The sequence below is a fragment of the Beutenbergia cavernae DSM 12333 genome (genome assembly GCF_000023105.1).
GTDB classification, from domain to species: domain Bacteria; phylum Actinomycetota; class Actinomycetes; order Actinomycetales; family Beutenbergiaceae; genus Beutenbergia; species Beutenbergia cavernae.
On sequence record NC_012669.1, the window covers coordinates 2113192 to 2169888 of the forward strand.

The 56697-nt window shown below is 72.6% G+C and carries 54 protein-coding genes (1 of these 54 only partly in view); 30 read left to right on the forward strand and 24 right to left on the reverse strand.

Annotation, left to right across the window (positions count from 1 at the left end; genetic code table 11):
- The 4 genes from BCAV_RS09335 to BCAV_RS09345 all read left to right on the forward strand — a co-directional run.
- Positions 1-2450 carry the 3' portion of an AAA family ATPase gene (locus BCAV_RS09335; protein ID WP_083770001.1) on the forward strand. The gene continues 352 nt to the left of window position 1, outside the view, so 2450 of the gene's 2802 nt are visible here — the last part of the coding sequence; the start codon falls outside the window, past its left edge; the stop codon is at positions 2448-2450.
- A gap of 88 nt (positions 2451-2538) precedes the next feature.
- A complete protein-coding gene (locus BCAV_RS09340; RefSeq protein ID WP_015882348.1) occupies positions 2539-2844 on the forward strand; it encodes a hypothetical protein in 306 nt (101 codons plus the stop codon).
- A 248-nt stretch (positions 2845-3092) separates the two neighbouring features.
- Positions 3093-3245, forward strand: a complete 153-nt coding sequence (locus BCAV_RS22950) for a hypothetical protein (RefSeq protein WP_187292863.1) — start codon at positions 3093-3095, stop codon at positions 3243-3245.
- A 48-nt stretch (positions 3246-3293) separates the two neighbouring features.
- Positions 3294-4043, forward strand: coding sequence for a DedA family protein (locus tag BCAV_RS09345; protein WP_015882350.1), 750 nt, complete (start codon positions 3294-3296; stop codon positions 4041-4043).
- A gap of 98 nt (positions 4044-4141) precedes the next feature.
- On the opposite strand, the gene glnA is transcribed toward BCAV_RS09345, so the two are convergent.
- Positions 4142-5566: a type I glutamate--ammonia ligase gene (glnA, locus tag BCAV_RS09350; RefSeq protein ID WP_015882351.1), complete on the reverse strand. Its 1425-nt coding sequence runs from the start codon at positions 5564-5566 to the stop codon at positions 4142-4144.
- Positions 5567-5732: 166 nt separating this feature from the next.
- Between glnA and BCAV_RS09355 the strand changes: the two genes are divergently transcribed.
- Positions 5733-6128, forward strand: a complete 396-nt coding sequence (locus tag BCAV_RS09355; protein WP_015882352.1) for an RDD family protein — start codon at positions 5733-5735, stop codon at positions 6126-6128.
- Between the two features lie 10 nt (positions 6129-6138).
- Here the strand turns inward: BCAV_RS09355 and BCAV_RS09360 are convergent, their stop codons facing one another.
- The 3 genes from BCAV_RS09360 to lipB are packed head-to-tail and all read right to left on the reverse strand — an operon-like array spanning position 6139 to position 8574.
- Positions 6139-6867: a DUF4191 domain-containing protein gene (locus tag BCAV_RS09360; protein ID WP_015882353.1), complete on the reverse strand. Its 729-nt coding sequence runs from the start codon at positions 6865-6867 to the stop codon at positions 6139-6141.
- A 55-nt stretch (positions 6868-6922) separates the two neighbouring features.
- A complete protein-coding gene (lipA, locus tag BCAV_RS09365) occupies positions 6923-7921 on the reverse strand; it encodes a lipoyl synthase (RefSeq protein WP_015882354.1) in 999 nt (332 codons plus the stop codon).
- On the reverse strand, positions 7918-8574 hold the full coding sequence (gene lipB / locus BCAV_RS09370; RefSeq protein WP_015882355.1) for a lipoyl(octanoyl) transferase LipB: 657 nt from the start codon (positions 8572-8574) through the stop codon (positions 7918-7920). Before lipB ends, lipA begins: the two co-directional genes overlap by 4 nt.
- Before the next feature lie 85 nt (positions 8575-8659).
- On the opposite strand from lipB, the gene BCAV_RS09375 reads away from it, so the two are divergent.
- Positions 8660-10006 (forward strand): protein kinase domain-containing protein, encoded by a 1347-nt coding sequence (locus BCAV_RS09375; RefSeq protein WP_015882356.1) that lies wholly within the window; start codon positions 8660-8662, stop codon positions 10004-10006.
- A gap of 3 nt (positions 10007-10009) precedes the next feature.
- On the opposite strand, the gene BCAV_RS09380 is transcribed toward BCAV_RS09375, so the two are convergent.
- Genes BCAV_RS09380 through lpdA form a run of 3 tightly spaced genes read right to left on the reverse strand, consistent with a single transcriptional unit; the run spans position 10010 to position 14247 of the window.
- Complete coding sequence (locus BCAV_RS09380; protein ID WP_015882357.1) at positions 10010-10912, reverse strand: TIGR01777 family oxidoreductase; 903 nt, start codon at positions 10910-10912, stop codon at positions 10010-10012.
- 7 nt (positions 10913-10919) lie between these two features.
- Positions 10920-12800 (reverse strand): 2-oxoglutarate dehydrogenase, E2 component, dihydrolipoamide succinyltransferase, encoded by a 1881-nt coding sequence (gene sucB / locus BCAV_RS09385; RefSeq protein WP_015882358.1) that lies wholly within the window; start codon positions 12798-12800, stop codon positions 10920-10922.
- Positions 12801-12825: 25 nt separating this feature from the next.
- Positions 12826-14247 carry a dihydrolipoyl dehydrogenase gene (gene lpdA / locus BCAV_RS09390; protein ID WP_245528992.1) on the reverse strand — a complete coding sequence of 474 codons (1422 nt, stop codon included), beginning with the start codon at positions 14245-14247 and terminating at the stop codon, positions 12826-12828.
- Between the two features lie 153 nt (positions 14248-14400).
- Here lpdA and BCAV_RS09395 point away from each other — a divergent pair, with 153 nt between their 5' ends.
- On the forward strand, positions 14401-14721 hold the full coding sequence (locus tag BCAV_RS09395; protein ID WP_043349320.1) for a thioredoxin domain-containing protein: 321 nt from the start codon (positions 14401-14403) through the stop codon (positions 14719-14721).
- A gap of 28 nt (positions 14722-14749) precedes the next feature.
- On the opposite strand, the gene BCAV_RS09400 is transcribed toward BCAV_RS09395, so the two are convergent.
- The 4 genes from BCAV_RS09400 to BCAV_RS09415 are packed head-to-tail and all read right to left on the reverse strand — an operon-like array spanning position 14750 to position 20365.
- Positions 14750-16342: a glycosyl hydrolase family 28-related protein gene (locus BCAV_RS09400; RefSeq protein ID WP_015882361.1), complete on the reverse strand. Its 1593-nt coding sequence runs from the start codon at positions 16340-16342 to the stop codon at positions 14750-14752.
- A gap of 42 nt (positions 16343-16384) precedes the next feature.
- Positions 16385-17995, reverse strand: a complete 1611-nt coding sequence (locus BCAV_RS09405; protein WP_015882362.1) for a glycosyl hydrolase family 28-related protein — start codon at positions 17993-17995, stop codon at positions 16385-16387.
- Positions 17996-18022: 27 nt separating this feature from the next.
- A complete protein-coding gene (locus BCAV_RS09410) occupies positions 18023-19441 on the reverse strand; it encodes an FAD-dependent oxidoreductase (protein WP_015882363.1) in 1419 nt (472 codons plus the stop codon).
- Positions 19442-19501: 60 nt separating this feature from the next.
- A complete protein-coding gene (locus tag BCAV_RS09415; RefSeq protein WP_187292864.1) occupies positions 19502-20365 on the reverse strand; it encodes an alkaline phosphatase family protein in 864 nt (287 codons plus the stop codon).
- Positions 20366-20458: 93 nt separating this feature from the next.
- Between BCAV_RS09415 and BCAV_RS09420 the strand changes: the two genes are divergently transcribed.
- The 5 genes from BCAV_RS09420 (at position 20459) to BCAV_RS09440 (ending at position 25524) form a co-directional block, all read left to right on the forward strand.
- Positions 20459-21466: a sugar-binding transcriptional regulator gene (locus tag BCAV_RS09420; RefSeq protein WP_015882365.1), complete on the forward strand. Its 1008-nt coding sequence runs from the start codon at positions 20459-20461 to the stop codon at positions 21464-21466.
- Positions 21467-21727: 261 nt separating this feature from the next.
- Positions 21728-23065 (forward strand): extracellular solute-binding protein, encoded by a 1338-nt coding sequence (locus BCAV_RS09425; RefSeq protein WP_043346937.1) that lies wholly within the window; start codon positions 21728-21730, stop codon positions 23063-23065.
- Positions 23062-23715: a YesL family protein gene (locus BCAV_RS09430; protein ID WP_015882367.1), complete on the forward strand. Its 654-nt coding sequence runs from the start codon at positions 23062-23064 to the stop codon at positions 23713-23715. Before BCAV_RS09425 ends, BCAV_RS09430 begins: the two co-directional genes overlap by 4 nt.
- A complete protein-coding gene (locus tag BCAV_RS09435; RefSeq protein ID WP_015882368.1) occupies positions 23687-24667 on the forward strand; it encodes an ABC transporter permease in 981 nt (326 codons plus the stop codon). Before BCAV_RS09430 ends, BCAV_RS09435 begins: the two co-directional genes overlap by 29 nt.
- 32 nt (positions 24668-24699) lie before the next feature.
- Entirely contained in the window at positions 24700-25524 is an 825-nt protein-coding gene (locus tag BCAV_RS09440; RefSeq protein ID WP_222836679.1) for a carbohydrate ABC transporter permease, read from the forward strand.
- A gap of 9 nt (positions 25525-25533) precedes the next feature.
- Here BCAV_RS09440 and BCAV_RS09445 read toward each other — a convergent pair whose 3' ends face one another.
- On the reverse strand, positions 25534-27027 hold the full coding sequence (locus tag BCAV_RS09445; protein ID WP_015882370.1) for a leucyl aminopeptidase: 1494 nt from the start codon (positions 27025-27027) through the stop codon (positions 25534-25536).
- 71 nt (positions 27028-27098) lie between these two features.
- Here BCAV_RS09445 and BCAV_RS09450 point away from each other — a divergent pair, with 71 nt between their 5' ends.
- The 4 genes from BCAV_RS09450 (at position 27099) to BCAV_RS09465 (ending at position 29301) form a co-directional block, all read left to right on the forward strand.
- A complete protein-coding gene (locus tag BCAV_RS09450) occupies positions 27099-27452 on the forward strand; it encodes a hypothetical protein (protein ID WP_015882371.1) in 354 nt (117 codons plus the stop codon).
- On the forward strand, positions 27449-27961 hold the full coding sequence (locus tag BCAV_RS09455) for a hypothetical protein (RefSeq protein WP_015882372.1): 513 nt from the start codon (positions 27449-27451) through the stop codon (positions 27959-27961). Before BCAV_RS09450 ends, BCAV_RS09455 begins: the two co-directional genes overlap by 4 nt.
- An 84-nt stretch (positions 27962-28045) precedes the next feature.
- Positions 28046-29080, forward strand: coding sequence for a quinone-dependent dihydroorotate dehydrogenase (locus tag BCAV_RS09460; RefSeq protein WP_015882373.1), 1035 nt, complete (start codon positions 28046-28048; stop codon positions 29078-29080).
- Positions 29077-29301 carry a hypothetical protein gene (locus tag BCAV_RS09465; protein ID WP_015882374.1) on the forward strand — a complete coding sequence of 75 codons (225 nt, stop codon included), beginning with the start codon at positions 29077-29079 and terminating at the stop codon, positions 29299-29301. The genes BCAV_RS09460 and BCAV_RS09465 overlap by 4 nt, the downstream gene beginning before the upstream one ends.
- A 30-nt stretch (positions 29302-29331) precedes the next feature.
- Here BCAV_RS09465 and BCAV_RS09470 read toward each other — a convergent pair whose 3' ends face one another.
- Positions 29332-30348 (reverse strand): aldo/keto reductase family protein, encoded by a 1017-nt coding sequence (locus BCAV_RS09470; protein ID WP_015882375.1) that lies wholly within the window; start codon positions 30346-30348, stop codon positions 29332-29334.
- Between the two features lie 57 nt (positions 30349-30405).
- On the reverse strand, positions 30406-31023 hold the full coding sequence (locus tag BCAV_RS09475) for a DUF3043 domain-containing protein (RefSeq protein ID WP_015882376.1): 618 nt from the start codon (positions 31021-31023) through the stop codon (positions 30406-30408).
- A gap of 43 nt (positions 31024-31066) precedes the next feature.
- Here BCAV_RS09475 and BCAV_RS09480 point away from each other — a divergent pair, with 43 nt between their 5' ends.
- The 7 genes from BCAV_RS09480 to ctaF all read left to right on the forward strand — a co-directional run bounded on the left by BCAV_RS09480 (position 31067) and on the right by ctaF (position 38452).
- Entirely contained in the window at positions 31067-32449 is a 1383-nt protein-coding gene (locus BCAV_RS09480; protein WP_245528996.1) for a dipeptidase, read from the forward strand.
- Positions 32450-32452: 3 nt separating this feature from the next.
- Positions 32453-33589, forward strand: a complete 1137-nt coding sequence (locus tag BCAV_RS09485) for a glycerate kinase (RefSeq protein ID WP_015882378.1) — start codon at positions 32453-32455, stop codon at positions 33587-33589.
- Positions 33590-33740: 151 nt separating this feature from the next.
- Complete coding sequence (erpA, locus tag BCAV_RS09490; protein ID WP_015882379.1) at positions 33741-34100, forward strand: iron-sulfur cluster insertion protein ErpA; 360 nt, start codon at positions 33741-33743, stop codon at positions 34098-34100.
- A gap of 99 nt (positions 34101-34199) precedes the next feature.
- Positions 34200-35171 carry an FKBP-type peptidyl-prolyl cis-trans isomerase gene (locus BCAV_RS23575; protein WP_015882380.1) on the forward strand — a complete coding sequence of 324 codons (972 nt, stop codon included), beginning with the start codon at positions 34200-34202 and terminating at the stop codon, positions 35169-35171.
- Between the two features lie 190 nt (positions 35172-35361).
- A complete protein-coding gene (gene ctaC / locus BCAV_RS09500; RefSeq protein WP_245528998.1) occupies positions 35362-36192 on the forward strand; it encodes an aa3-type cytochrome oxidase subunit II in 831 nt (276 codons plus the stop codon).
- On the forward strand, positions 36192-37976 hold the full coding sequence (gene ctaD, locus BCAV_RS09505) for an aa3-type cytochrome oxidase subunit I (protein ID WP_015882382.1): 1785 nt from the start codon (positions 36192-36194) through the stop codon (positions 37974-37976). Before ctaC ends, ctaD begins: the two co-directional genes overlap by 1 nt.
- A 74-nt stretch (positions 37977-38050) precedes the next feature.
- Positions 38051-38452: an aa3-type cytochrome oxidase subunit IV gene (ctaF, locus tag BCAV_RS09510; protein ID WP_015882383.1), complete on the forward strand. Its 402-nt coding sequence runs from the start codon at positions 38051-38053 to the stop codon at positions 38450-38452.
- A 141-nt stretch (positions 38453-38593) separates the two neighbouring features.
- Here the strand turns inward: ctaF and BCAV_RS09515 are convergent, their stop codons facing one another.
- The 5 genes from BCAV_RS09515 to ctaE all read right to left on the reverse strand — a co-directional run bounded on the left by BCAV_RS09515 (position 38594) and on the right by ctaE (position 43595).
- The gene (locus BCAV_RS09515) at positions 38594-39217 is read right to left on the reverse strand and encodes a superoxide dismutase (RefSeq protein ID WP_015882384.1); all 624 of its coding nucleotides are present in this window, start codon (positions 39215-39217) and stop codon (positions 38594-38596) included.
- A 130-nt stretch (positions 39218-39347) separates the two neighbouring features.
- Complete coding sequence (qcrB, locus tag BCAV_RS09520; protein ID WP_015882385.1) at positions 39348-41090, reverse strand: cytochrome bc1 complex cytochrome b subunit; 1743 nt, start codon at positions 41088-41090, stop codon at positions 39348-39350.
- The gene (qcrA, locus tag BCAV_RS09525; protein WP_015882386.1) at positions 41087-42154 is read right to left on the reverse strand and encodes a cytochrome bc1 complex Rieske iron-sulfur subunit; all 1068 of its coding nucleotides are present in this window, start codon (positions 42152-42154) and stop codon (positions 41087-41089) included. Before qcrA ends, qcrB begins: the two co-directional genes overlap by 4 nt.
- Positions 42151-42930, reverse strand: coding sequence for a cytochrome bc1 complex diheme cytochrome c subunit (qcrC, locus tag BCAV_RS09530; protein ID WP_015882387.1), 780 nt, complete (start codon positions 42928-42930; stop codon positions 42151-42153). The genes qcrA and qcrC overlap by 4 nt, the downstream gene beginning before the upstream one ends.
- Positions 42931-42959: 29 nt before the next feature.
- The gene (gene ctaE / locus BCAV_RS09535; RefSeq protein ID WP_015882388.1) at positions 42960-43595 is read right to left on the reverse strand and encodes an aa3-type cytochrome oxidase subunit III; all 636 of its coding nucleotides are present in this window, start codon (positions 43593-43595) and stop codon (positions 42960-42962) included.
- Positions 43596-43839: 244 nt separating this feature from the next.
- On the opposite strand from ctaE, the gene BCAV_RS09540 reads away from it, so the two are divergent.
- Positions 43840-44295: a response regulator transcription factor gene (locus BCAV_RS09540; protein ID WP_015882389.1), complete on the forward strand. Its 456-nt coding sequence runs from the start codon at positions 43840-43842 to the stop codon at positions 44293-44295.
- Positions 44292-45344, forward strand: coding sequence for an anthranilate phosphoribosyltransferase (gene trpD / locus BCAV_RS09545; protein WP_015882390.1), 1053 nt, complete (start codon positions 44292-44294; stop codon positions 45342-45344). The genes BCAV_RS09540 and trpD overlap by 4 nt, the downstream gene beginning before the upstream one ends.
- A gap of 31 nt (positions 45345-45375) precedes the next feature.
- Here trpD and BCAV_RS09550 read toward each other — a convergent pair whose 3' ends face one another.
- Both BCAV_RS09550 and BCAV_RS09555 read right to left on the reverse strand, forming a co-directional pair.
- Positions 45376-45657, reverse strand: coding sequence for an Lrp/AsnC family transcriptional regulator (locus tag BCAV_RS09550; RefSeq protein ID WP_015882391.1), 282 nt, complete (start codon positions 45655-45657; stop codon positions 45376-45378).
- 31 nt (positions 45658-45688) lie between these two features.
- Positions 45689-47266: a succinic semialdehyde dehydrogenase gene (locus BCAV_RS09555; RefSeq protein WP_015882392.1), complete on the reverse strand. Its 1578-nt coding sequence runs from the start codon at positions 47264-47266 to the stop codon at positions 45689-45691.
- 135 nt (positions 47267-47401) lie between these two features.
- Here BCAV_RS09555 and BCAV_RS09560 point away from each other — a divergent pair, with 135 nt between their 5' ends.
- The 3 genes from BCAV_RS09560 to BCAV_RS09570 are packed head-to-tail and all read left to right on the forward strand — an operon-like array spanning position 47402 to position 50537.
- A complete protein-coding gene (locus BCAV_RS09560) occupies positions 47402-48004 on the forward strand; it encodes a TetR/AcrR family transcriptional regulator (RefSeq protein WP_015882393.1) in 603 nt (200 codons plus the stop codon).
- Positions 48001-49224 carry an alanine racemase gene (locus BCAV_RS09565; RefSeq protein ID WP_015882394.1) on the forward strand — a complete coding sequence of 408 codons (1224 nt, stop codon included), beginning with the start codon at positions 48001-48003 and terminating at the stop codon, positions 49222-49224. Before BCAV_RS09560 ends, BCAV_RS09565 begins: the two co-directional genes overlap by 4 nt.
- A complete protein-coding gene (locus BCAV_RS09570) occupies positions 49221-50537 on the forward strand; it encodes a D-arabinono-1,4-lactone oxidase (RefSeq protein ID WP_015882395.1) in 1317 nt (438 codons plus the stop codon). Before BCAV_RS09565 ends, BCAV_RS09570 begins: the two co-directional genes overlap by 4 nt.
- Here the strand turns inward: BCAV_RS09570 and BCAV_RS09575 are convergent, their stop codons facing one another.
- Both BCAV_RS09575 and BCAV_RS09580 read right to left on the reverse strand, forming a co-directional pair.
- The gene (locus tag BCAV_RS09575) at positions 50538-52310 is read right to left on the reverse strand and encodes a DEDD exonuclease domain-containing protein (protein WP_015882396.1); all 1773 of its coding nucleotides are present in this window, start codon (positions 52308-52310) and stop codon (positions 50538-50540) included.
- 40 nt (positions 52311-52350) lie between these two features.
- A complete protein-coding gene (locus tag BCAV_RS09580) occupies positions 52351-54171 on the reverse strand; it encodes an AMP-dependent synthetase/ligase (protein ID WP_015882397.1) in 1821 nt (606 codons plus the stop codon).
- A 112-nt stretch (positions 54172-54283) separates the two neighbouring features.
- Between BCAV_RS09580 and BCAV_RS09585 the strand changes: the two genes are divergently transcribed.
- The gene (locus BCAV_RS09585) at positions 54284-55222 is read left to right on the forward strand and encodes an ROK family glucokinase (protein ID WP_015882398.1); all 939 of its coding nucleotides are present in this window, start codon (positions 54284-54286) and stop codon (positions 55220-55222) included.
- A gap of 19 nt (positions 55223-55241) precedes the next feature.
- On the opposite strand, the gene BCAV_RS21605 is transcribed toward BCAV_RS09585, so the two are convergent.
- On the reverse strand, positions 55242-55733 hold the full coding sequence (locus BCAV_RS21605; protein WP_015882399.1) for a hypothetical protein: 492 nt from the start codon (positions 55731-55733) through the stop codon (positions 55242-55244).
- A gap of 75 nt (positions 55734-55808) precedes the next feature.
- On the opposite strand from BCAV_RS21605, the gene BCAV_RS09595 reads away from it, so the two are divergent.
- A complete protein-coding gene (locus tag BCAV_RS09595; RefSeq protein ID WP_015882400.1) occupies positions 55809-56603 on the forward strand; it encodes a lysophospholipid acyltransferase family protein in 795 nt (264 codons plus the stop codon).
- Positions 56604-56697 lie beyond the last annotated feature (94 nt).

The window sequence follows — 56697 nt, forward strand, 5'->3', positions numbered from 1 at the left end:
TCGTGCTCGACGACGCGCAGTGGATCGACGACACGTCGGCTCTCGCGCTCGGCTTCGTCATGCGGCGGTTCCAGCGGCACCCGATCCTCGTGCTCGCGGCCAGCACGGAGGCGACGGGCGACTTCGTCGAGGAGGTGGGCCGCCTGGCCCGCGACCCCGGACGCGGCGACACCATCGTCCTCACCGGGCTGGGTCCGGCGGACGTCTCGGCGCTCGTCCGGGCGCGGACGGCCGTGGAGCCCCCACCCGGGCTCGTGCGCGATCTCGTCGACGTGACCCGCGGGAACCCGCTCCACCTCACGACGGTGCTCGACGCCTACGGGGTCACGGGCGATCTCGCGGGCGAGGGTCTGGCGCGTCTGGCGAACGCGGCAGCGGCCGACCTCTCCCGCCTCGTGGCGATCGACCTGACGGTGCTCGACGTGCTCGAGGAGTGCCCGCCCCAGGCGCGGGGCATCATCGAGGCGTTGGCGGTGCTCGACGCACCCACGCCGCCCGCAGACGTGCGGCGGATGGCGCAGATCGCCGGGCTGCCCGACGGCGTCGACGCCGCGCTCGCGACGCCGGTGGTCCGCCGGCAGGATGATCCGGCGCCGCGGCTCACGCTCGCGCACCGACAGATCGCCGACGCCGTCCTGTCCGGGCTCGGCGAGGAGCGGCGCGTCGCCCTGCACGCCGCGGCGGCGCAGGTGACCGGGGGAACGCGGTCGTACCGGCATCGGCTCGCCGCGCTCACCGGCCCGGACGAGGACCTCGCGCGCGAGCTCGAGGAGCGTGCCGCGGAGGCGGCGGCGCTCGGCGAGGCGGAGATCGCCGTCCGGTACGGCCACAACGCCGCTCAGGCGAGCGCGCCGGGCGTCGACCGCGACCACCGGCTCATCCGCGCGGGGGCGTACGCGCTGCACGCCCGACGGCCGGAGCTGCTCGCCCCGCTGCAGGGCGAGCTCGAGGCGATGCCACCCGGACGCGCGAGGAGCTGGCTGCTCGGCCACGGCGTCGGGAGCGCCGGCGACTTCGCGCGCGGCATGGAGCTGCTCGCCGCGGCGGCCGACGGCGAGCTCGAGCCACCGCAGAGCTGGCGGGACCGCGCGTACTCCGCGATGACCGCCGGGTGGTACGCGTCGGCGACGGTGGAGCTGACCTCGCTCGGTCTGGCGATCGAGCACCTCGGTGTCGCGCTCGGCCATCTCGAGGCGAGTGACGACGTCGCCGATCGGGACGCCGTCGACGAGGCGCGCGTCGCGCTGGTGACGTTGCGGGCGCTGGACACCTGGCTCACCGGCGACCCGATCGCCGCACGAGCGATGCTCGACGCCGAGCTGGACGACCCGTCGGCGGCCGGGCGGCACCACGCCGTCGCGTTCTCGGCGCGCGGGGGCATCGCGCGGTGGCAGGGCGACCTCGAGATGGCGCTCGACGACCTGGTGCGCGGCCGCGACCTCGCCGAGGGGGACGCGGAGCGCCTGTCGGAGTACGACCTCGTGCAGCTCGCGCTCACGCAGTTCGCGCTCGGCCAGTGGAACGAGTGCGCGATCACGGCGAACGCCCTCGTGACGTCGACCCTCGACGGCGCAGGGCGGCGCGGCAGCCCGGCCGGTGCGTATGCGGTGTCGGCGCTCGTGCCCGCCGCACGAGGGAACGTGCAGGTCGCCCGGATGCACCTCGCTCACGCCAGGTCCGCGCTGCGCGACGTCACCCTCTCCAGACCACTCATGACCGAGGCGATCCGGCTCGCGGACCTCACGCTCGCGCGGGCGCACGGCGACGCGGCGCGCGTGCTCGACATCGGCGACCTCGCGCTCGAGCCCGCGACGTACGTCTCGGCTCTCGTCCAGGAGGGGCGCCTCGACGAGGCGACGGCGGCGCTCGACGTGCTGGAGCACGCGCCCCGGGAGAGCCGGCCGAGCCGGCGCTCCATGGCACCGGAAGCCTGGTGCCGACTCCATGCCGACCTCGCTGCCGCACGCGGTGACGCCGCAGCAGCCGCGCGCTGGGACGCCGAGGGCCTCGCCCTGCCGACGTCGAACCCGTACGAGCGGGGACTCCTCGAGGAGTCCGCCGGCCGGCGGGCACGGGCGGACGAGGCGTCGCGGCTGCTCTCGTCCGCGCGCCGGAGGTTCGACGTGCTCGGCGCGGTGCACGAGGCCCGGCGTGCCGAGGAGGCGCTCGGCTCGGTGCTCGAGGAGGCGCGGTCGGCGTCCGGCTCCCGGACGACCATCGCCACGCTCACGCAACGCGAGCACGAGGTCGCCCACCTCGCCGCCCGTGGCTACACGAACCGCGAGGCCGCGGCCGCCCTGTTCGTCTCGGAGAAGGCCGTCGAGTACCACATGTCGAACATCCTCGCGAAGCTCGCGCTCACCTCGCGACGTCAGCTCCGGGGACTTCTCACCGCGTCGACGCCGCCCGCAGGGATCGCCGTCGGCGGCAGCCCCAGGGAACAAGACTAGGGACGATCCCTAGGGACACCCAGGGGGTGCGCTCGCGAGACTCGCTGTCAGCCGGGAACGACCCCGTGTCCCGGTGGAGGGAGTTTCGATGTACCAGCGACGTGCTCGCCCCGGTGAGCTGTGCACCTGCGGGAACCCGGCGGCGATCGTGACCGTCACCGAGGGCTTCGGCGTCTGGGGGGACTGCCGCGAGGTGCACGACGAGTTGTTCGGACGCTGCCCGTTCTGCGAGCAGGACAGGGGCACGCACCTGCACTGGCGGTGCGACGACTACCAGCTGCGACGCGACGTCGGGGTGGAGTCCTCGCTCGTGGCGCTGCTCGGCGGCCGCGCCCGGCCACGTACGTCAGGCGGACCTGCCCTCGTGGGCAGCGTCGCTCGCCAGATGGCCTGATCGCTCGGGCGACCGGGCGGGTCGCAGGGGGATCGGTCCGGTCTGCAGAACGTGAAGCCGTATGACGGAGGGCGGGTCCCGCGGGACCCGCCCTCCGCCGCATTCCCGACGGGGAGGGGACACGCATGAGGGACGTCAGAGAGATCGGCGCCGACGCTTCCGGGCGAAGCAGCGGACGCCGCGCAGGAATCGAGCGAAGGCCGAGCGGGTCCGGAGTCTGCGAGAGCTCGCCGCGGCACGCGGCAGTGGTGACGGTGGGGGACGACGGGCGGCTCGTCGACGTCGAGTACGCGCCGCTCGCTGAGGCGCTGACCGCCGCGGAGCTCTCACAGGAGGTCCAGCTCGCTCACGCGAGCGCGCTGGCGCGACTGTCGGGCGACGTCGAACGGCGGGCTCCCTGAGCGGACCCGCCTCCCGCCGGGCGTCGGGTTCCACGGCAGGATGGGTACGTGTCCAGCGACCGCACGTCCGACGCCGCGACGTCGGCGGATGCGACGGCGGAGGCACGGGTCGGCCGACGCCGTTGGGGCTGGTGGGTCGCCGCCGGCGTCGCTGTCTTCCTCCTGGTGGTCGCCGCGCTCCAGGTGGCGGGGGGAGGGGACGGGTTCGCGACGATCACCGCGAGCGTGGCGGAGTGGGCCTACCTGTCCGTCTTCCTGCTCGTGTTCCTGGACGGGATCTGCGCCCTGTTCCCCGGCGAGACGACGCTGACGGCGGCATCGACGCTGGCCGCGACGGGCGACCTCAGCCTCCCGCTGGTCATGCTGGCCGGCGCTGGTGGTGCGATCGCCGGGGACTCGGCGCTCTACTGGATCGCACGCGGCGCACGACGCCGGTACCGGGCCAAGCTCGCCGTCGCCGTCGAGAACGAGAAGGTGGCGAGCGTGCTGGCGATCATGGGCTCGAGCGCGCCACCGCTGCTCGTCGCCGGCCGCTACGTCCCGGGGATGCGCTTCGTCGTCAACGCCACGTTCGGCATCGCCGCACACCCGTACCGGCACTTCCTGCTGTGGTCGGCCGTCGGCGGCTCGCTCTGGTCGGTCTACACGTGTGGGCTGGCGTACCTCGTCGCCACGCAGCTGGGCGACTTCCCGTTCGCGTCGGTCGTGGTGTCCGGCACCATCACCACGGTCGCGATCGCCGTGGTCCTGCTCGTGGCTCGCCGCAGGCTCCGCCAGCAGCGCTCCGGCGACGCCTGAGCCCTAGCCCGCGCGGTACTACCTCGAGAAGCGACTCGCTCACTCCTCAGATGCCTCTACCAGCCACGACATCCTGCGGGGCTCGCTGCGCTCACTCCTCAGATGTCGTAGTACAGCTCGAACTCGTGCGGGTGCGGGCGCAGCCGGATCGGGTCGACCTCGTTCGTCCGCTTGTAGTCGATCCACGTCGAGATGAGGTCCGGCGTGAACACGTCGCCCTCGGTGAGGAAGTCGTGGTCCGCCTCGAGCGCGTCGAGCACGCCGGGCAGCGAGTCCGGCACCTGAGCGATCTGGGCGTGCTCCTCCGGCGGCAGCTCGTAGAGGTCCTTGTCGACCGGCTCCGGCGGCTCGATCCGGTTGCGGATGCCGTCGATGCCCGCCATGAGCATCGCCGAGAACGCCAGGTACGGGTTCGCCGACGGGTCCGGCACGCGGAACTCGATGCGCTTCGCCTTCGGCGAGGTCCCCGTGATCGGGATGCGAATGCACGCGGAGCGGTTGCGCGCCGAGTACACGAGGTTGACCGGCGCCTCGAAGCCGGGCACCAGGCGATGGTAGGAGTTCACGGACGGGTTCGTGAACGCCAGCAGCGACGGCGCGTGCTTGAGCAGGCCGCCGATGTACCAGCGCGCCAGGTCGGACAGCCCGCCGTACCCGCGCTCGTCGAAGAACAGCGGCTGGCCGTCCTTCCAGAGGCTCTGGTGGCTGTGCATGCCGGAGCCGTTGTCACCGAACAGCGGCTTCGGCATGAACGTCGCCGTCTTGCCGGCGTTCCACACCACGTTCTTGACGACGTACTTGAACTTCATGAGGTCGTCGGCCGCGGAACGCAGCGTGTTGAACCGGTAGTTGATCTCCTGCTGGCCGGCCGTGCCGACCTCGTGGTGCGCCCGCTCGACGTCGAGGCCCACCTCCTGCAGCGTCGTCACGATGGAGTCGCGCAGGTCGGCGAACTGGTCGGCGGGGGAGACGGGGAAGTAGCCGCCCTTGTAGCGCGTCTTGTACGCCTTGTTGCCGCCCTCCTCGACCCGGCCCGTGTTCCACGCGGCCTCGCTGGAGTCGAGGTAGTAGTACCCCGAGTGCTGGTTCGTCTCGAACCGCACGTCGTCGAAGATGTAGAACTCCGCCTCCGGGCCGAAGAACACCGTGTCGGCGATGCCCGTCGAGCGCAGGTACGCCTCCGCTTTTGCGGCGATCGTCCGGGGGTCACGGGAGTAGGGCTCGTCGGTGAACGGGTCGACGATCGAGAAGTACACGACGAGCGTCTTCTGCGCCCGGAACGGGTCGACGAACGCGCTCGTGACGTCCGGCACGAGCTTCATGTCCGACTCGTGGATCGCCTGGAAGCCCCGGATCGAGGAGCCGTCGAACATGAGACCTTCCGTGAAGGCGTCCTCGTTGAAGGCCTCGACCGGGATGTTGAAGTGCTGCTGCACGCCAGGCAGGTCGATGAACCGGACGTCGACGAACTTGACGTCCTGCTCCTTCGTGAAGGCGATGGCCTCCTCGGCGGTGGTGAACATCCATGACTCCTTGGTAGGTGGGCCCTTGGGGGCGGTTGGCACGCTAGGCGTCCGGCGTTACTGCCCCATCACCCGTATGTGTCGGTGGTGTTAATCCGGCGCCCACCCGAGGCGGGGCGCCGGCGGCCGGAACGATCGCACACCCGGTGGAGACTAGGCTCGCGGGGTGTCACCGCAGCACCCTGAGACCACATCGTGGGACCGTCGTCCCAGCAGCACGCAGCCGGCCGGGCTGGCCCGGCGGATCGGCGCGCTGGTGATCGACTGGCTCCTCGCCTCCGCGATCAGTGCCGGCTTCTTCGCGTTCGACTCGTGGGCCACGCTCGCGATCTTCGCCGCCATGACCCTGATCCTCGTGGCGACGCTCGGGTCCACGATCGGCCACCGCGTGCTCGGGCTCCGGGTAGTGCGGGCGGACGACGGCGGCCATCCCGGCATCGTCAGCGCGATCGTCCGCACCGTGGCACTGTGCCTCGTCATCCCGGCGGTCATCTGGGACTCGGAGGGCGTGTCGCTGCACGACCGGTGGGCGCGCACGCGCATCGTCGAGCGCGCTCGCTGACGTCGGCGGCTCAGCGGCCCCGCATGCCCTTGCGGTCGGGGCGCATCCGCGTGGGGTCGACGCCCTTCGGGATCGGCAGCCGCGCCGTCCCCATGGCACGCAGCCGCTTGGAGACCTCGGCGACCTCCGCCTTGGACAGCTTGCCCTTCTGCTTCTGTACCGTCGACGCGAGCTTCGGGAGCGGGACCTGACCGTCGCCCCGGCCGCACTGGACGAGGTGCACGGGCACCGACGGGACCAGGCGCTGAACGCGCCGCTTCTCCGTCTCCAGCAGGCGTCCGGCGCGCCCGGACGGGCCCTCGCTGATGAGCACCACACCCGGCTTGCCGATCGCCCGGAACACCATGTCCTGGGTGCGCGGGTCGACGGCGACAGGTTGCTCCTCGATGTTCCAGCCGCGACGGATGGTGCCGAGGGCCGCGGAGACGGCGCCCGGCTCGCCCTCGATCCGTGCGTACGCCGCCGTCTCCGCGCGTCGCGCCAGCAGGAACATCGCACCCAGCACGGAGAACGGGATCGCGAGCACCAGCGTGTAGATCGGCTGCCCCCAGAGCAGGCCGAGCCCGTAGCCGGCGGCCGAGCCGCCCACGATGATGAGGAGGATCCACCAGGTGATGGAAGGCTGAGCCTTCCGCGTCATCTGGTAGACCTCCCACACCTGGTGGTACCAGCGACGCTTCTTCTCCTTGGGGGCCTTCGTCGGCGCCGAGGAGTCGGGTTTCGAGGAGCTGCGGGCCATGATGCCTCAGCCTACCGGCGGGTGCGGACGCCTCGGCACGATCCTGAGCGCTCGCTCAGCGCAGCAGCGACGCCGCCTCCTGGCGGGACGTCGTCGGCTCGGTGAGGTGGGCGAGCGCGGGCGGGACCTCGAGCCCGCGGCGAGCCATCGCCTGGCCCCAGAGGCGACCTGCCCGGTAGGACGAGCGCACGAGCGGGCCGGCCATGACTCCGAGGAACCCGATCCGCTCCGCCTCGTCGGACAGCTCGACGAACTCCTCCGGCTTCACCCACCGCTCCACCGGGTGGTGACGCGGTGAGGGGCGCAGGTACTGGGTGATCGTCACGAGGTCGCACCCTGCCGCGTGCAGGTCCGCCAGGGCCTCGACGGCCTCCGCGGTCGTCTCGCCCATCCCGAGGATGAGGTTCGACTTCGTGACCAGGCCGGCGTCGCGAGCCGCCGTCAGCACCGACAGCGAGCGGGCGTACCGGAACCCCGGCCGGATGCGCTTGAAGACGCGGGGCACCGTCTCGAGGTTGTGGGCGAGCACCTCGGGCCGCGAGGAGAACACCTCGGCGAGCTGGTCCGGCTCGGCGTTGAAGTCGGGGATGAGCAGCTCGACGCCGGTACCCGGGTTCAGTGCGTGGATCTGCCGGACGGTCTCCGCGTAGAGCCACGCCCCGCCGTCGGCGAGGTCGTCGCGCGCGACGCCGGTGACCGTCGAGTAGCGCAGACCCATCGCCTGCACCGACTCGGCCACACGGCGTGGTTCGTCGGCGTCGAAGTCGGCAGGCTTGCCGGTGTCGATCTGGCAGAAGTCGCACCGCCGCGTGCACTGGTCGCCCCCGATGAGGAACGTGGCCTCGCGGTCCTCCCAGCACTCGAAGATGTTGGGGCAGCCCGCCTCCTCGCACACCGTGTGCAGGCCCTCGCGACGTACGAGCGAGCGCAGCTCGGTGTACTCCGGACCCATCGTGGCGCGCGTCTTGATCCACGGCGGCTTCTTCTCGATCGGGACGGCGGCGTTCCTGGCCTCGACGCGCAGCAGGCGCCGACCCTCCGGGGCGATCGTCACGCGCCCACTGTACGCACGGCCGTGACGTCCGCGAGGGCGCGCACGAGGTCGTCTCGGAGGATGTCGGCCACCTCGACGAGCGTCAGGGTGCGCCCGGTCTCGGCGGCGATCGACGTCACTCCCGCGTCGGTGATCCCGCACGGCACGATGGCCTCGAACGCGGTCAGGTCGGGCGCGACGTTGAGAGCGAGTCCGTGCATCGTCACCCCGCCGGCGACCCGCACGCCGATCGCCGCGATCTTGCGATCCGGGCCGCCGTCGTCGCCCAGCACCCACACGCCCGATCGCCCCTCGACGCGGTCTCCGCTCACCCCGAGGGTGCCGAGCGTGCCGATGAGCGCCGACTCGAGCGCCCGGACGTACGCCACGACGTCGACCGGCTGCGCGAGCCGCACGATCGGGTAGACGACGAGCTGCCCGGGGCCGTGCCAGGTGATCTTTCCGCCACGGTCGACGTCGACGACCGGTGTGCCGTCATCGGGGCGCTCGGCGCGGCGGGTGCGTCGGCCGGCCGTGTAGACGTGCTCGTGCTCGAGCTCGACGACGACGTCCTCGCCGCCGGCGACCACGGACTCGTGGAGCTCGCGCTGGCGAGCCCATCCGTCCTGGTACGGCACGAGCTCGTCGCCGAGACCGACGCGGTCGAAACGCACGCCGTCACCCTACGCCCGGGTGGCGACGTTCCAGGCCTGTGGATAACGACGGCGGTGCCGTGCGCGTTCGCGGTGTGATGGAGGAGTGCAGCACACGCGACGAGCACCGCAGGTCCCGGGGTACCGGCTCGGCGACCCGCTGGGCTTCGGCGCCGACGGGCCGGTGTGGGCCGGGCGGCCCGTCGCGGTTCCCGACGGCGATCCCGTGGCCGTGCGCCTGGTGCGGCTCGATCCTTCGCTCGTCGAGCCGTACCGCGCACGCGTGGGGGGCTTGCGGGGCCTGGACCACCCGCACCTGGGCGGCGTCGCCGACGTCGTGGCTGTCGACGAGCGGACGACGGCGGTGGTCGGCCCCCCGGTTCCCGGCCCGACGTTGGCCGCACTCCGGGCAGCGCGGGCACCGCTCGGCGAGCGCGAGGTGCGCACGCTGGTGGGCCAGGTCGCCTCGGCGCTCGCGCACCTGCATGCGCAGGGCGTCGTGCACGGCGACGTGTCGCCGGCGAACGTCGTGGCGGCCGAACGGGGATGGGTCCTGATCGACGTCGCCGGGTTCGCGCCCACGGAGGGCGGCACGGTCGGCTTCGTCGCACCGGAACGGCGGACGGGCCGGCCCGCGAGCGCGGCCGGTGACGTGTGGTCGCTCGCAGCCCTGGCGGCGTTCTGCGCCGAGGACGTGCCGCCCGAGGTGGAGCGCGCACTCGCCGAGGATCCGGCGTCGCGGCCCGCGGCTGCGGAGCTCGCCGCGCTCGACGCGGCCGAGGAGCCGCGCCTGCCGGCCGGTGACGTGCTGGCCCAGGCGAGCCTGCGCGCCGCGGCTCTCGCGGCGCCGACCACCCGGCTCGGTGGCCGGGTACGAGCGAGCCGGCGCCGACGGACCCGGTCAGGTCGCGGCGTCCGGGTGGCGTCGGCCGGGCGAGCGGGAACCCGCTCGGGCCGGCGTGCGGCGCGCCACGGCGCACCGAGCCCCCGGCGACGTGCGCTGATGGCCGCGGTGGCGGCGTCGGCAGTGCTGGTCGGTGTCGCTCTCGGCGGCGTCGTCGCGGCCGAGCGGCCGGAGCGCGCCGGCGGCGCCCCGCTCGGACCCGTCGTGCGCGAGCTGCTCGCGGCGCGGGATGCGGCGTTGACGGCCGGCGACCTGGACGCGCTCCACGCCATCTCCGCCCCGGGGTCTCCGGCGCGCGCGCAGGACGACGAGCTCTGGGCACGGACGCGGGGGAGCGGGACCCGGCTGGAGGGCCTGCGGACGGAGGTCCTCGGTGTCGAGGCGGCGGACGACGACGAGGTGCTGGTCCGCGTGCGCCAGCTCCCGCACGTCCGCGTCACGCCGGAGGGTCGACGAACGGTGCCCGCGCAGGGTGAGCGCTGCGTGCGGCTCCGGGTCGAGCAGGGCGTCGACGGCGCCCGGCTCGCCGACGTCGGGATCTGCTCGTGAGCGTCAGCGCACCAGCCACTCGACGGCGTCGTCGAGATGCCGGTGCGCGAACGCGAAGCCGGAGCTCTCGAGCGCTGCCGGAATGACGCGTTGCGAGGCCAGGAGCTCGTCGGCGAAGGCGCCGAGCCCCAGGCGGAGCGCCGGCGCCGGCACCCCCAGCACGGCCGGCCGGTGCACACCGCGCGCCAGCGCCGCGACGACCTCGGCGTTGCGCCGCGGGTTCGGGGCGGTCACGTTGACCGGACCGACGAGATCGCTCGTCGTGGCGAGGTGCGCGATCGCACGGACGGCGTCGAGTGCGGAGATCCACGGCCACCACTGCCGTCCGTTCCCGAGGGGCCCGCCGAGCCCGAGCCGGACCAGGGGCATCAGTCGGCCGAGCGCCCCGCCGCGGCGGGCCAGCACGACGCCGGTGCGGAGGTGGGCGACGGCGATGCCTGCCGCTCGGGCGTCGTCGGCAGCCGACTCCCAGGCTCGGCACACGCCGGCGAGGAACGTGCTGCCGCTCGGGGAGGACTCCGTGAGCACCTGCTCGCCGCCGTCGCCGTAGTAGCCGACGGCGGAGGCGGCCACCAGCCTGACGTGCTGGGCGCCGGCCACGACGAGGCTGTGGGCCGCCGCGCCCACCGGGTCGACGCGTGAGGCCACGATCGTGCGCCGGAACTCCGGCGTCCACCGGTGCTCCCCGACGCCGGCGCCCGAGAGCACGACCACCGCGGCGAGGTCGTCGAGCTCGCCCAGGGCCTCCCGGGGCACCTCGCCGGAGGACGGGTCCCAGCGCACCTCGTCGGGTGCGGCCGGCGTGCGGCGGACGAGCCGCCGCACGCCGAACCCCCGCCTCCTCAGCTCCGCGCCGAGCGGGGGGCCGAGGAGGCCGGAAGCCCCGGCGAGCAGGACGTCGGGCACGTCGCCGTCAGAGCCCGAGGTCGGACTCGAACGCGCCCTCCTCGAGGCGGTTCTTGATGGCGGTGAGGAAGCGACCCGCGTCCGCGCCGTCGACGAGCCGGTGGTCGTAGCTCAGCGCGAGGTACACCATCGACCGCACGGCGATCACCTCGGCGCCGTCGGCGTCCTTCACGACCATCGGCCGCTTGACGATCGTGCCGATGCCGAGGATGCCGACCTGCGGCTGCAGGAGGATCGGCGTGTCGAACAGGGCACCGCCGCTGCCCGTGTTCGTCAGCGTGAACGTGCCGCCGCTGAGCTCGTCCGGCACGGCCTTGTTGGCGCGGGTCCGGGACGCGAGGTCGGCGATCTTGCGGGCGAAGCCGGCGATGTTCAGGTCTCCGGCGTCCTTGACCACGGGAACCACGAGGCCGCGGTCCGTGTCGACGGCGATCCCGACGTTCTCGGCACCGTGGTAGACGATCTCCTCGCCCTCGATGCTCGCGTTGAGCTTCGGGTAGGCCTTGAGCGCCTCGGTGGTGGCGAGCGCGAAGAACGGGAGGTAGGTGAGCTTCGCACCCTCACGGGTTGCGAAGTCCGCCTTCGCACGGTCCCGCAGTCGAGCGATGCGGGTGACGTCCACCTCGACCACCGTGGTGAGCTGGGCCGACACCTGGAGCGACTCGACCATGCGCTGCGCGACGATCTTGCGCAGGCGCGACATCTTCTCGCGCGTTCCCCGGAGCGGGGAGACGGGAAGCACCGTCGCGGCCGGGCCGGCCGGAGCGGCGGGAGCTGCCGCGGCCGGGGCAGCAGCCGCGGCCTTCGCGGCCTCGGCGGCGTCGAGCACGTCCTGCTTGCGGATCCGCCCGCCGACGCCCGTGCCGGTGAGCCCTTCGAGGTCGACCCCGTGCTGCCCCGCCAGCTTGCGCACGAGCGGGGTGACGTACGTGGTGCTCGTGCCGGAGAGCGCCTCGGCGGCGCTCGGACGGGGAGCGGGTTCGGGCGTCGTCGCCGCCGGTGCCGCGGCCGCCGGCGCGGGGGCTGGTGCCGCCGGGGCGGGCTCGGGCTCGGGGGCCGCGGCCTGCTCCGGCTCCGCTGCGGAGGGCTCCGCCTTGGCCTCCTCGGGCTCCGCTGCAGCCGGCTCCGGCTCCGGCGCTGCCTGCGGCTCGGGCTCCGGGGCCTTCGCCTCGGGCGCGGCCGCGCCGACCCGCGCGAGCACCGCTCCGACCTCGACCGTCTCGTCTTCCGCGGCGAGGATCTCGAGGACGGTGCCGGCGACGGGCGACGGGATCTCCGTGTCGACCTTGTCGGTCGAGACCTCGAGCAGGGGTTCGTCGACGGCGATCTCGTCACCGACGGCCTTGAGCCACCGCGTGATCGTGCCCTCGGTGACGCTCTCGCCCAGAGCGGGCAGCGTGACGTCGGTACCGGCCTCGGCGGACGCCGCCGCGGCGGGCTGCTCGGCCTGGGCGGCGGGTGCGGGAGCCGACTCCTCCGCGGGAGCGGCCTGCTCCGGCTCGGGGGCGGGCTCCGGTGCCGGCGGCTGCTCCTCGGCGGCCTGCTGCGGGGCCTCCTCGGCCGGTGCTTCGGCCCCTGCTTCGGGCGCAGCCTCGGCCTGGCCCTCGGCGGCGGGAGCCTCGGGAGCGCCCTCGTCGGACGCTGCCTCGGCGTCGGCTCCGATGACGGCGAGGTCGGCGCCGACCTCGACGGTGTCGTCCTCCTCCGCGAGGATCTTCTGCAGCACGCCCGCGATCGGCGACGGGATCTCGGTGTCCACCTTGTCGGTCGAGACCTCCAGCAGCGGCTCGTCGACCGCCACCGTGTCTCCCACGGCCTTGAGCCACCGGGTGACCGTGCCCTCGGTCACGCTCTCACCGAGGGCCGGCATCTTGACGGTTTCGGACATGAACTTGGTCTCCTTCGGTGGACGTTCAGTGGTGCGCGTGGAGCGGCTTGCCGGCGAGCGCGAGAGCTGCCTCGCCGAGAGCCTCGTTCTGGGTGGGGTGGGCGTGCACGAGGGCGGCGACGTCCTCGGGGAACGCCTCCCAGTTCACGATCAGCTGGCCCTCGCCGACCTGTTCGCCCATGCGCGCGCCGATCGCGTGGACGCCGACGATCGGCCCTTCCGGTGCGCGGACGAGCTTGACGAACCCGGCGGTGCGGAGGATCTGGCTCCTGCCGTTGCCGCCGAGGTTGTACTCGAGCGTCTCGACGCCGTCGCCGTACCGATCGCGTGCCTGGGCCTCGGTGAGACCGACGGACGCGATCTCGGGGTCGCTGTAGGTGACGCGGGGGATCCCGGACTCGACGATCGGGGCGGGTGCGAGGCCGGCGATCTCCTCGGCCACGAAGATGCCCTGCGCGAAGCCCCGGTGCGCGAGCTGGAGGCCGGCGACGACGTCGCCGACGGCGTACACCCCCGACGTCGTCGTGCGCAGGCGCTCGTCCGTCACCACGAAGCCGCGGTCGAGCTCGACACCCTGCTGCTCGAGGCCGACGCCGGCCGTGGCGGGACCGCGTCCCACGGCCACCAGCAGCAGGTCGGCGGCGAGCACGTCGTCGCTGTCCTCCAGGTGGACGCGCACGCCCGAGTCGTCCTGGTCGACGCCGGCGAACCGGGCGCCGAGCCGCATCCCGATCCCGCGCTTGCGGAACGCCCGCTCAAGCGCGGTGCTCAGGGCGACGTCCTCGTTCGGGACGAGGTGCTCGAGTGCCTCGACGACCGTGACCTCGGCGCCGAACGACCGCCACAGGCTCGCGAACTCGACGCCGATCACGCCACCGCCGAGGACGACGACGCGCTGCGGCACCCAGTCGAGTCGCAGTGCCTGGTCGCTCGTCACGACGCGCCCGCCGATCTCGAGCCCGGGCAGGCTGCGCGAGTACGAGCCGGTCGCGACCACGACGTTCCGCCCACGGATCGTGCGCCCGGCGACCTCGACGGCGTCCGGGGCGACGAGCCGACCGTGGCCGGCGACGACCTCGATGCCGCGCCCGGCGACCAGCCCCTGGAGGCCCTTGTACAGCCTGGCGACCACGCCCTCCTGGTACGCGGTGACAGCGGCCATGTCGATGCCGTCGAGGCTGGCGCGGACGCCGAACGTCGCGCTCTCGCGGACGGCGTCGGCCACCTCCGCGCTGTGCAGGAGAGCCTTCGTGGGGATGCATCCGCGGTGCAGGCACGTGCCGCCGACCTTGTCCGACTCGACGAGAGCGACGCGCAGGTCCAGCTGGGCCGCGCGCAGGGCCGCCGCGTAGCCGCCGCTCCCGCCCCCGAGGACGACGACGTCGTACGTCGCGTCCCCGCGCTCGCCGGCGTCGGCGGGTGCGGAGGGGGCCACAGCATCGGGCACGGGTCCGTCAGAGCTCCTCGCGTGGTCGTCCAGGCTGGCCGCGCCCTATCTTGTCACCCGGCCGCGACGCTCACGAATCGCTGCCCAGTGAGCGGCGTCACGAAGCCGCCGATGCCGCTCCCGTCGGCGTCCTCGTTCCTTATGCTGAGTCGCATGGGCCTCTTCTCGCGCACCTCGCGGCGCGCCTCGCGGTCGCCCCAGCGTGCGGAGACCCTCGCCCACTTCGCGGCGTTCGTCGCGGAGCGCGGCGGTGTGGAGGCGTACCTCGAGCCGGCGACGGCGTTCGAGCCCCACACGCTCGTGCTCATCGCCCGTTCGGGGGAGTTCACCCGACGGCGCGTTCCCGACGCACGTGCCGGGCGTGAGCTCGCCCGCGAGCTGGCGGTGCCGTTCTACGACGTGCAGCTCACGGGCTACCCCGCGCGCATGCGGGAGTGGACGGCCGCGCAACGTCGGAGCACCCCCGGGCCCTGAGCGCCCCGGCGGGCCGCCCGGGCGTGCCTCATGCGGGTCCGGGCGTGACCGAGTTGCCGTGCTCGGCGATGTCCGCGCCGCCGCCGGTGCGCAGGACGTCGTACCCGCTCCATCGCGTCCCGGCGATCACGCCGTGGTCGGTCGCGGCGTCGAGTGTGAGGGCCGCGTCCTGGCGGGTCGTGTGCGTGCCGCGGCTCCCGTGCACGCCGAAGTCGTCGACTCCGGTGAGCACGACTGGCTGGTCGACGTCGTCGAAGCTGCTCCCGGTCAGCCGGACGTCGGTAGCGCCCGTGATGTCCAGCCCGCGCGCGTACGCCGCGACCTCCAGCGACGCGTGCACCCGGCGCGCCTTCGTGATCGCGACGGCGGTCGCGCCGCCGTCCCGGATCGTCGCGGAGATGCTGATGTCTTCCGCAGGGCCGCCGTCGACGCCGCTGATCCAGATGACCGGGTTCTGCGCCGGGTCCTCCGCCGGATCCGACGCGAACCCCTCGACGACGAGGTTGCGGATGTCGATGTTCGAGCACAGCACCGGCTCGGCGTAGTAGCCGCGGCTGCCCGGGATGTTCGCGTCGCTGATGAGCCTGCCCCACGAGTTCGACGTGAACATGAGGACCCGGTTCGTGGTCTGCCCCGTGGTGGAGCGGACGGTGACGTTCTCGAGCAGCGCGTCCTGAATCTGGGGCACGTGGATGATCCCGCGAGGAGGACGCACGTTGTCGCCGTTCTCAGCCGGCCGCGGGTCGCTCGCCGGGTCCACGATCTCGACGTCGCGCAGGACCAGCCCGCTGTACGGCTGGCCCTCCTGCTCGAAGTGCGCCCCCACCGGGTTCGGGGCCGGCCATACCTCGCCGTCGAGCTCCAGGGGCAGGAAGCGGCAACGCTCGATCGTGACGCTCCTCGTGGCGAGGGCGTCGTAGGAACCGGCGTCGTCCGGGTAGGAGACGGTCGTGGAGTGGCTGATGTCGAGCTGGATGGTCTCTGCCGTCGGCGCGATGTCCGGGACCACGTGGTAGCCGCGCCACGTGCAGCCGGTGAAGCTGATGTCGTCGCAGCCGCACAGGTCGAACGTGTGCCCGGCGCCGCCCTGGCACTCGACGAACTCGCAGTCCTCGACGCGGATGTCGGCGCAGTGGTGCAGCGCCATGGCGCAGATCGAGGCGCTCTCGCCCGCATCGCGGAACACGCCGCGGAACGTCAGACCGCGCATCGTCACGTTCGTGACCCCGGAACGGCGGCCCTGCCGCCCGTGCGAGAGGCCGACGAAGACGACGTACGAGCCCGTCCTCTCCCGTCGCACGATCGTGGCGTTCTCGCCCACGATGTCGACGTTGGACCGCAGCTCGACGACCTGCTCACCGGCCAGGAGGTACGTCCCGGGAGGAACGAGCACCGTGCCGCCGCTCGCTGCCAGCGAGTCGAGGCACGCCTGGAACGCGGCGGCGGCATGCTCGACGCCGGTCGGGTCCGCCCCGAAGTCGGTCACCGACGCGCTGGGCCGGGCCGGTGCCGCGGGTGCGGCGGCGCCTGGCAGCGCTGTCGTCGTGACGAGGGCGGCCGTGGCCACACCGGCGGCGGTGAGCACGGTGCGGCGGTCGAGGTGCAGGTCGTGCTGGGACATCGGTGTCCGATCGTCGAGGGAGAGCGAGTGCTGGACGTGCGCTCAGGGCGTCGCGCGGTTCCCGCGCTCGATCACGTGGTGGCCGCCGCCGGTGGCGACGGCCTCGTAGCCCGACCACCGCGTGCCCGCGATCACACCGTGGTCGGTGAGGTCGTCCATGACGACGGCGACCGGCTGGGTCCCGGAGTGCGTCCCGACGACGCCGGCGATCGTGAAACGCTCGACGTCGGTGAGGACCACGGGGGTGCCGACGTCGTCGAAACGACCGCCGGCGACGTTCAGCCCGGAGCTGTCGGTGACGTCCACACCCCGGGCGGAACCGGTGATCTCGAGGGCGAGGCGTACGTTGCGCGCCTTCTCCACGAGGACGGCGGTGGTCACGTCGCCGTGGATGCTCGCCTGGATGTCGATGTTCTCCGCCGGGCCCTCATCCACCCCGCTGACGACGATGATCGGGTTCTGCGCCGGGTCCTCACCCTCGACGGCGGTGAAACCCTCGACCACGAGGTTGCGGATCGTGACGTCCGCGCACCGCATGGGCTCGGGGTAGTAGCCCTTCGGCCCGGGCACGTCGTCGGCGGACGCGATGTGGCCGTACGACATCGAGGAGAGCATCACGACGCGGTTCGAGACGGCGCCCGTGGTGGAGCGCACCGTGACGTTCTCCAGGAGAACGTCACGGGCCTGCGGCACGTGGATGACGCCGCGGACGGCCGCGTTGTCCTGGTTCTGGGCCGGCCTCGGGTCCGACACGGGGTCGACGACCTCGACGTCCCGCATGACGAGCCCGACGTAGGCCTGCTCGTACGCGGAGTGGTGCGCGCCCACGGGGTTCGGCGCCGGGAAGCTGCGCGCGTGGTCCGCCGGGACGACGGCGCCGGGTTCCGCGTCGAGGTCGAGCGGGAGGAACCGGCAGCGCTCGATCGTCACGTGGTGGGTGGAGAGGGCGTCGTAGGAGCCGGGGTCGTCCGGGTAGGAGACGGCGGAGGAGTGGGACGCGTCGAGCTGGATGGTCTCGATCGTCGGGGCGTGCGTGGGCACCGAGTGGTAGCCGCGCCACGTGCAGTCGGTGAACGTGATGTCGTCGCAGCCGTTGAGGTCGAAGGTGTGCCCGGCGCCGCCCTGGCACTCGACGAACTCGCAGCCCTCGATCCGGATGTCGGCGCAGTGGTGCAGGGCCATCACGCAGATCGTCGCCCGGGCGGTGAAGTCGCCGCGGAACCGCAGGCCCCGCATCGTCACGTTCACCACGCCCGAACGCCGGCCCTGGCGACCGTGGGACAGACCGGTGAACGCGGTGTAGCTGCCGGTGCGCTCGCGCCGCACGATGGTGGCGCCGGCGCCCTCGATCGTGAGGTTGGACCGGAGCTCAACGACCTGCTGCCCCGCGAGCAGGTACGTGCCCGGCGGGACGAGGACGGTGCCGCCGCTCGGAGGCAGGGAGTCGAGGCACGCCTGGAACGCGGCGCCGGCGTGCTCGACGCCTGTGGGGTCGGCGCCGAAGTCCGTGACCACCGCCGTGGGACCGGCACCCGCTGGGGCGGCAGCGGCAGCGGCCGGGGCCGCTGACGCGGCGAGCGCCGCCCCTGCCGTGCCTGCGCTGGCGAGCGCCAGTACCGTCCGTCGGTCGAGGTTCGTCTCGGGAAAGGCCATGGCGCGGTGCTCCGTCCGTCGTGGTGGTCAGGCGCCGCGACCGGCGGCTGCCCCGGCGGCCAGGGCGGGATCGAGGCGATCCCCCAGGTAGGCGCCCTGCTCGACGAGTCGCCGCTGCAGGCGGGTCACGTCGACGTCGTGCACGGTGGTGCCGTCCTGCCTCGCCCACGCCGCCGCGAGTCCGGCGGCCTCGCCCATCGCGAAGCACGGCGGCATCACACGGACGGCGGCGAGCGCCTCGTGCGTGGCGGAGAGGCAGCGACCGGAGACCAGGACGTTGTCCAGGTCCCGGGGGACGAGGCTGCGGAACGGGATCTCGTAGACGTTCGCGGTCGCCGGGATGCCGTCGTCGAACGGCCCGTCCCCGCTCACCGGGCTGTGGATGTCCACCGGGTACCCGGCGACGGCGACGACGTCGTCGAAGTGCCGGCCGGCGATGAGGTCCTCGAGCGTGAGGGTGTACTCGCCGACGACGCGCCGCGTCTCGCGGACCCCGATGGTCGCCGCCGTGTCCAGCAGCTCCGCCCGCTCGAGCCCGGGTACGTCCGTCCGGAAGAACTCGAGCAGGGCGCGCACCTGCCCTCGGGCCTCGATCTCGGCTGCCGTCAGGTCGGCCGCGCTCGTGCCGTCGCGCCCGAGGACGCGCGTGGTGTTGATGCGCCACACCCCGGGCTCCGGCGTCCGGAAGAGCTGGATGCCGCGGCGCGGGATCGGGAACCGGCCCTCCGCACGCGCCCGCTCCACGATGCTCTGGAAGGGAAAGAGGTCCTCCGGGTGCGCGCGGGCATACTCCTCGACGGCGCGGTCGTCGACGTTCCGGACGCGGAAGAAGAGCGTCATCGGCTGCACGGCGCCGTCGCCGTCCCGCCCGTACGCGACCTCAGCGCCGGCGCGTGCCGCGACGTCGCCGTCGCCCGTGCAGTCGACGACGACGTCGGCGGGCAGGTACCCGAGGCCGTCCTTGTTGGCGACGACGACCCCGCGGATCCGCCGACCGTCGGTGACGACGTCGGCGACGAACGTGTGCAGCAGGAGCTCGACGCCGGCCTCCTGCAGCATCTCGAGCGCCACCGCCTTGGCGGACTCCGGATCGAAGGGCGTCACGCGCTCGTGGCCGAACCCCATGAACCCGGCGAAGTCCGTGCCGCTGCGCACGCGGGACGGGTGGACCGCGCCGCCCTCGGCCTCCATGCGGCGCACGAACTCATCGAAGATGCCGCGCACGAGCTGGGTGCGCCCGTCGAGGGAGAACGACGTCATGCAGGGGCCGACGAGGCCCGCGGTGAGGTTGCCGCCCACGAATCCGAACCGCTCGACGACCCGGACCTGAGCGCCGTTGCGCGCGGCGGACAGCGCCGCCGACAGTCCCGAGGGTCCGGCTCCGACGACCAGGACGCCGGTCGGCGGGTAGGCGTTGAGCTGGTCGGCGAACTCCGGGCTGCGCATGGGAACTCGTACTCCTTCGGGTGGGGTGGGCGTGTCGGGAGGGAGACGGGGGAGAGGCGATCAGGGCGCGAGCAACGACGTGCCCTGGCACAGCCAGCGTTCGCTCGGCGTGACGCGGAGGTGGGCCCACGCGGTCGGAGCGATGTCGACGTTGGCGGCCTCCGTGGCCCAGGTGGCGGGCGAGCCGTCCAGGAGGCCCGCGACGACGAACGACTGACGCTCCTGCCAGCTCCCGCGGCCGTGGCCGCCTTCGTCGCGGTGCCCGTGGTCGGTGGTGAGCATCACGAGCCAGCTCTCGTCGTCGAACGTCGGCCGGGCGCGGATCGCCTGCACCATGCGGGCCAGCCGGGCATCCTGACGCGCGATCGCCTCCTCGTACCGGCTGCCGACGCCGTGGGCGTGCGCTGCCGAGTCCGTCTCACCGAGGTAGACGAACGAGAAGTCGTGCTCCTGCGTGCCCAGGCGCCGCTCGGCGTCGTCGGCAACGAGCACGTCGGTGTCCGCGAAGCCGCCCGGGTAGGTGCGGCGGTCGAACCAGGTCATCGTGCGGACGCCGGGACCGAGCACAGGGCCCGGCCCGAAGTCGGTGCCGAAGATGAGGGCGGACGTCGCGGCGTACGTCGCGATGTCCGGTCGCGCGCAGAACGCGCGGGTCAGCATGTCCGGGTAGCGATGGAGAAGGTGGTACGTGTCATCGTTCCCGAGCACCTCGTGGCGGTCCGGCCACACCCCGGTGAGAATGGTGCTCCACCCCACAGCCGTCATGGTGGGAGCGATATCGACGTCCGGGAGAGTCGTCGTCCACCATCGGCCCCGCGAGGCGATCTCAGAGATTGCCTCCGGCGCCATTTGTCGAAGGGTGTCGTCACGCACCCCGTCCCATCCGACGACGAGCACCTTCGGTCGTTTGTCCAGTTCCGCCACGGCGAACAGTCTGGTGGTGTTCCGATCCCTTCTGCAATACTCTCCCACCATCCCGCACGGATGTGCAGTGTCGCCGAAGTTGCAGGAGGAACCGTGCCGCACCGCGACGACAGCAAGGTCGAGGACGCCATCCACGCGTCGCAGCGCTACTACATCCAGGACGCGACGATGGACGCCATCGCACAGGAGATGCGCGTCTCGCGGTCGACCGTCTCGCGGTTGATCAGCTTCGCCCGCGAGGCCGGCCTCGTCGAGATCCGCATCATGCCCCCGAGCGCCTACGCCGACGCGATCGAGCGCGAGCTGTCGGATCGGTACAGGGTCCGGGCGCACGTCGTGCACGTGCGCGACACCATGACACCCGTCGAACGACACCAGCGGACCGCGTCGCACGCGACCCGGGTGCTGAACTCGATCTTCAACTCCGACATGGTCCTCGCGCTGGCGTGGGGGACGATGCTCCGGGAGATCAGCGACGTGCTCATGGCGCGCATGGTGACCAACTGTCGCGTGGTCCTGCTCAACGGCGTGGGGAACTCGCGAGCGCTGGGGGAGCACTACTCCAGCGCGATCCTCACGGCGTTCGGGACCGCGTACAACGCCTACATCCGGCGCCTGCCGGTGCCCGTGTTCCTCGATCGCGAGGACACACGGGACATCCTGTTCGCGGAGCGGGCGGTGCGGGCGGTCGTCGACCTGCAGAAGGACGCCGACGTCGCACTCTTCAGCCTCGGGCACGTCGACAACGGCGTCCCCTCGTCGCCGTACCGGGCCGGCTACTTCCTCGATCAGCAGGACTACCGGTCGCTCGAGGAGGACGGGGTGGTCGGGGACCTCGCCACGACGTTCTTCCGCGCCGACGGGACGTCCGAGGGGGTCCGCATGAACCGACGGACGAGCGGCCCTGACCTGGACCTCGTGAGGGCCATCCCGCACCGGATCTGCGCCGTGTCGGGCAACCACAAGATCAGCGCGCTCCGCGGCGCCCTGCTCGGCGAGCTCGTCACCGACCTGGTGATCGACGAGACCACGGCCCGGGAGCTCCTGGGCGAGACGGCGCACGGAGCGGCGGTGGACGTCGTGGACGGTGCACGCACGTGAATCCTGCACGTCCGTGCATGCCACTTGAAAGATCTTCCACACCTCTCCTAGGGTTCATCCCAGCCGCGCTGGCCGCAAGTGACGAGCTGAGATGCTTCGACGTTCAGAGAGGATCGTACGATGACGTCACGACGGGGGCGGCGATTGTCGGTCGCTGCCATTTCTGCCATTGTTCTGCTATCCGCCGGATGCTCGGTCCTGGGCGGTGGGGACAATGACGAGGAACGGGTCCTGAGAATCAACTACGGCGGGTCGGCCGACGTGACAGAGATCCCGGCCGACAACCCGATCGCCGACAAGCTCGAGGAGATCACCGGGTACGAGATCGTCGTCGAGAAGTCCCCGGAGGACCTCGGCGCCGCCCTGGCGGGCGACCAGGCGCCGGACCTCTTCCTCACGAGCCGGAGCCAGGTGCGTCAGTTCGACGAGCAAGGGCTCCTGCTCGACCTCACGGACCACCGCGACGAGCTCAGCGACTACGAGAGCTACGTCGGCTCCGAGAACGTCGACGCCACGCTGCTGGACGGTCGGCTCGTGAGCGTGGTCCGCAAGCCTCGCGAGTTCAGCTACAACGGCTTGTGGATCCGCGCGGACTGGTTGGAGAACCTCGGGCTCGCTATGCCGACGACGACGGCCGAGTTCCACGACGTGCTCCAGGCGTTCACGACCGGTGACCCGGACGGCAACGGCGCCGCCGACACCGTCGGCATCACGGGCTCCGGCATGGGCACGTTCTCGGCGGTCTTCGGCGCGTACGGCACCGGGGGACCCGGCACGCTCTACGCCGACGGCCCGGCGATCGTCGACGGCTACAACGACCCGGCCGTGATCGAGCCGCTCACGTACATCAACACGCTGTTCGCGGAGCAGCTCGTCGATCCGGACCTGTTCTCGATCGAGATCGCGGAGGCGCGGGACCGGGCGTTCCAGGGCAGCGCCGGCGTCGTCGCGATCAGCTGGGACCAGATGACGAAGCCGGAGTTCGTGGAGGCGCAGCAGGCGGCCCAGCCGGGCTCCGACTGGCAGATGATCTCGGTGCTGGACGGGCCGGACGGCCCCGGCGCTCAGCCGGGCAGCCCGTTCGGCGTGGTCCAGGCGATCCCCGCGTCGGTCGGGGACGACCCCGACAAGGTCGAGGCCCTCATCACGCTCCTCAACTACATCTCGACGCCGGACGGGTCGCGACTCGTCATGTTCGGCGTCGAGGGCGAGACGTTCGAGATGGACGGCGAGGAGGTCGTCCCGCTGCCCGCGCTGGACACCGAGGGCTCCTACTTCTTCGCCTACCAGATGACCGGGCGCGACGAGGACACGTACCTCGCGACGAAGTTCCCGGACGAGGCCTGGGCGTGGCAGGCGTGCATGGACCGCGAGCAGATCGTGCTGTACGACGCCCTGGTGGCGCCGCCGGACGGGTACAACGTGGCCGACGCCGCCCGGTTCGCCGACGAGCAGATCGTGCTCTTCGTGACCGGCGAGCGGCAGCTGACGGACTACGACGCGTTCCTCTCCGAGCTCAACGGGCAGTTCGGCTACGCCGAGTACGTCAGCTCCGCGCAGGAGCAGCTCGCCGCCCTCGGCCTCCCGGCGTCCTCGTGACCTCACGCTCGCCCGACGGCGCCGGCCCTTGGTCGCGGGTCGTCGATCTCCTGGCGGGGTTCTGGCGGGCGGTCGGGATCAACGCCCTGTGGCTCGTGGCGTCGCTGCCGATCGTGACGATCGGACCCGCGACCGTCGCGCTCATGGCGATGGCGCGGGACGACGTCATGGGTCGTCCTCGCCCGGCGGCCCGTGCGTTCGTGGCGTACGTCCGCGAGAACGTCGCCGTCGGCCTGGCACTGTCGACCATGACGCTGGGCGCCGTCGGCTCCTTCGCGCTGCTCTGGCGCCTTGACCCCGCCGGGGGGACGACGGCGACCCGTGTGCTGCAGGTCGTGTCGCTCGTGGGCCTGATCGCCGTGGCCCCGGTGATCGCGCACGGGTACGCGCTGGCGGCGCACACCCAGCAGGGCGTGCGTGGGGTGTACCGGGCGAGCGTGATCATGGCGTTCGCCCGGCCCGGCGAGACCGTGCTGGCGCTCGCGGTCGTGGCGGCCCTCGTGCTGCTGTCCTGGTACTGGCCGTTCTCCGTGCTGCTCGCAGGCTACGTCGGGTCGCGCGCCATCTTCACGACCTTCCGGCGCACGTTCGCGGCGCTCCAGGACCCGAAGGGCGCGAGCGATGACGCTCCAGCAGACGCGCGCTCCTGAGCGGGTCGAGTCGTCCACCCCGGCGCCGCCGGAGGTCGGACGCCCACGCCAGGCGCGGCGGCGGTTCTGGTCGTTCCGGACCCTCCTGCTCATGCTCGTTCCCGGCCTGCTCTACCTGGCGGTCTACAAGTACGGTCCGATGTACGGCGTCCTCATCGCATTCAAGGACTACTCCATCCGTGAGGGGATCGCCGGGAGCCCCTGGGCGTCACCGTTCTACACACACTTCGAGCAGTTCTGGACGTCGCCGTACTTCAGCACCCTCATGACGAACACGGTGCTGATCTCGGTGTACAAGCTCGTCGCGGGCACCATCCCGCCGATCATCGTCGCGCTGCTGTTCAACGAGTGTCGGCTGCGCTGGTTCCGGCGGTTGGCGCAGACCGTGAGCTACATGCCGCACTTCCTGTCGTGGGTGATCGTGTACGGCGTCACCATCGCATTGCTGTCGCAGAGCACGGGCCTCGTGAACGGTTTCCTCCGCGACAACTTCGGCTTCACGATCGGCTTCCTGACCTCGAACACGTGGTTCCGCAGCGTGCTGGTCGGCTCCGACCTGTGGAAGGACATCGGCTGGGGCGCGATCATCTACCTCGCCGCGATGATCGGGATCGACCGCACGTTCTACGAGGCGGCTCGCGTGGACGGCGCGGGCCGTTTCCGGCAGATCTGGCACATCACGCTGCCCGGGATCCGGCCCGTCATCATCCTGCTGCTCGTCCTCAAGCTCGGGAACATCCTCGACGCCGGGTTCGACCAGGTCTACATCTTCTACAACATCCAGGTCTATCCGACCGGCGACATCATCGACACCTGGGTCTACCGGGCCGGTCTGGAGAACCTGAACTACAGCCTCGCGGCGGCGGTCGGCCTGTTCAAGTCCGTCATCGGGCTCGTGCTCATCGTCGTCGCCAACCGCATCGCACGACGATGGAGCGCGCAGCTATGGTGAGCCCCGCCCGTTCGGACCGTGGGTTCGACACCGTGGTCAACGTCCTCCTCGGGCTCGTCATCGTGGCGGCGGTGCTCCCGCTCCTCGTGGTGGTGTCCGCGTCGTTCACCCCGTACTCCGAGATCCTGAGCAACGGCGGCTACACGCTCCCGACAGAGTTCACGCTGGACGGGTACCGCATGGTCCTCGCGGACTCGCGTCTGCAGCAGGGCTTCGTCGTGACGACGTTCGTCACGGTGGTGGGCACGGCGCTCAACCTCGTCGTGTCGGTCCTCTTCGCCTACCCGTTGAGCCAGCACCGCCTCCCGGGGCGGCGCGGCATCCTGTTCGTCGCGCTCCTCACGACGCTGTTCTCGGCCGGGATCATCCCCACGTATCTCGTCGTCAAGGCGACCGGGCTGCTCGACACCGTCTGGGCGATGATCATCCCGACGACGATCAGCGTGTTCAACGTCTTCATCCTCAAGACGTTCTTCGAGGGGATCCCCGGTGAGCTGTTCGAGGCCGCCCGGATCGACGGCGCGGGAGAGCTCCGGCTGCTGCTGCGCATCGTGGTACCGCTCGCGGTGCCGGTGCTCATGACGATCGGCTTGTTCTACGCCGTCGGGCACTGGAACACGTTCATGGCCGCGGTGCTCTACATCCGTGACGCCGACCTGCAACCTCTGCAGGTCGTGCTGCGGAACCTCCTCACGGAGGTCTCCTCCGACGCGGCGGCGGATCCAGACGCCGTCGTCCCCACCGTCACGTTCCGGATGAGTGCCGTGGTGCTCACCGCCCTGCCGATGATCCTGCTCTACCCGTTCATCCAGAAGCACTTCCGGCACGGCGTCATGCTGGGCTCCGTCAAGGGGTGACGCCCGGGCTCAGCGGGCGGAGACCCGCTCGAGGTAGGACAGCAGCGTCCGCACGCCGACACCGGTTCCGCCCTTCGGCGTGTAACCGTGCGGCGACCCCTCGTTGAACGCGGGTCCCGCGACGTCGAGGTGTCCCCACGGGACGTCGCCGACGAACTCCGACAGGAAGATGCCCGCCACGAGCATGCCGCCGAACCGGTCGCCGATGTTCGCGAGGTCGGCCACGGGGGAGTCGAGGCTCGCCCGGAGCTCGCTCGGCAGCGGCATCGGCCAGAACTGCTCGCCGGCGTCGTCGGCTGCCGAGACGACGGCGTCCCGGACGTCGTCGGTGCCCATCACGGCGCTGACGCGGGTGCCGAGCGCGACCACCTGCGCGCCGGTGAGCGTGGCGATGTCGATGACGGCGTCCGGCGACTCCTCGCAGGCGGCCACGAGCGCGTCGGCGAGGACGAGGCGTCCCTCGGCGTCGGTGTTCAGGACCTCGACGGTCGTCCCCCCGCGGATCGTGATGACGTCGGACGGTCGCTGTGCCGTCCCGGACGGCATGTTCTCGGCGAGCGCGAGCCACCCGGTCACGCGCACCGGGAGCTCGAGCGCGGCGGCCGCGAGGACGGTGTGGAGCACGGCGGCGGCGCCCGCCATGTCGCTCTTCATCGTCTCCATGCCCTTGGCAGGCTTGATCGAGAGCCCACCGGAGTCGAACGTGATGCCCTTGCCGACGAGCGCGACGTGCGTGCGTGCCCGGGCCGGCGAGTACACGACCTTGACGAGCCGCGGCGGCCGGGCCGAGCCCTGTCCGACGCCGACGAGGCCGCCGTACCCGCCGGCCACGAGGTCGGCGTCGTCGAGCACGCTCACCTTGACCTTGGTGCCCTTCGCCGCCGCCTTCGCGGCATCAGCGAAGGAGGCGGGGTAGAGGTCCGCCGGCGCCGCGTTGACGAGGTCACGGGTGCCGCTGACCGCGCGGGCGACGACGGCGGCGTCCTCGACGGCCCTCCGGTACGCCTTGGCGCGCGTGTGCGACGTGAGGATCGTCACGTCGGACGGCGCGGCCGCACCGGCCCGGTATCGCCGGTAGCCGTACGCGCCGAGGAGCGCGCCCTCGGCGGCGGCACCGACCTGGTCGGGGGAGTCGTCGGGGAACGCGAGGGCAGCGCTCGGGTGGCCGGTGAGGGCGCGGAGCGCGGCGCCGGCGGCGCGGCGCAGGGCCTCCTCGGTCGCGGCGCCCGGGACCGCACCGGTCCCGGTCAGCACCAGCAGCTGTGCGCCGATCCCGTCCGGCGCCGGGACCTTGGTCACCTCGTCGGCCGTCCCCGCCAGGCGCAACGTGCGGATCGCTGCGATGACGGCCCGCTCGACGACGTCGTCGAGACCGGCGACGGCGGGAGTCGCGCCGCCGGGTCCGTCACCGGTCGCGAGCGGGACGACCAGCACGTCGGCCTGGGCCTCCGCGGCGGTGCGCTGGCTGAGCGTGACGTCGGAGGGCTTCGTCGGCGTAGGCATGAGGAGATCGTAGAGCCGTCTCGCGACGCGGGGTGTGACCGTTCGCCTCGCGACGTCGTACGCTTCCGGGCGTGCTTCCCACCCTCGGCATCGTCAGCGCGGTCATCGCGCTGCTCTGCCTGTGGGCTGCCGTGTGGGCGGTGCGGGACCGCGCGGTCATCCTCAAGCAGCTCATCGGCGCGGGCGTGGTCGAGGTCGGCCTGCTGGCCCAGCTCGTAGTCGCCGGCGTCGGGCAGGCACGAGGTCACCACGTCGCCGAGCCCGTGACGCTCTGGGGGTACCTCATCACCGCGCTGCTGCTGCTGCCGTTCGCGGGCGCCTGGGCGCTCGTCGAGCGCACGCGCTGGAGCTCGGTGGTGCTCGTCGTGGCCTGCCTCGCCCTGCTCGTCGTCCAGCTACGGATCGGACAGGTGTGGCAGGCGTGAGCGAGACCGGGCCGGGCACGCCGGCACCCCACCGGGAGGCGCCGACGCCCGACCCGGCAGGGACGCCGTCGGGGACGCCGCACGAAGCCGTGCACGACCCGCGCCGGCGCGCGTACGGCGCCGGGCGCGCCCTCATCGCCGTGTACGGGGTGTTCGCGCTCTCCGCGACGGCACGTGCCGGCGTGCAGCTCGTCCGCGACGCGGCCGAGGCGCCGCTGGCGTACGGCCTCTCCGCGTTCTCGGCGCTGGTCTACGTGGTGGCGACGATCGCTCTCGCCCACAACGGCCACCGCATGCGGCGCGTGGCGTGGGCGGCGGTCGTCGTGGAGCTGGTCGGCGTCCTGGCCGTGGGGACGCTCAGCGTCGTCGACCCCGCAGCGTTCCCGAAGGACACCGTCTGGTCGCACTTCGGGCAGGGCTACGGGTTCGTGCCGCTCGTGCTGCCCCTCCTCGGCCTCGCGTGGCTGTGGCGGTCGAGCCCGGCGCGGATCGCCCAGTCCGACCGCTGACGACGGCGGTCCTTGCGGCGCCGAGGCTGCCAGGACCGGCCGGCGCGTGAGACTAGGGTAAGGGCCGTGTCGGATCCGGGTCGCGTGTACGGCGCGTTGTTCTCCACCGTGGCCCTGCGGTTCGATCCGGAGCGCGCGCACCACGTCGCCGGGACGCTCATCCGCGTGGCCGGCGCGGTCCCGCCGCTCAGGTGGGTGCTCGAGCGGACGTTCGGCCGCCCGCACGGACAGGGCGTCGAGCTGTTCGGCCGGCACCTGCGCAGCCGGTTCGCGCTGGCCGCGGGGTTCGACAAGGACGCCACGATGGTCGCCGGGCTCGCCGCGCTCGGATTCGCCGCCGTCGAGATCGGCACGGTGACGGCGGTGGCACAGCCGGGCAACCCGCGGCCCCGACTGTTTCGCGTGACCGCCCAGCGTGCTCTCCTCAACCGGATGGGCTTCAACAACGGCGGGGCCGAGGCCGTCGCTCGACGCCTGCACCGCCTGCGCTCGACGCGGCACGGGCGGGCCCTCGTCGTCGGCGCCAACATCGGGAAGTCGAAGGTGACGGCGGCGGCCGACGCCGTGGCCGACTACCGGGCGAGCGCGCGCGCCCTCGCCCCGTACGTGGACTACGTCGTCGTGAACGTCTCCAGCCCGAACACGCCCGGGCTGCGGGACCTGCAGGCGGTGGACGCGCTCCGGCCGATCCTCGTGGCGGTGCTCGCGGAGTCCGGCCGCGTCGCGCACCGGGACGTCCCGGTGCTCGTGAAGATCGCTCCGGACCTCGCCGACGACGACGTGCGCGCGATCGCCCGGCTCGCCCGCGAGCTCGGGCTCGAGGGTGTCGTCGCCGCGAACACCACGATCCGCCACGACGTCGGCGTCGGCGGGCTGTCCGGACCGCCGTTGCTGACCCGCGGTCTCGAGGTGGTGCGGCTCGCGCGGGCCGAGCTGGGACCGGGAGGCACGGTGATCGGCGTCGGCGGCGTGAGCGACGCCCGCGACGCCGCCGCGTACCTCGACGCCGGCGCCGACCTCGTTCAGGCCTACACGGGGCTCATCTACGACGGGCCCGCGTGGCCCGGGCGGGTCGGCCGCGCCCTGGCCGACGCCACGGACGCCGGGAGGCGGCAGTGACCGACGGTGCGGCGTGGACGTGGCAGCTGGAGGGGCCGGACGGCGAACCCGTGCCCACCGGGCTCCGGCCTGAGGCGGCGGCCTCGCGGTACGACGCGGAGTCGTGGCTCGGTGAGCACTGGCGCGAGCTCGCCGCCCAGGGCGCCACGAGCGCCCGCCTGCTCCGCGACGGAGCGTCGGTGGCCGTCACGGAGCTGCGCGCGTTCAGGTGGCCCGCCTGACGTCGCGGTGCGGGCTCGATGGCGCTCGCGTCAGGCGAGGCGCTCGCGGGGCGACACCTCGTCCGTCAGCCGCGGGTCGCTGACGACGCTGTCGCCGAGCACGGCGTCGATCCGCTCGAGCAGCTCGGCGGGGATGCTCACCCCGGACGCCGCGACGTTCTCCGTGACCTGCTCCGGGCGCGAGGCACCGATGATGGCGGCGGCCACGTTGTCGTTCTGCAGCACCCAGGCGAGCGCGAGCTGCGCCATCGTCAGGCCGAGCTCGTCGGCGATCGGGCGCAGGTCTTGTACCCGGCCGAGCAGCTCGTCGTCGCCGAGGAACCGCGAGATCATCGACGCGCCGCCCTTGGTGTCGGTGGCGCGGGACCCGGCCGGCGGCGCCGCCCCAGGCGCGTACTTCCCCGTGAGGATGCCCTGCGCGACCGGCGACCACACGATCTGCGAGATGCCGAGCTCCCGTGACGTGGGAACCACCTCGGGCTCGATGACGCGCCAGATCGCCGAGTACTGCGGCTGGTTCGAGATGAGCTGGATCCCGAGCTCCTGAGCCAGCGCGTGCCCGGCGCGCAGCTGCTCCGCCGTCCACTCGCTGACCCCGATGTACAGCGCCTTGCCCGCGCGGACGACGTCGGCGAACGCCTGCATCGTCTCCGTGAGCGGGGTGGCGTGGTCGTAGCGGTGCGCCTGGTACAGGTCCACGTAGTCGGTGCGCAGCCGGGTCAGGGAGCCGTCGATGGCCTCGAGGATGTGCTTGCGCGACAGGCCGGTGTCGTTCGGGCCCTTCGGGCCGGTCGGGAAGTAGACCTTGGTGAAGATCTCGAGGCTCTCCCGCCGCTGGCCGGCGAGCGCGTCGCCCAGCACCTCCTCCGCCTTGGTGTTGGCGTACGTGTCGGCGGTGTCGAACGTCGTGATGCCCGCGTCGAGCGCGGCGCGGACGCACGCCAGCGCCGCGTCGTTCTCCACCTGGGAGCCGTGCGTGAGCCAGTTGCCGTAGGTGATCTCGGAGATCTTCAGACCGGAGCTGCCGAGGTGGCGGAAGGCGACCATGAGCCGCAGCCTAGAGCCGCCGGGGGCGCCGGCGGTCCGGCTTCCGGCCCCCGGACGTCAGCTGGGGTACTCGCCGCGCTTGACCTGCGGCTTCGGCATGCGGGTGCGGCGGATCTGGAACGCGCGCATGACGGCGTACAGCACGGAGCCGCGCGGGATCTTGCCCACCCCGAACTTCGCGACGAGCTTGCGCTTCATGATCGACGCCGTGATGACGGCGTCGACCACGGCGATGAGCACCACGGCGTACAGCCCGAGGATCACGTAGATCGCGAGCTCAGGGCGGTTGCCCAGGAACAGGATCACGAGGACGACGGCGAGCGACACGGGGAGGAAGAACTCGCCGAGGTTCCACCGGGCGTCGATGTAGTCGCGGATGTACCGCCGCACCGGACCCTTGTCACGCGCCGGCAGGTACCGGTCGTCGCCGGTCACCATGGCCTCGTTCATCTTCGCCCGGGCCTCGGAGGCCTTGACGCGGTTCTCGCGTGCGGCGGCCTTGCGGTCGTTCTGCACGAGGGGACGGCGGTTCTTCGCCTCGGCCTCGCGGCGCTTCGGCGTCGGGCGGCCCTTCTTGCCCTCGTCCGGCTCCTGGCCGACGTCGGCAGCCGTCATCGTCGACGAGGGCGCGTCCTGCACCGCGGCGTCGGCGTCGTTCTTCTTCCGTCCCAGCACACCTCGAGGGTAGTCGAGGCGGCGGGCGGGTATGTTCGCGCCCATGGTCTCTCCCACCCCCGACCTCGCCCACCTGCGCGCCCGCACGGCCGCGGAGTTCCCGCGGCTGCGTGCCGACCTCGAGGACCTCGTCCGCATCCCGAGCGTGTCGGCCGCCGCGTTCGACCGGGAGCACGTCGAGGCGAGTGCGCGCGCCGTCGCGGAGCTGCTGCGCGGCGCGGGGATGGAGTCCGTCGACGTGCTGCGCGTCGACGGAGCCGACGGCGTCCCGGGGGCTCCCGCCGTCGTGGCCCACCGCGCCGGTCCCGAGGGCTCGCCGCGGGTGCTGCTGTACGCGCACCACGACGTCCAGCCTCCCGGCCCGTCCTCGTCGTGGGGCAGCGACCCGTTCGAGCCGGTGGAGCGGGACGGCCGCCTGTACGGGCGCGGTGCCGCCGACGACAAGGCGGGCGTCGTGGCGCACCTGGGAGCGCTCCGGGTCCTCGGCGAGGAGCTCGGCGTCGGCGTGACGGTGTTCGTCGAGGGCGAGGAGGAGATCGGTTCCCCGACCTTCGCGCAGTTCCTCGCCACGTACGCCGACCGGCTCGCCGCCGGCGTCATCGTGGTGGCCGACTCCAGCAACTGGAAGGTGGGCGTACCGGCGCTGACGACGTCGCTGCGCGGCCTGGTCGACCTGGTCGTCCGCGTCGAGGTGCTCGAGCACGACGTGCACTCCGGCATGTTCGGCGGGCCGATCCTGGACGCCCCGACGCTGCTGGCGCGCCTGATCGCGACCCTGCACGACGACGCCGGCGACGTGGCCGTGGCCGGCCTGGTCTCCGAGGACTCGGCCGGTGTCGACTACCCGGAGGCGGAGTTCCGCGCGGATGCGGCGGTGCTGGACGGCGTCCGGCTGGCCGGTACCGGCGCGCTCGCCTCGCGGCTGTGGCGCCGTCCCGCGCTGAGCGTCATCGGCATCGACGCGCGCAGCATCGCCGAGGCGTCGAACACGATCGCCGCCCGCGCGAGTGCGCGCCTGAGCCTGCGGATCGCTCCCGGGCAGGACCCGCTCGCGGCCGAGCAGGCGCTCACCCGTCACCTGCTCGACCACGCCCCGTTCGGCGCCCGCGTGGTGGTCGAGCCGGGGGAGCGCGGGCAGTCGTTCGCGGCTCCGGCGGACTCGCCGGCGATGGTCGCGGCGCGCGCCGCCATGGCCGACGCCTGGGGGACGCCGCCGGTGGACGTCGGGCTCGGCGGGTCGATCCCGTTCATCGCTGACCTGCTCGAGCAGTTCCCCGACGCGGAGATCCTCGTGACCGGCGTCGAGGATCCCGACTCGCGTGCCCACGGCGCCGACGAGAGCGTGCACCTGGGCGAGCTCGAACGCGCCGTGCTCGCCGAGGCGGCGCTCCTCGCCCGGCTGGGCGCTCGACCAGCTCGCGGCTGAGACGTGCGGGCCCTGCTCGCCGCCGGCGCGTTCACCGGGACGCCGAGCGCCGTGGCCGCCGTGCGTGCGCTGGCCAAGGGGTGGGCGTCCACCGCGGCCGACGAGCTCGACGAGGCCCCGATGTCCGACGGCGGGGTGGGGCTGCTCGCGGCGGTGCACGCGTGGCGCGGCGGGCAGACCCACGCCGTGACGGTCGCCGGGCCGCTCGGCGCGCCGGTGCCGGCCGCCGTGCTCGTGACCGGCACGGACGAGGGGGGCCCGGTGGCCTACCTCGAGGCCGGGGAGGCGGTCGGTACGCACCTGGCGCCCGACGACGCGTCGGCGGCCGAGGCGGCGCTGCACGGGACGAGCGTCGGCGTCGGGCAGCTGCTCGTCGCCGCGCTCGAGCTCGGCGCTCGGCGCGTGGTCCTCGGCGCGGGAGACGCCGCCACGCACGACGGCGGATGGGGCCTTCTCCGGGCGCTCGCCGGTGGCGAGGGAGCCGCAGACCCGACCGCGGACGCCGCGGAGGTCCTCGCGGGTGCGCGGGACCGCCTCGCCGGCGTGACCCTCGACGTGGCGGCGGCGAGCGGCGACCCGCTCGTGGGCCTGCACGGCGCGGGAGCGGCACTGACCACCCGCACCGGCCTCGACGCGGCGCAGGCGCAGGAGCGCGAGAGCACCTTGGCTCCCCGGCTCGACGCGCTCGAGCGCGCGGCGCTCGCGCTGGCTCCGCGCGCGCTGCCCGTGGCCGGCGCGCGAACGCCCGCCCGGCCGGCCCGCCGGACGGGATCCGGGGTCGGCGGCGGCGTGGGCTTCGCGGCGTCGCTGCTCGGAGCCCGGGTGCATCCCGGGGGCCGGCTGGTCGCGTCGGAGCTCGGCCTCGACGCACGAGCGGGCCGGGCCGACGTCGTCCTCACGGGGTCGGCGGTCATCGACGCCGCGCAGATCGCCGACGGCGGACCGGGGATCGTCGCCGCCGTCGGGCACGCCGCGTCGGCGCACGGCGTGCCCGTCGTCGTGGTCGGCGAGCACATCGGCGTCGGCAGGCGCGAGTCCGCTCCCATCGGCGTCAGCGCGTTGTACGAGGTCGACGACGACGGCGCGGAGGCCGCCCTGGCCGCGCGCGCCGCCCGCGTCGCCCGCACCTGGTCCTGGTGACGCGACGCCGCCCCGGCGCCCGGTCGGTGCCTCGCTCCCGCGTGACACCGGTCTCGCCTGGTAGGCGCACGCCGCCTGGCGTCGTACGCTGGTCTGGAGCGTCGGGCACGTCCGGCGCCCACGACTGACCGAGACGAGCGACGGAGACGACATGACCGAGTCCCTGACGACCGAGGTCGAGACGACCCACGAGGTCGAGCTGACCGACGTCGCGGCTGCCAAGGTCAAGGCGCTGCTCGAGCAGGAGGGGCGCGACGACCTGCGGCTGCGGGTCGCCGTCCAGCCCGGCGGCTGCTCGGGCCTCATCTACCAGCTGTACTTCGACGAGCGGGTGCTCGACGGCGACGCGCTGCGCGACTTCGACGGCGTCGAGGTCGTGGTCGACAAGATGAGCGTCCCGTACCTCGTCGGCGCGACGATCGACTTCGCCGACACCATCGAGAAGCAGGGCTTCACGATCGACAACCCGAACGCCTCGGGATCGTGCGCCTGCGGCGACTCGTTCCACTGATCCTCGCGACACCCTGATCCGACAGAGCCCCGCCGGTCACGCACCGGCGGGGCTCTGTCGGATCAGCTGCGTCCACCACCCCTCGAACCGGGAGAACCCGTGCGCCGTACCGTCCCTCACCTGATCGTCACGGCCGTCGCCGCGGCGCTCGTGCTCGCCGCCTGCAGCTCGGGCGAACCCGCCGGCTCCGAGGGGTCCGAGGAACCGACCTCGAGCGCGTCGGGTGACACCGCCAGCGGCGCCACGGAGGCGACCGACCTGTTCGAGGCGTCCGGCGCGTTCGGCGAGAAGCCGACGCTGACGTTCCCGGGCGAGACCCCGCCCGAGGGCCTCCAGGCGGAGGTGCTGAGCGAGGGTGACGGACCCGTCGTCGAACCGGGATCGGTCGTCGCGGCGCACTACCTCGGCCAGGTCTGGGGATCCGACACACCGTTCGACAACTCCTACGACGGCGGCGCCGCCGTCCCGTTCAGCCTCAACACCGTCGTCGCGGGCTGGACACAGGGGATCCCGGGGCACGCCGTCGGCAGCCGGATCCTCCTGAGCATCCCCGCCGACCTCGGCTACGGCCCGCAGGGCGGGAACGCGCAGGCCGGGATCGGCGCGGAGGACACGATCGTGTTCGTCGTCGACATCGTGGAGGCGTTCGGTCCTGAGGTCGTCGGCGAGGCGGGTGCCGAGCCGACGGGCGAGGAGCTGCCCGTGACGTACGACGGCGAGCTCGGCGAGCCGGTGTCCGGTGTCACGCTGGTCGAGGGCGCCACGCTCGCCGCCGAGCCGACGAGCACGACGATCGCCACGGGCACGGGCGAGCCGATCGCGGCGGGTCAGGGCGTCGTCGCTCAGTACGCGCTGACGAGCGAGGACGGCGCCTCGCAGGCGTCGACGTGGGACACGTCGCAGGAGGGGTTCGGCCCGATCGCCGCGGCGGTCGGCTCGGGCACGTTCCTCGACCTCGTCGAGGGGGTGCCGATCGGCAGCCGGGTGCTCGTCCAGCTGCCCGGGAACGACCAGCAGCCGAGCGCGCTCGCCGTCGTCGTCGACCTCGTCGCGGTGGCGCCCCAGGGGTGAGGACCGCCACGTCCGTCCGCCCCCGCGCCGCGTGCCGCGGACAGGGGCGGGCGGCGGTAGGGTGATCGGAGCGGAGCGCGCCTCCGCAGGACGTTCACGACCAGGCCACAGGTTGCCCGCAGTGGCAGCACGACCTTCCGGAGGTTCCCGCACCGTGCGATCGACGAAGCCTCGTAGGCCGGCACGGAGGGTGGCCCTCGGCGCCGCCGCCGTCGCCGGGGTTCTCGGTCTCGGGGCCTGCTCACCCGCGGCGCAGCGGGGCTTCATGCCCGAGAACTCGCCCGGCGCCACGAATCACACCGACACGGTGATCTCGCTCTGGAACGGCTCCTGGATCGCCGCCCTGGCCGTCGGGGTCCTCGTGTGGGGCCTCGTGATCTGGTGCGTCGTCGCGTACCGGAAGCGGAAGGGCGACAACCAGCTGCCGGTCCAGCTGCGGTACCACGTGCCGTTGGAGCTGATGTACACGTTCGTCCCGATCGTCATGATCGGTGTGCTGTTCTTCTACACGTCGCGCACCATGGGCGAGGTGGTGGACACCAGCGAAGAGGCTGACATCCACGTCGAGGTCTACGGCAAGCAGTGGAGCTGGGACTTCAACTACGTGGAGGCCGACGTCTACTCCGTCGGCGTGCAGGCGGATCTCACCGGCGAGCCCGGGGTCCCCGAGACGCTGCCGACGCTCTACCTGCCGCAGGGGGAGCTCGTCGAGTTCAGCCTGAACACGCGCGACGTCAACCACGCGTTCTGGATCCCGGCGTTCCTGTACAAGCTGGACCTCATCGCGGGCCAGGAGAACACGTTCCAGGTCCGTCCGATGGAGCTCGGCACGTACGAGGGCAAGTGCGCCGAGCTGTGCGGCGAGTACCACGCGGCGATGCTCTTCAACGTGGAGGTCGTCACGCAGGAGGAGTTCGACGAGCACATGGCCGACCTCGCGGAGCAGGGCAACACCGGCCAGCTCGGCTCTGACTACGACCGGGACCACAACGTCCGTGAGACGGCGGAGGCGCACGACTGATGGCCATCGACGAGATCAACCGGATCGACTCGGCCCCGCGCCCCGCGCTCGAGGAGGTGCCCGGCCTGGCGCCGAAGCGCCAGCCGCTCGGACGCGCCGTCGTCGGCTGGCTCACCACGACCGACCACAAGACGATCGGCTACCTGTACCTCGTCACGTCGTTCGTGTTCTTCTGCATCGGCGGGGTGCTCGCGCTCCTCATCCGTGCCGAGCTGTTCGCTCCGGGGATGCAGGTCGTCCAGACGGGCGAGCAGTTCAACCAGTTCTTCACGATGCACGGCACGATCATGCTGCTGCTCTTCGCGACGCCGCTGTTCGTCGGGTTCGGCAACATCATGGTGCCGCTCCAGATCGGTGCGCCCGACGTCGCGTTCCCGCGCCTCAACATGTTCGCGTACTGGCTCTTCGTGATCGGCGGGATCATCGCCGTCGCCGCCTTCTTCACGCCGAAGGGCGCGGCGAGCTTCGGCTGGACCGGCTACGCGCCGCTCTCGCAGGAGACGTTCTCCCCGGGCGTGGGCGGCGACATGTGGGTCGCCGGCCTCGCGATGACCGGTTTCGGCACGATCTTCGGCTCGGTCAACTTCATCACGACGATCGTCTGCATGCGCGCGCCCGGTATGACGATGTTCCGGATGCCGATCTTCACCTGGAACATCCTCATCACGTCGGTGCTGGCGCTCATGGCGTTCCCGGTGCTCACCGCCGCGCTGTTCGGTCTGCTCGCGGACCGGCGGCTCGACGCGCTGGTCTTCGACCCAGCCACCGGCGGGGCGATGCTCTGGCAGCACCTGTTCTGGTTCTTCGGGCATCCGGAGGTCTACATCATCGCGTTGCCGTTCTTCGGCATCGTGTCGGAGATCTTCCCGGTCTTCAGCCGCAAGCCGCTCTTCGGCTACAAGACGCTGGTGTTCGCCACCATCGCGATCGCCGGACTCTCGGTGACGGTGTGGGCGCACCACATGTACACGACCGGCGCCGTGATGCTGTCGTTCTTCGCGCTCATGACGATGCTCATCGCCGTCCCGACGGGTGTGAAGTTCTTCAACTGGATCGGCACGATGTGGCGCGGGAAGCTCACGTTCGAGACGCCGATGCTGTGGTCGATCGGGTTCCTCGTCACGTTCCTGTTCGGCGGTCTGACGGGCGTGATCCTGTCCAGCCCGACGCTCGACTTCCACCTGCACGACACGTACTTCGTCGTCGCCCACTTCCACTACGTCGTGTTCGGCACCGTGGTGTTCGCGATGTTCGCCGGCTTCTACTTCTGGTGGCCGAAGTTCACCGGGAAGATGCTCGACGAGCGCCTCGGCAAGTGGCACTTCTGGCTGCTCTTCGTCGGCTTCCACACGACGTTCCTCATCCAGCACTGGCTGGGCGTCAAGGTCATGCAGCGCCGGATCGTCGACTACCTGCCGGAGGACGGCATCCAGCTGTGGAACCAGATCTCCACGGTCGGTGCGTTCGTGCTCGCGGCGTCGACGCTGCCGTTCCTCTGGAACGTCTACAAGACGTGGCGGCAGGCGCCGCAGGTCACCGTGGACGACCCGTGGGGCTACGGCCGGTCGCTCGAGTGGGCGACGTCGTCCCCGCCGCCCAGGCACAACTTCGTCACCCTGCCGCGGATCCGCTCCGAGTCGCCGGCGTTCGACCTGCACCACCCGGAGGTCGCGGCCATGGACCGGGCGGAGCCCGACCCTGGGTTCCTCGACCAGGTCTACGGGAACGCCGACATGCAGGGATCGATCCAGGAACGCCAGACGACGAAGGAGGACCAGTCGTGAGCGACGTCCACGACGTGCAGCAGACGGCGGGCGACCCGACGTCGCACGCCCACTCCGCACGCGCCCGTTCGCCGATGCGTGTGGAGTACCTCCTGTTCGGGGTCGGGGCACTGGTGTTCGCACCGATCGGGCTCATCTACGGCTGGCTCACGGACTGGGCGGAACCCGTCGGGCTCGTGTCCCTGCTCCTGCTGTCCGGGCTCGCTGGTCTCACCGGCCTGTTCTTCTTCGTCACGTCGCGACGGATCGACGCCCGGCCGGAGGACGACCCGCTCGGTGAGATCGCCGACGGCGCGGGCGACTACGGGGTCTTCTCGCCGTCGTCCTGGTGGCCGCTCGTGCTCGGCATCGCCGCCGGACTGATCTTCCTCGGCGCGGCAGTCGGGTGGTGGATCAGCGGCATCGGAGGCGTGCTGGGCATCATCGGACTGGTCGGTCTGCTCTTCGAGTTCTCCCGCGGGCAGCACGCGCACTGAGCGCGCTCTCGCCACACGTCGGCCCGGGTCCCCCGCAGGGGACCCGGGCCGATCTGTGTCTGCCGGCATGCGACGGGCCCGCACCCCGAGGGAGTGCGGGCCCGTCGTCGACGGCGTCCGTGGACGCGCGGTTCGAGCAGGTCAGGCCGGGACGATGAGCCCCGCGGCCTGGGTGCGCGCACGCGTGAAGCGGTCGGCGGCGTCGTTCCAGTTGACGACGTTCCACCAGGCCGCGATGTAGTCGGCCCGCACGTTGAGGTAGTCGAGGTAGTAGGCGTGCTCCCACACGTCGAGCATGAGGATCGGCACGAGGCCGAGCGCCAGGTTGCCCTGCTGGTCGTACAGCTGCACGATCACGAGCTTCGACCCGATGGAGTCCCAGGCGAGAACGGCCCAGCCGGAGCCCTGCACGCCGGCGGCGACGGCGGAGAAGTGCTTCTTGAACGCCTCCACGCCACCGAAGAACTCGTCGACGGCCGCGCCGAACTCACCGGCGGGCTCGCCGCCCTCGGGGGAGAGGTTCGTCCAGAAGACCGAGTGGTTGACGTGGCCACCGAGGTTGAACGCGAGGTTCTTCTCGTGCAGGTTCACGGCAGCGAGGTCACCGGACGCCCGGGCCTCGGCGAGCTTCTCGAGGGCCGTGTTGGCGCCGGTCACGTACGCCTGGTGGTGCTTGTCGTGGTGCAGCTCCATGATCTTGCCCGAGATGTGGGGCTCGAGAGCGGCGTAGTCGTAGGGGAGCTCGGGCAGGCTGTACTCCGCCATGAAGGACGGTCCTCCTTGAGATCGGGGACCGCGCGGCACGCCCGGAGGCACGTCCCGCGGCCCGTCGGTGGTTACCGCAAGCGAACGCCGCCACGGGCGGCGTCACACTCGTTCCAACCTACGCCCGAGGTCAGTTCTTCCGCTCGTCCTCGTCGGGGGCGACCACGCGCTGGACGTGGCTTCCCGTGCCCGCATCGGCACCCGCGCCGACCGCCACGCGATCGGGCGCGGCGGGGAGCTCGTCGTGCTCGCCGTGCGAGGCGGCAGCCGCCAGCTCGACGGGTGTGACGGGCTCGACGCGGTCGGCGTAGAAGAAGTTCGACAGGCGCTGGCGACGTTGGTCCTGCTTGTAGCCGGGCCGGGCCACTCCGCGCGCGTCCTCCGCCGGGGCGATCTCGATCGGCCGGCTGGGCTCGTGCGCGACGAGCACCCACCGCTCCTGCTCGTTCAGCGGCGCGTGGACCTCGATGTACTCGCCGGACGCGAACCGCACCACACGGCCGGTCTCGTGGCCGTGGAGCACGAGCTCACGGTCCCGCCGCTGCAGCGCGAGGCAGATGCGCTTCGTGATCATGAACGCCAGGACCGGGAGCACGAAGACGAGCACGCGGAACGCCCAGGTGATCGCGTTGATCGACAGGTGGAAGTGGGTCGCGATGAGGTCGTTCGACCCCGCCAGGATGAGCACGAAGAACGCGGTGAGGATCGCGACTCCCGACGCCGTCCGCACCGGGACGTTGCGCGGCCGGTCGAGCACGTGGTGCTCGCGCTTGTCTCCGGTGGCGCGTGCCTCGAGGAACGGCCAGATCGCGAGCGCTGTGAAGAGGATGCCCGGGACGACGATCGCCGGGATGAGCACGTTGAGCGAGATCGTGTAGCCGAGGATCACGAACTCCGGTTGGCCCGGCATGAGCCGGAGCGATCCCTCGAGGAACAGCATGTACCAGTCGGGTTGCGCGCCGGCGGAGACCGGCGACGGATCGTACGGCCCGTAGTTCCAGACGTTGTTGATCGACAGGAGACCGCCCATGAGCGCCAGGACGCCGAAGACGATGAAGAAGAAGCCGCCGGCCTTCGCCATGTAGACGGGGAAGAGCGGGTACCCGACGACGTTGCGGTTCGACCGACCGGCGCCCGGGTACTGCGTGTGCTTGTGCACGACGACGAGGATGAGGTGGAGGGCCACCAGCGCCAGGATCAGTGCCGGCACGAAGAGGATGTGCAGCACGAAGAGGCGCGGGATGATCTCCGTCCCCGGGAACTCGCCGCCGAAGATCATGAACGAGAGGTAGCTGCCGACGATCGGGATCGACTTCACGACGCCGTCGGTGATGCGCAGGCCGTTGCCCGAGAGCACGTCGTCGGGGAGCGAGTACCCGGTGAACCCGGCCAGGAGCCCGAGGATGAGGAGCGTGAAGCCGACGACCCAGTTCAGCTCACGGGGCTTGCGGAACGCACCGGTGAAGAAGTTCCGCATCATGTGCGTGACGATCGCGGCCATGAAGACGAGCGCGGCCCAGTGGTGGATCTGCCGCATGAGCAGACCGCCGCGCACCTCGAACGACAGGCGCAGCGTCGAGGCGAACGCCTCGGACATCTCGACGCCTCGCATCGTGACCGGGAGGGCGTCGTCGGGGTAGTGGATCTCGTTCATGCTGGGGACGAAGAAGAACGCGATGAACGTCCCGGAGAGCAGGAGGACGACGAAGCTCCACAGCGCGATCTCGCCGAGCAGGAACGACCAGTGGTCGGGGAAGATCTTGCGGGCGAACTCCTTGACGAGCTTCGCCGCACCGATGCGGGTGTCGAGGAAGTCGGCAGTTCCCGCCGCGGCTTCCGCGGCCCGGCTCGGGGGCGTGAGGGTGGTGCTCACGACGTCTCCTCTCGGGTCGGGCGCTCACGTTCCCAGGTGCTGGGCCCGACCGGCTCTGTGAAGTCGCTCCGTGCGACGAGGTACCCCTCGTCGTCGACGGTGATGGGCAGCTGGGGCAGCGCCCGCTTCGCCGGGCCGAAGACGACCCGGCACTGGTCTGCGACGTCGAACGTCGACTGGTGGCACGGGCAGAGCAGGTGGTGCGTCTGCTGCTCGTACAGGGCCACGGGGCAGCCGACGTGCGTGCAGATCTTCGAGTACGCGACGATGCCGTCGTAGGACCAGTCGCGCCGGTCCTCGGGCTCGATGAGCTCCGTGGGGTCGAGGCGCACGAGGAGGACGACAGCCTTCGCCTTCTCCTCGAGGTAGTGCTCCTCGTCGGCCAGGCCCTCGGGGATGACGTGGAACACCGACCCGATGGTGACGTCCGCCGCGCGGATGGGGGCGCCGTCGGGATCGCGGGCCAGACGGCGGCCCTCGCGCCACACCGTGTGCCGCATCGCGTTGACGTTCCAGTCGCCGCCCAGGTTGCCGATGAGCGGCACCAGGAACGGCAGAGGAGCGAGCGCGAGCGCGGAGACGACGGCGCCCTTGAGCATGCTGCGCCGGCGGAGGCCGGAGTCCGCGACGCCCGCCTCGATGACGTCGAGCGCGTCCTGACGGGTCGCCCGGTCGCTCTCCTGGGCGTGCCGTTCCTCGCTGAGCTCGACGTCGGACATGAGGGTCTTGGCCCAGTGCACGGCCGCGAGGCCGATCCCGAGCATCCCGATGCCCAGGCCGAGGCCGAGGGAGAGCGTCGAGAGCCGGACGGACATCAACGTCTCGCCCGTCGGGAAGGCGAAGTAGCCGACGACGCCGCCGATGGCGGCGAGGATCGAGATCGTGAAGAGGACGACGACCTGACGCTCCGCGCGCTTCGCCGCCTTGGGGTCGGTGTCCGCGAGGCGGTGGCGGTGCGGCGGGAGCCCGGGGTTGGCGAACCGCTCGGACGTCTCGACGTCGTGCGGGGAGCCGAGCGCGTCGCTGACCTCGGCGTGCTGCTCGGGGCGCTGCTCGATGCTCACGACGACTTCGCTCCGATCCAGACGGCGCACCCGATGAGCGCGCCCATGCCGATCACCCACGCCCAGAGTCCCTCGGACACCGGACCGAGCCCGCCGAGGGTCATCCCCCCGGGTGACACCTCGCGCTGCGCCATGAGGAACGCGATGACGTCACGCTTGGCCTCGGTGGGGATGTTGGCGTCGTTGAACACGGGCATCGACTGCGGTCCCGTGAGCATGGCCTCGTAGATCTGGGTCGGCGTGCTGCCGAACAGCGACGGCGCGAACTTCCCCTCGGACAGCGCTCCGCCGGCACCGACGGCGTTGTGGCACATCGCGCAGTTGGTGCGGAAGACGAGCATGCCGTTCGCCGGGTCGCCGAGCTCCGGGTCGACCTGCTCGGCGCTCGGGATGGACGGGCCCGGGCCGAGCGTCGCGACCCACGCCGCGAGCTGCAGGGTCTGCTCCTCGTCGAACTGCGGGGGCTTCGCCTCGGCCTGCGGGGCGTTCGCCGCCATCGGCATGCGGCCCGTGCTGACCTGGAAGTGCACCGACGCGGCACCGACCCCGACGAGCGACGGCGCGGCGGCCGTGCCCTCCGCGTTCGGACCGTGGCACGACGCGCAGTTCGCTGCGAACAGGCGCCCACCCTCCTCGACGTCGGCAGGGCTGGCCGTGTCCGCCGTCGCGGGTGTCGGCGCGAGGGCGGTGTAGACGCCGCCGATCGCGAGGAGTGCCAGGACCATGAGGATCACCGGCGCGAGCCGGTGACGTCTGGCGGTGGCGAGGGCCTTCACGGTTGCGTGTCCTCGTTTCGGTTCGGTGGTCAACGGAGGATGTAGATGACGAAGAACAGGGCGATCCAGACGACGTCGACGAAGTGCCAGTAGTAGGACACGACGATCGAGCTCGTGGCCTCGTGGTGGCCGAAGCGGTGCGCGGTGAACGCGCGGCCCAGCACGAACAGGAACGCGATGAGGCCGCCGAGCACGTGGAGGCCGTGGAAGCCGGTGGCGAGGTAGAACACGGTGCCGTAGGCCGTGGACGAGATCGTCAGGCCGTGCTCGACGAGCTCCGCGTACTCCGTGACCTGGCCGGCGACGAAGATCGCACCCATCACGTACGTGAGGGTGAACCACTCGACCATGCCCCACTTGCGCACGTCGAGCAGCGACCCCGTGCGGCGCGCCTGGAAGCGCTCGGCGGCGAACACGCCGGCCTGGCACGTCACCGACGAGAGCACCAGGATCGTGGTGTTCCCGATCGAGAACGGGAGGTTGAGCAGGCCGCTGCCCTCCGCCCAGGCCTCCGGTCCCGCGACGGCGCGGTGGGTGAAGTAGATGGCGAAGAGCCCGGCGAAGAACATGAGCTCGCTGGACAGCCACACGATGGTGCCCACCGACGTCATGTTCGGGCGGGTGATGTTCAGGTGTGCGCTCGGGGCGACGGCTGCGGACGACACGCTCTCATTATGGCCGTACCCACCATCGACTCGCCCCAGGACGCACACGAAAGCGCGGCAGGATGGGCAAAACTCACGGCGTTCGCGCGGATGTCCCGACGGCGCCCGCGCGGGTTCTGACGGACGTCGACGTGCTGTCGTGAAAGGCTCGTGCGCCGCGTCCGAACGACTAGCATCACGGGGAGCCTGCGCGCGGTGTCCCGACGGCGTCGCGCACGTCGCAGCAGAGTCACGGAGGACGTCGATGACCCTCGAGCACGCCCAGCCCACCGGCTCCGCCCCGGAGGTCGCCAGCACCCTCGAGGAGCCGGCCCAGGTCCTCCTCTACAGCGACGACCGCGCCACGCGGGACGCGGTGCGGCTCGCCGTCGGACGCCGGGCGTCGGTGGACACCGCGCGCATCGCGTGGACCGAGTCCGCGACCGCGGAGGCGACGCTGGCGTACGCGGCGGCGCAGCGCTTCGACCTGCTCGTGCTCGACGGCGAGGCGGCGAAGGTCGGCGGCATGGGGATCAGCCGGCAGCTCAAGAACGAGATCTACGACTGCCCGCCCGTGCTCGTGCTCACGGCGCGCCCGCAGGACGCGTGGCTCGCGGCGTGGTCGGAGGCCGACGGCGTCGTGTCCCACCCGCTGCGCCCCGTCGAGGTCGCCGAGGCCGTGGCCGCGCTGCTCCGGGCGGGCGAGCGGTCGACGCCGTGACCGGCGAGCAGGTCGCCGAGCGCACCTGGCCCGGCCTGCTCGGCCGGCTCGTCGCCCGGCACGACCTGACCAGCACGGACACCGCGTGGGCGATGGCGCACGTGATGGCCGGCGAGACGCCGCCGGCGGTGCTCGCCGCGTTCCTCGTCGCGCTCCGCAGCAAGGGGGAGACGGTCGAGGAGCTGTCCGGCCTCGCCGACGCGATGCTGGAGGCCGCGGTACCGATCTCCGTGCCCGGCCGGTGCGTCGACATCGTCGGCACGGGTGGCGACGGGCACAAGTCGGTGAACCTCTCGACGATGGCGGCGCTGGTGGCCGCCGGGTCCGGGCTGCGGGTCGTCAAGCACGGGAACCGTGCGGCGACCTCGGCGAGCGGGGCCGCCGACGTGCTCGAGGCGCTCGGGGTCCGGCTCGACCTGTCGCCGGAGGACGTCGCCGCGAACGCCGAGCGGGTCGGGATCACGTTCTGCTTCGCCCAGGTGTTCCACCCCTCGTTCCGGCACGCCGGGCCTGTCCGTCGCGACCTCGGCATCCCGACGTCGTTCAACGTGCTCGGCCCCTTGACGAACCCGGCGCGCCCGGCGGCGGGGTCGATCGGCGTCGCGGACCTGCGGATGGCGCCGCTGATCGCCGGGGTCCTCGCCCGGCGCGGGACCGACGCCGTCGTCGCGCGCAGCGAGGACGGGCTGGACGAGTGGGCCACGACGGCGCCGGTACGGGTCTGGGAGGTCACCGGCGGCGACGTCGTGGAGCACGTCGTGGACGCGCGGGCCGCGTTCGGCATGTCGCCCGCGACGCTCGACGACCTGCGGGGCGGGGACGCCGCGCACAACGCCGGCGTCGTGCGTGCCGTCCTCGCCGGGGAGCGTGGACCGGTCCGCGACGCGGTGCTGCTCGGCGCCGCCTCGGCGATCGTCGCGGACGGGGGTCTGGTGGGCGCCGGCCCGTTCGTCGACCGGATGGCGCAGGGGGTCGCGATCGCGGAGCGGGCGATCGACGACGCCGCCGCCTCCCGGGTCCTCGACGCGTGGGTCGCCGCGAGCGGCTAGCCGCCCCTCGGGCGCGCCGGTGCCGGTCCGGTCAGTCGTCGAGACCGATCGCGAACGCCTGCTCCAAGTCGTGCCGCGAGTATGCCTGGAACGCGATGTAGGTCTGCGTGCCGAGGACGCCGTCGACCTTGCCGATCCGGTCCGCGACGACGTCGGCGAGGTCCTCGTGGCGGCGCACCCGCACGACGGCGATGAGGTCGATGTCGCCGGTCACCGAGTAGACCTCGCTGACGCCGGGCAGGTCGGCCACCTCCTGCGCGACCTCCGGGATGCGGGCGACGTCGGCGTCGATGAGCGCGATGGCGGTGATCATGTGCCCACTGTAGGCAGTGCCGCCGGTCCGCTCACCGCCGGCCGACGACGCGCAGCGCACGCAGCGCCGTCGTCATCACGCCCTGGTAGCGGCGCCCGGTGAGCGGGCCGTGCTCGCCGATCGGCCACACGCGCTGGTGCGCGACGGTCTGGGCCCAGGTGACCTCGTGGAGACCGGCCGTCCCGTGCCGGCGCCCGAGGCCCGAGTCACCCCATCCGCCGCTCGGCGCGTCCATGGAGCCCCACGCCGCCGTGTACGCCTCGTTGACGTTGACCGAACCCGCGCGCAGCCGTGCGGCGAGGGCGCGCGCCCGCCGTGTGTCGCGCGACCACACCGACGCGTTGAGGCCGAGCTCCGAGTCGTTGGCGGCGCGCACGGCGTCGTCGAGGGAGTCCACCGGGTACACGGAGACCACCGGGCCGAACGTCTCGGACCGGTAGGCGCGAGCGGTGGGCGGCACGTCCGCGAGCACCGTCGGCGCGTAGAAGTACGGTCCGAGCTCCGGGAGCGGACGCCCGCCTGCGAGCACCCGCGCACCGGCCGCGACGGCGTCGTCGACGTGCGCGGAGACCCGCTCGAGCTGGTCGGCGGAGACGAGCGAGCCCATCTGGTACGCGTACGAGTAGTCGGCGCCGACCCGGAGGTCGCGCGTGGCCGCGGCGAGCTCGCGGGTGAAGGTCTCGGCGATCGAGCGGTGCACGTAGATGCGCTCGATGGACATGCAGAGCTGCCCGCTCGAGGAGAAGCTGCCGCGGACGGCGCCGGCGACGGCGGCCGCGAGGTCGGCGTCGGGCGCCACGATCATGGGGTTCTTCCCGCCGAGCTCCAGCGTGGCCCCGATGAGTCGTGAGGCCGCCCGCGCCGCGACCACCCGCCCGGTGGGCGTGGAACCCGTGAACGAGATGTGGTCCACGAGGTCGGTGACGCGGTTCCCGACCACCGCGCCGTCGCCGACCACCACCTGCCAGAGGTCGGGGTCCAGCCCGGCGGCGACGGCGAGCTCCCGGCCGGCGAGCGTGACGAGCGCGGTGCGGGTGTCCGGCTTGTGCAGCACGGCGTTCCCGGCGAGGAGCGCCGGCAGCGCGTCGGAGACGCCGAGCGCGAGCGGGTAGTTCCACGGAGTGACGAGGCCCACCAGCCCGACCGGGTGGCGCAGCTCCGTGGTCCGGGTGAGCACGGGGATCGCACCGGCGCGGCGGTGCGGAGCGAGGGTCCGCGGCCCGGTGCGCGCGTAGTAGCGGCACACGTTCACCACGTCGAGCAGCTCCTCGAGCGCGTGCCCGCGGGCCTTGCCGGTGACCGCCTGGACCAGGTCGAGCAGGGGGTCGATCTCGTCCAGCAGGAGGTCGTGGAGGCGCAGCAGCACGCGGGCGCGCTCCCGGACCGGGGTGGCTGCCCAGCGTCCGGCGGCTGATCGCGCTCGGTCGGCCGCGGCGTCGACGTCCGCCGTGGTGGACGAGGCGTGCCGGGTCAGCAGCGCGCCGGTGAACGGCGCCTCGACGTCCGCGGCGGGTCCGGTGGCGGCGATCCCCCCGGCGAGCGCGCGCAGCCGCGCGCCCGTGAGGGTGTGCGGGAGGACGAGGTCCGTCCGGTCCGTGCTCGCCGGCATCGCGCTCCTCGGGGGTCGGGTGGGTCCGACTATCCGTCGCCGCCTCGGGGGACGTCAAGGGGGTCGGTCAGTCGACTTGGTCGCGTGACCAAGTCTCTCTTGACTGCCGGCACTCCCTGGCCTCAGAGTGTCGGGATGGCTCGTCTCGCCGTCGCCGAGCGACGCACCCTGCTGCTCGACGCGGCGTGGCGGGTGCTCCGTCGGGACGGCGTCGCGGGCACGACGACGCGCGCCGTCTGTGCGGAGGCGGGGATGCCGCAGGGCCTGTTCCACTACTGCTTCGCCAGCCGGGACGAGATGCTCGCCGAGGTGGTGGCCGACGTGCTGCCCCGCGAGGTGTCCGCGGCGTCCTCCGCCGTCCGGCGCCGGGGAACGCGCGTGGACGCTGTGCACGCCGCTCTCCTCGCGTACTGGGAGCTGGTCGAGGCGGAGCCGGAGACCCAACGCGTCATCTACGAGATCACCGCCGTCGGGCTGCGCGACGCCACACTCGCCCCCGGCGTCCGGGCGCGGTACGAGCGCTACCCGACGGCAGTGGCGGAGGTGCTGCTCGAGCTCGGGCGCGTGCGTCGCCTCGAGTGGACCGAGCCGGTGGACGTGCTCGCGCGCCGGGTGGTCGCCCTGCTCGACGGACTCACGATCTCGTTCCTCGTCGACGGCGACGCGGCGGCGGCGCGCGGGGTGCTCGCCTCGTTCGCCGCCGACCTCGCGCGCCACGCCCGCGGGGTCCGGCGATGAGCCGCCGCGATGCCGGCGTGCCCCGGGAGGTCCGAGCCGCCGTCGCGCACCTGGACCCCCCGTTCGGCGTCGTCGACCTCGGCGCGTTCCGCGCCAACGCCGGCGACCTCGTCCGCCGGGCGCGCGGCGTCCCGATTCGCGTCGCGACGAAGTCCGTGCGGATCCGGGAGCTGCTCGCCGCGACGCTCGAACGGCCCGGCTTCGCCGGCGTGCTCGCGTACACGCTCCCGGAGGCCCTGTGGCTCGTCGAGCAGGGGTTCGACGACGTCGTCGTCGGGTATCCCACGGCACATCGCGCGGCGCTCGGTGCGCTCGCCGCCGACGAGCGCGCCGCCCGGAGCGTCACGCTCATGGTCGACGACGTCGCCCAGCTCGACCTCGTCGACGCCGTGACGCCGCCCGGCCGGCGGCCGGAGATCCGCATCTGCCTCGAGCTCGACGCGGCGTTCCGGACCGCCGGGGGAGCGGTGCGGTTCGGCGCCTGGAGGTCGCCCGTGGGCACGCCGGACGCGGCGGTCCGGCTGGCGCGCGCCGTCGTGGCGCGCCCCGGCTTCGCGCTCGTCGGGCTGATGGCGTACGAGGGGCAGATCGCCGGGGTCGGCGACGCCGGGCGCGGGCCTCGGGCGATCGCCGTGCGGGCGATGCAGCGTGCCTCGGCGGCCGAGCTCGCCGAGCGGCGCGCGGCGGTCGTCGCGGCGGTGCGCAGGGTGGCCGACCTCGAGTTCGTGAACGGCGGCGGCACCGGCTCGCTCGAGACGACGACGTCCGAGGCCGCGGTCACGGAGGTCACCGCGGGATCCGGGCTGCTCGGGTCCGGCCTGTTCGACACGTACCGCGCGTTCCGTCCGCGGCCCGCCTCCTGGTTCGTACTGCCGGTGGTGCGTCGCCCGACCCGCGGCGTGGTCACCGTGCTCGGCGGCGGGTGGGTCGCGTCCGGGCCGCCGGGTCACGACCGCCTCCCCTCGGTCGCGCACCCGCCCGGCCTCGCGTACGTGGCCCGCGAGGCGGCGGGCGAGGTCCAGACCCCGCTGCGCGGCCGTGCGGCGCGGCGCCTCGCCGTCGGCGACCACGTCTGGTTCCGGCACGCGAAGGCCGGCGAGGGAGCTGAGCACCTCGGCGCGGTGGTGGCGGTGGACTCCGCCTCGCGGACCGCCGACGGCGCGGCGGCCGTCGTCGGCGAGCTGGCCACCTACCGCGGTGAGGGGCAGGCGTTCCTGTGAGACGACGCTGGAGCAACTGGGGCCGCTCCGCGCAGGCGGAGTTCGCCGCCGTCGCCCGCCCACGCGACGAGGACGCGCTGGCGGCGACGATCAGGTCGGCCGCCCGCGCCGGGCAGCGGGTCCGGGCGCTCGGTGCTGGGCACTCCTTCACCCCGGCCGCGGTGACGGACGGCGTCAGCGTGCGTCTGGACCACGTCACCGGACTGTGGGCCGTGGACGAGGACGCCGGGCTCGTCACCGTGGGCGCCGGCACGCGGCTGCGCGACCTGCCGGGCCTCCTGCGGCCGTACGGCCTCGCGATGGAGAATCTCGGCGACATCGACGTCCAGACGATCGCCGGGGCGATCTCGACCGGCACGCACGGCACGGGCTCGGCGTTCACCGGGATCGCCGGCCAGGTGCGCGGGCTGCGGATCGCCCTCGCCGACGGCACCCTCGTCGACTGCTCGCCGCAGCTGCGGCGCGACCTGTTCGAGGCTGCCCGGCTCGGCCTGGGGGCGTTCGGTGTGCTCGTGTCTGTGACGCTGCAGTGCGTGCCGGCGTTCCAGCTCGCCGCCCACGAGCATGCGGTGCCGCTGGACGGGGTCCTCGAGGGGTACGCGGAGCTGGTGCGTTCCGAGGACCACCTCGACCTGTACTGGTTCCCGCACACGCGCACGGCGCTCGTGAAGGCGAACCGTCGCGAGGCCTCTCCGGGCGCGGCGCAGCCGCTCGGTGCGTGGCGCGCCTGGTGGGAGGACGAGTTCGTGTCGAACGGGCTGCTCGCGCTGGTCTCCGAGATCGGCGCCGCAGCCCCGTCCGCGGTTCCGGTGCTCAACCGGATCGCCGCAGCCACGGTCGCGGAACGTCGGTACACGGGCGACTCCCACGCCGTCTTCACGGCACCGCGGCGCGTGCGCTTCCGCGAGATGGAGTACGCGATCCCGCTGGCCGCGCTTCCGGACGCGGTGCGCGAGATCAGACGCACCATCGACGCTCGCGGATGGCGCATCTCGTGGCCTCTCGAGATCCGGACCGCTGCCGCCGACGACGTGTGGCTCTCCACCGCCTACGAACGCGACAGTGCGTACGTGGCCGTGCACCGGTACGTCCGGGACCCGTTCGTGGCGTACTTCCGGGAGGTCGAGGAGGTCCTCCTCGCGTTCGGGGGCCGGCCGCACTGGGGCAAGCTGCACACCCAGTCGGTCGGCGAGCTGTCCGCCCGGTACCCGAGGCTCGACGACGCGCGACGGGTGCGTCGCGAGGTCGATCCTGCCGGGACGTTCGCGAACCGGTACGTCGACCGGGTCCTCGGGAGCGTCACCTCGGCCTGATCACGCGACGGCGACGTCCTCGCTCCCGGCGTCGCGATCGCCGTCGGCGACGGCGCCCGGCAGGTCGGCGAGCACCCGCGCCGCACCGCGCACCGGCGCCGACCAGCCGGCACCTGCGAGCTCGACCAGCCGCACGCCGGGACGCTCCAGCCACGTGAGGACCAGCTCCGTCTCCTCCGCGCTCGCCGCGCCGCACCAGCGCTCGGGTGCGGGCACGTGCTCGGCCGTCGCCCGGACGGCGTCGATCGCGCCCATCACGTCAGCGCCCCGCGGCACCACGCACACGCCAGCGAGACGCCCGTACCTGGCGCACACGAGCTCCCAGCCGCCGTCGTCCGTCCGCCGCGCGGCGAGCACGTGGCTGGCGTCCGCGAGCCCGCCGAGCCGGGCGGCGCGGGCGGACCCCCGCAGCAGGGCCGTGAGGCGGTCGCGCTCCCGCGCGGCGTCCTCGTAGCGCTCGGAGCCGGCCAGTGCGGCGATCCGGGACCGCACGGTGGCCACGACCGGTTCGACGTCACCGGCAAGCACGGCGCGCACGTCGGCGACGACGGTGTCGTAGCCCGGCTCGTCGATCCTCCCGACGCACGGCGCACCGCACCGGCCGAGCTCCGCCAGGACGCACGGGCTCGCGTCGGCCCGGGGCACGCGGGGCAGCCGCGGGGAGCACTGCCGGAGGGGGAACGCACCGTGCAGGGCCTCGAGCGCGAGCTGCGCGAGGCGGCGGGTGCGGAACGGGCCGATCGCGGCGCCGGCGTGCGACCGGGGGACCTCGCGCACCACGGACAGCCGCGGGTACGCCTCGTCGGTGAGACGGATCCAGGGTTCCCGCTCCGGGGCCCGGGACCGCCGGTTGTACGGCGGGGAGTGCTCGGCGATGAGGCGCAGCTCGCGCACCGCCGCCTCGAGCGGGGTGGCGCACACGATCGGGTGCACGCGCTCCGCGATGCGCAGCATCTCGCCGATCCGTGCGCGCTTCTCGGACGCCGTGAAGTAGCTGCGGACGCGGGTGCGCAGGTTCGTGGCCGTGCCGACGTACAGCACCCGACCCTGTGGGCCGAGGAACTGGTAGACGCCGGGCGCCGCCGGCAGGCCGTCGGCGAGGGTCACCTTCCGCCGGCGCTCCGGCGGGACGGAATCACCCGCCGTGCGCAGGTCCTCCAGGTGGGTGACCCCCAGCGGCGCCATCCGGGCGAGCAGGCCGTGCAGGACGTCCACGGTGGCGCGCGCGTCGGTCAGGGCACGGTGGTCCGGAGTCACGCTCGCGTGGAACAGGCGGGCGAGGCTGCCCAGCCGGTGGTTCGGGGCCTCGTCGCGGCTGACGACGCGCCGCGCGAGCTGCACCGTGTCGACGACGAGCGGCTTCGGCCAGGTCAGGCCCATGCGTTCGGCCGCCACCCGGAGGAAGCCAGTGTCGAAGCGCGCGTTGTGCGCGACGAGCACCGCACCGTGCGCGAACTCGAGGAACGAGGGGAGGACCTCCTCGATGGGCGGCGCCCCGATGACCATCGCGTTGGTGATGCCCGTCAGGACGGTGATCGTGGGCGGGATGGACCGGCCGGGGTCGACCAGCGTGCCCAGCTCGCCCTCGACGACGCCGCCGCGGACGCGCACCGCGCCGATCTCGGTGATGGCGTCGGCGTTCGGCGACCCACCGGTCGTCTCGAGGTCGACGACGACGAACGCCACCTCGGCCAGCGGCGTGCCGAGCTCGTCCAGCGCGTGCTGGACGGCGAGGCCGCGTCCTGGTGCGGCGGGCGAGGTGGCGGAGGGCACGTCCGCACGGTAGGTGCCCCCGCCGACATCGGCCGGGACGTCAGGCGGGCCGGCGGTCCCGTTCGGTCGCCGCCGCGGCATACAGCTCGTCGATGACCGCGGCGCGGTCGCGGACGACGGCGGAGCGCTTCACCTTCAGCGACGGGGTCAGGTAGTCGTTGGCGATCGTGAAGTCGTCCTCGAGCACCACCACCTTGCGGATGGACTCCGCGCGCGAGACGTGGGTGTTCGCCCGGTTGACCGCCTCGTCGATCGCGGCCAGCACGTCCTCGTCCGTCCGTGCCTGAGCGACGGTCAGCTCGGGCTTGCCGCGGGAGGACAGCCAGGTCGGCAGCATCTCGGGGTCGAGCGTGATGAGCGCCGCGACGAACGGCCGGCCGTCGCCGACCACGAGGCACTGGCTGACGAGCGGATGGGCGCGGATCGCGTCCTCGAGCGGAGCGGGCGCGACGTTCTTGCCGCCCGCCGTCACGATGATCTCCTTCTTGCGCCCGGTGATCCTCAGGTAGCCGTCACTGTCGAGCTCGCCGATGTCGCCCGTGTGGAACCAGCCGTCCTTCATCGCCTCGGCGGTGGCGGCGTCGTTGTCGTGGTACCCGCGGAAGACGGCGATGCCCTGGGCGAGGATCTCGCCGTCCGGAGCGATCCGGATCCCGATGCCCGGCAGCGGCGGACCGACCGTGCCGATCTTCACGCGCTCCGGACGGTTGACGTTGAGCGGCGCCGTCGTCTCCGTCAGGCCGTAGCCCTCGAGGACGACGAGACCGATGCCGCGGAAGAAGTGCCCGAGGCGCTCACCGAGGGGACCGCCGCCCGAGACGGCGTGCTCGAGCTTGCCGCCCATGGCGTCCTGCAGCTTGTGCAGCACGAGCTTGTGGGCGATCCGGTGCTTCAGCCGCAGCCCGTAGGACGGCCCGCCCGTGTCGAGCGACCGGGAGTACGCGATCGCGGTGCGCGCCGCCCAGGCGAAGATCTTCTCCTTGCCGCCGGCTGCCGCCTTCGCCTCGGCGGAGTTGTAGACCTTCTCGAACACCCGGGGGACCGAGAGGATGAACGTCGGCCGGAACGTGCCGAGGTCCGCGACGAGCGTCGTCGTGTCCGGCGTGTGCCCCAGCGGGACGCCGGCCGCGACGACCAGGACCTCGACGAAGCGCGCGAAGACGTGCGCGAGCGGCATGAACAGCAGCGTCCGTGCCCCCGGCGCCGCGAACACGTCGGGGATGACGGCGATGGCGTTCTTGGTCAGCGCCACGAAGTTGCCGTGCGTCAGCTCGGCGCCGCGCGGGCGACCGGTGGTCCCCGACGTGTAGATGATGGTCGCGAGGTCCTCCATGCCGACGGCGTCGTGGCGGGCGGCGATCTCGGCGTCGTCGACGTCGGCACCGTCGCGGGTCAGGTCCTCCAGCGCGCCGTCGTCGATCGTCCACACGGTACGGACGTCCGGTGCCTCAGCCTGCGCCTCGGCCACGACCTGACCGTGGGCGCTCGACTCGACGATGACCGCCACCGCGCCGGAGTCGGACAGGATCCACGCCGTCTGTGCCACGGACGACGTCTCGTACACCGGGACGGGGACGGCGCCGGCGTGCCAGATGGCGAAGTCGAGGATCGTCCACTCGAACCGGGTCCGGGACATGATCGCCACGCGCTCGCCGGGGCGGATGCCGTGCGCGACCAGGCCCTTGGCGACGCCGACGACCAGCGCCTCGACCTCGGCGGCCGTGTACGGGCGCCACTGCCCGTCGACCTGCTGCTCGAGCAGCACGCGCGACGGCGTCGCACGGGCGTGCTCGACGAGGAGGTCGCTGATGCTCGTCCGGGGGTCGATCTCGACGGCGAGGGGGGAGGCGGACGAGTCCATACTGTCTCCTTCGGCAGCAAGGGTTGCTGGCGTCATCGTACCTGTGCGGACCGGTACGGTCGGGCGGGATCACGCCACGGATGGTCCCCTGCGGGTCGGACGAAGGAGCAGCATGCACGCCATCGGGGTGGACATCGGCGGGACGAAGATCGCGGCCGGGGTCGTGGACCCCGACGGGAACGTCCTCCGCCTCGTCCGCCACGGGACGAGCTCCGACGACCCGGCCGAGATCGAGCGCGCGGTCGTCGACGCGGTCCAGGAGCTGCGCGCGGAGCACGAGGTCGGGGCAGTCGGGGTCGCCGCCGCCGGGTTCGTCGACGCCGAGCGTTCCCGCGTCCGGTTCGCGCCCAACATCGCGTGGCGGGACCACGCGCTGCGCGACTCGCTCGCCACACACATCGACCTGCCGATCGTCGTCGAGAACGACGCCAACGCCGCGGGGTGGGCCGAGTTCCGGTTCGGCGCCGGCCGCGATGCCGAGCACATGGTGCTGCTGACGGTAGGGACCGGTCTGGGCGGGGCGATCGTCACGGGCGGCTCGCTCCTGCGCGGTGCGTTCGGCGCCGCCGGCGAGGTGGGGCACATGCAGCTCGTGCCCGACGGTCAGCTGTGCGGCTGCGGGCACGCCGGATGCTGGGAGCAATACGCGTCGGGACGCGCGCTCGTGCGCGACACGAAGGCCGCTCTCGTGACGACGCCGGAGCGGGCCGACGCGCTGCTCCGCCTCGCGGGCGGCGATCCCGAGGACGTCACCGGCCCGCACGTCACCGAGGCCGCACGCGCCGGGGACCCGCTGGCGCTCGAGCTCCTCGAGGACCTGGGGGCGGCGCTCGGCACGGGGATCGCGGACCTGGCGGCTCTGCTCGACCCGGAGGTCGTGGTCGTGGGGGGCGGCGTGGCGGACGCCGGGGACCTGCTGCTCGCGCCCGCCCGCCGGGCGTTCACCGAGCAGCTGTTCGCCCGTGGCTTCCGGCCGGAGCCCGTCATCGTCACCGCACGGCTGGGCAACGACGCCGGCGTGGTCGGCGTCGCAGACCTGGCCCGCGGATAGCACCCGCCGGCGTGCGCGGTCAGACCACCGCGCCGTCGTCGTCGGAGTCGGAGCGCCGCGCCGGCATCCGCCACAGCAGGACCACGGCGCCGGCGAGGAACGCGGCGATGCACGCACCGACCACCGCGCCGGGAGCGTTCCGCCAGAACACGAGCACGAGGACGAGCGCGAACGGGCCACCGGCGAGCGCGCACCAGCCGGCCGTCGTCACCGGATCGCCGGCGACCGGACCCGGGTCGCCCGGGTCGAAGGAGTCGTCCTCCTCCGCCGGGCTGTAGTCGCGCGGTCCGCCCAGATCGGCGCGGTCCGACGGTTCGCCCGCGACGAGCGACCTCTCGCTCGCCGACGCCGCCACCTCCGGCTCGTCGGGCTCCGCGGTCGGCGCCTCGGCGGGCTCGAGATCCCCGAGCGACTCCGTCAGCTCACGCCACCGCGCGTCCCAGTCGGGTTCGTCACCCTGGGACGGCTCCGGTGCGCCGGCGCCGTCGTCGCGGCCGGTAGGAGCTCCCATGACCAGCACTCTAGAGTGCTCTGGTGCGCAGGTCGCCCGCGGCCGCGCCATGCCCGGCTCACGGAGGTCACCCGCTTGTTCTACCGGTTCATGAAGGCGACGCTGGGGACGCTCCTGCGCGTCTTCTACCAACCGTGGATCCGTGGCGTCGAGAACGTGCCCAAGGAGGGGCCGGCGATCATGGCGAGCAACCACCTCGCCGTCATCGACTCGTTCTTCCTCCCTCTCATGCTGCCGCGCAGCCTGGTCTTCCTGGGCAAGTCCGACTACATGACGGGGCGCGGCGTGCGGGGGCGGCTCGTCGCGTGGTTCATGCGCGGGGTGGGGATGATCCCGGTCGACCGCACCGGCGGCAAGGCCAGCGAGGCGGCGTTGCAGACCGGCCTCAAGCGGCTCGCGGATGGTGGGCTCTTCGGCATCTACCCGGAGGGGACCCGCAGCCCCGACGGCCGCCTGTACCGCGGCAAGACCGGCGTCGCCCGGCTCGCCCTCGAGTCCGGGGCGCCGGTGATCCCGGTGGCGATGGTCGGGACGAACCTGGCCCAGCCCATCGGCACGCGGATCCCGAGGCTGCGCCGCATCGGCGTCGTCGTCGGGACGCCGATGGACTTCTCCCGCTACAAGGGCATGGAGAACGACCGGTTCGTCCTCCGGTCGATCACCGACGAGATCCTGTACGAGCTGATGCGCCTGTCCGGGCAGGAGTACGTGGACATGTACGCGTCGACGGCGAAGGCGCGGCTGGCCGCCGGCCAGCAGGCCACGACGCCGACCGACGCACCCGGCGGACGCGCCGCCCCGGAGGTCGAGGTCCCCGTGCCGCCGGCGCCCGAGGACGGGCAGGAGAGCCCGCCCGCGGCGTCGGCCTGAGCGACCGGACGCCGGACCGGGGGCGCCGAGCTCCACGGCTAAGGTGGGCACCGGCACGGCGCGAGCGTCCGGCCGAGGCCCGAGTCCCCACCGA

Coding starts and splice junctions, on each gene's coding strand:
- BCAV_RS09340 (WP_015882348.1), top strand. CDS start 2,539: ATGTACCAGCGACGTGCTCGCCCCGGTGAGCTGTGCACCTGCGGGAAC.
- glnA (WP_015882351.1), bottom strand. CDS start 5,566: ATGTTCACCACCGCCGAGGAGGCCATCGCCTTCACGAAGGAGCAGGAC.
- BCAV_RS09360 (WP_015882353.1), bottom strand. CDS start 6,867: ATGGCCCGCAGCTCCTCGAAACCCGACTCCTCGGCGCCGACGAAGGCC.
- sucB (WP_015882358.1), bottom strand. CDS start 12,800: ATGTCCGAAACCGTCAAGATGCCGGCCCTCGGTGAGAGCGTGACCGAG.
- BCAV_RS09395 (WP_043349320.1), top strand. CDS start 14,401: ATGGGCCTCTTCTCGCGCACCTCGCGGCGCGCCTCGCGGTCGCCCCAG.
- BCAV_RS09400 (WP_015882361.1), bottom strand. CDS start 16,342: ATGTCCCAGCACGACCTGCACCTCGACCGCCGCACCGTGCTCACCGCC.
- BCAV_RS09405 (WP_015882362.1), bottom strand. CDS start 17,995: ATGGCCTTTCCCGAGACGAACCTCGACCGACGGACGGTACTGGCGCTC.
- BCAV_RS09410 (WP_015882363.1), bottom strand. CDS start 19,441: ATGCGCAGCCCGGAGTTCGCCGACCAGCTCAACGCCTACCCGCCGACC.
- BCAV_RS09435 (WP_015882368.1), top strand. CDS start 23,687: ATGACGCTCCAGCAGACGCGCGCTCCTGAGCGGGTCGAGTCGTCCACC.
- BCAV_RS09445 (WP_015882370.1), bottom strand. CDS start 27,027: ATGCCTACGCCGACGAAGCCCTCCGACGTCACGCTCAGCCAGCGCACC.
- BCAV_RS09470 (WP_015882375.1), bottom strand. CDS start 30,348: ATGGTCGCCTTCCGCCACCTCGGCAGCTCCGGTCTGAAGATCTCCGAG.
- BCAV_RS09480 (WP_245528996.1), top strand. CDS start 31,067: ATGGTCTCTCCCACCCCCGACCTCGCCCACCTGCGCGCCCGCACGGCC.
- erpA (WP_015882379.1), top strand. CDS start 33,741: ATGACCGAGTCCCTGACGACCGAGGTCGAGACGACCCACGAGGTCGAG.
- ctaD (WP_015882382.1), top strand. CDS start 36,192: ATGGCCATCGACGAGATCAACCGGATCGACTCGGCCCCGCGCCCCGCG.
- ctaF (WP_015882383.1), top strand. CDS start 38,051: ATGCGTGTGGAGTACCTCCTGTTCGGGGTCGGGGCACTGGTGTTCGCA.
- BCAV_RS09515 (WP_015882384.1), bottom strand. CDS start 39,217: ATGGCGGAGTACAGCCTGCCCGAGCTCCCCTACGACTACGCCGCTCTC.
- BCAV_RS09540 (WP_015882389.1), top strand. CDS start 43,840: ATGACCCTCGAGCACGCCCAGCCCACCGGCTCCGCCCCGGAGGTCGCC.
- BCAV_RS09550 (WP_015882391.1), bottom strand. CDS start 45,657: ATGATCACCGCCATCGCGCTCATCGACGCCGACGTCGCCCGCATCCCG.
- BCAV_RS09555 (WP_015882392.1), bottom strand. CDS start 47,266: ATGCCGGCGAGCACGGACCGGACGGACCTCGTCCTCCCGCACACCCTC.
- BCAV_RS09560 (WP_015882393.1), top strand. CDS start 47,402: ATGGCTCGTCTCGCCGTCGCCGAGCGACGCACCCTGCTGCTCGACGCG.
- BCAV_RS09565 (WP_015882394.1), top strand. CDS start 48,001: ATGAGCCGCCGCGATGCCGGCGTGCCCCGGGAGGTCCGAGCCGCCGTC.
- BCAV_RS09580 (WP_015882397.1), bottom strand. CDS start 54,171: ATGGACTCGTCCGCCTCCCCCCTCGCCGTCGAGATCGACCCCCGGACG.
- BCAV_RS09585 (WP_015882398.1), top strand. CDS start 54,284: ATGCACGCCATCGGGGTGGACATCGGCGGGACGAAGATCGCGGCCGGG.
- BCAV_RS21605 (WP_015882399.1), bottom strand. CDS start 55,733: ATGGGAGCTCCTACCGGCCGCGACGACGGCGCCGGCGCACCGGAGCCG.